The sequence below is a fragment of the Microbacterium memoriense genome (assembly GCF_025398275.1).
GTDB classification, from domain to species: Bacteria; Actinomycetota; Actinomycetes; order Actinomycetales; family Microbacteriaceae; genus Microbacterium; species Microbacterium memoriense.
This window is the reverse complement of sequence record NZ_JAODOR010000003.1, coordinates 1-57,671: the sequence shown is the minus strand read 5'-3', so window position 1 is coordinate 57,671 and position 57,671 is coordinate 1. Positions and strand designations below refer to the sequence as shown.

General features: G+C 67.7%; 52 protein-coding genes and 2 pseudogenes. 15 read left to right on the top strand and 39 right to left on the bottom strand.

Features of this window, described 5'->3' with window-relative positions:
* Positions 1-6: 6 nt before the first annotated feature.
* The 3 genes from ftsZ to murC form a co-directional block, all read right to left on the bottom strand.
* Positions 7-1,152 (bottom strand): cell division protein FtsZ, encoded by a 1,146-nt coding sequence (ftsZ, locus tag N4R40_RS01920; RefSeq protein WP_261605679.1) that lies wholly within the window; start codon positions 1,150-1,152, stop codon positions 7-9.
* Between the two features lie 163 nt (positions 1,153-1,315).
* Positions 1,316-2,314, bottom strand: a complete 999-nt coding sequence (locus tag N4R40_RS01915) for an FtsQ-type POTRA domain-containing protein (protein ID WP_261605678.1) — start codon at positions 2,312-2,314, stop codon at positions 1,316-1,318.
* Between the two features lie 3 nt (positions 2,315-2,317).
* On the bottom strand, positions 2,318-3,718 hold the full coding sequence (gene murC, locus N4R40_RS01910; protein ID WP_261605677.1) for a UDP-N-acetylmuramate--L-alanine ligase: 1,401 nt from the start codon (positions 3,716-3,718) through the stop codon (positions 2,318-2,320).
* A 90-nt stretch (positions 3,719-3,808) separates the two neighbouring features.
* Between murC and N4R40_RS01905 the strand changes: the two genes are divergently transcribed.
* Positions 3,809-4,177: a GntR family transcriptional regulator gene (locus N4R40_RS01905; RefSeq protein WP_261605676.1), complete on the top strand. Its 369-nt coding sequence runs from the start codon at positions 3,809-3,811 to the stop codon at positions 4,175-4,177.
* Positions 4,178-4,197: 20 nt separating this feature from the next.
* On the opposite strand, the gene murG is transcribed toward N4R40_RS01905, so the two are convergent.
* The 10 genes from murG to N4R40_RS01855 form a co-directional block, all read right to left on the bottom strand.
* Positions 4,198-5,271, bottom strand: a complete 1,074-nt coding sequence (gene murG / locus N4R40_RS01900; protein WP_261605675.1) for an undecaprenyldiphospho-muramoylpentapeptide beta-N-acetylglucosaminyltransferase — start codon at positions 5,269-5,271, stop codon at positions 4,198-4,200.
* A 10-nt stretch (positions 5,272-5,281) separates the two neighbouring features.
* Complete coding sequence (gene ftsW, locus N4R40_RS01895) at positions 5,282-6,550, bottom strand: putative lipid II flippase FtsW (protein WP_407665814.1); 1,269 nt, start codon at positions 6,548-6,550, stop codon at positions 5,282-5,284.
* Positions 6,501-8,048 (bottom strand): UDP-N-acetylmuramoyl-L-alanine--D-glutamate ligase, encoded by a 1,548-nt coding sequence (gene murD, locus N4R40_RS01890; RefSeq protein ID WP_261605674.1) that lies wholly within the window; start codon positions 8,046-8,048, stop codon positions 6,501-6,503. Before murD ends, ftsW begins: the two co-directional genes overlap by 50 nt.
* Positions 8,045-9,154, bottom strand: coding sequence for a phospho-N-acetylmuramoyl-pentapeptide-transferase (gene mraY, locus N4R40_RS01885; protein WP_261605673.1), 1,110 nt, complete (start codon positions 9,152-9,154; stop codon positions 8,045-8,047). Before mraY ends, murD begins: the two co-directional genes overlap by 4 nt.
* A complete protein-coding gene (locus tag N4R40_RS01880; protein WP_261605672.1) occupies positions 9,151-10,563 on the bottom strand; it encodes a UDP-N-acetylmuramoyl-tripeptide--D-alanyl-D-alanine ligase in 1,413 nt (470 codons plus the stop codon). Before N4R40_RS01880 ends, mraY begins: the two co-directional genes overlap by 4 nt.
* A gap of 30 nt (positions 10,564-10,593) precedes the next feature.
* Positions 10,594-12,405 (bottom strand): peptidoglycan D,D-transpeptidase FtsI family protein, encoded by a 1,812-nt coding sequence (locus N4R40_RS01875; RefSeq protein ID WP_261605671.1) that lies wholly within the window; start codon positions 12,403-12,405, stop codon positions 10,594-10,596.
* 5 nt (positions 12,406-12,410) lie between these two features.
* Positions 12,411-12,986, bottom strand: a complete 576-nt coding sequence (locus N4R40_RS01870) for a hypothetical protein (protein WP_261605670.1) — start codon at positions 12,984-12,986, stop codon at positions 12,411-12,413.
* Positions 12,983-13,942 carry a 16S rRNA (cytosine(1402)-N(4))-methyltransferase RsmH gene (rsmH, locus tag N4R40_RS01865; protein ID WP_261605669.1) on the bottom strand — a complete coding sequence of 320 codons (960 nt, stop codon included), beginning with the start codon at positions 13,940-13,942 and terminating at the stop codon, positions 12,983-12,985. The genes N4R40_RS01870 and rsmH overlap by 4 nt, the downstream gene beginning before the upstream one ends.
* 98 nt (positions 13,943-14,040) lie before the next feature.
* Positions 14,041-14,472, bottom strand: a complete 432-nt coding sequence (gene mraZ / locus N4R40_RS01860) for a division/cell wall cluster transcriptional repressor MraZ (RefSeq protein WP_261605668.1) — start codon at positions 14,470-14,472, stop codon at positions 14,041-14,043.
* Between the two features lie 177 nt (positions 14,473-14,649).
* Entirely contained in the window at positions 14,650-15,027 is a 378-nt protein-coding gene (locus N4R40_RS01855; RefSeq protein ID WP_261605667.1) for a DUF3040 domain-containing protein, read from the bottom strand.
* Between the two features lie 62 nt (positions 15,028-15,089).
* Between N4R40_RS01855 and N4R40_RS01850 the strand changes: the two genes are divergently transcribed.
* Positions 15,090-16,181, top strand: a complete 1,092-nt coding sequence (locus tag N4R40_RS01850; protein WP_261605666.1) for a polyprenyl synthetase family protein — start codon at positions 15,090-15,092, stop codon at positions 16,179-16,181.
* Positions 16,182-16,183: 2 nt separating this feature from the next.
* Here the strand turns inward: N4R40_RS01850 and N4R40_RS01845 are convergent, their stop codons facing one another.
* Positions 16,184-16,513, bottom strand: coding sequence for an Rv2175c family DNA-binding protein (locus tag N4R40_RS01845; RefSeq protein WP_261605665.1), 330 nt, complete (start codon positions 16,511-16,513; stop codon positions 16,184-16,186).
* A gap of 209 nt (positions 16,514-16,722) precedes the next feature.
* On the opposite strand from N4R40_RS01845, the gene N4R40_RS01840 reads away from it, so the two are divergent.
* Positions 16,723-17,685 (top strand): LysM peptidoglycan-binding domain-containing protein, encoded by a 963-nt coding sequence (locus N4R40_RS01840; protein ID WP_261605664.1) that lies wholly within the window; start codon positions 16,723-16,725, stop codon positions 17,683-17,685.
* Positions 17,686-17,744: 59 nt separating this feature from the next.
* On the top strand, positions 17,745-19,676 hold the full coding sequence (pknB, locus tag N4R40_RS01835) for a Stk1 family PASTA domain-containing Ser/Thr kinase (protein WP_261605663.1): 1,932 nt from the start codon (positions 17,745-17,747) through the stop codon (positions 19,674-19,676).
* A gap of 49 nt (positions 19,677-19,725) precedes the next feature.
* Here pknB and N4R40_RS01830 read toward each other — a convergent pair whose 3' ends face one another.
* From N4R40_RS01830 to N4R40_RS01820, 3 genes are read right to left on the bottom strand one after another with little or no spacing between them, the layout of a single operon-like run.
* Positions 19,726-21,063: a class II 3-deoxy-7-phosphoheptulonate synthase gene (locus N4R40_RS01830; RefSeq protein ID WP_261605662.1), complete on the bottom strand. Its 1,338-nt coding sequence runs from the start codon at positions 21,061-21,063 to the stop codon at positions 19,726-19,728.
* Positions 21,064-21,121: 58 nt separating this feature from the next.
* Positions 21,122-21,805: a lysophospholipid acyltransferase family protein gene (locus N4R40_RS01825; protein WP_261605661.1), complete on the bottom strand. Its 684-nt coding sequence runs from the start codon at positions 21,803-21,805 to the stop codon at positions 21,122-21,124.
* 2 nt (positions 21,806-21,807) lie between these two features.
* Positions 21,808-22,743, bottom strand: a complete 936-nt coding sequence (locus N4R40_RS01820) for an ROK family protein (RefSeq protein ID WP_261605660.1) — start codon at positions 22,741-22,743, stop codon at positions 21,808-21,810.
* A gap of 193 nt (positions 22,744-22,936) precedes the next feature.
* On the opposite strand from N4R40_RS01820, the gene N4R40_RS01815 reads away from it, so the two are divergent.
* Entirely contained in the window at positions 22,937-24,772 is a 1,836-nt protein-coding gene (locus tag N4R40_RS01815; RefSeq protein WP_261605659.1) for an AMP-dependent synthetase/ligase, read from the top strand.
* Positions 24,773-24,843: 71 nt separating this feature from the next.
* On the opposite strand, the gene N4R40_RS01810 is transcribed toward N4R40_RS01815, so the two are convergent.
* The 3 genes from N4R40_RS01810 to N4R40_RS01800 are packed head-to-tail and all read right to left on the bottom strand — an operon-like array spanning position 24,844 to position 30,154.
* Positions 24,844-25,335, bottom strand: a complete 492-nt coding sequence (locus N4R40_RS01810; protein WP_261605658.1) for a peptide deformylase — start codon at positions 25,333-25,335, stop codon at positions 24,844-24,846.
* Entirely contained in the window at positions 25,335-26,696 is a 1,362-nt protein-coding gene (locus N4R40_RS01805; RefSeq protein ID WP_261605657.1) for a MinD/ParA family ATP-binding protein, read from the bottom strand. The genes N4R40_RS01810 and N4R40_RS01805 overlap by 1 nt, the downstream gene beginning before the upstream one ends.
* Positions 26,697-26,746: 50 nt before the next feature.
* Positions 26,747-30,154: a pyruvate carboxylase gene (locus N4R40_RS01800; protein WP_261605656.1), complete on the bottom strand. Its 3,408-nt coding sequence runs from the start codon at positions 30,152-30,154 to the stop codon at positions 26,747-26,749.
* A 95-nt stretch (positions 30,155-30,249) separates the two neighbouring features.
* On the opposite strand from N4R40_RS01800, the gene N4R40_RS01795 reads away from it, so the two are divergent.
* Positions 30,250-31,056 carry a ParA family protein gene (locus N4R40_RS01795; RefSeq protein ID WP_203189615.1) on the top strand — a complete coding sequence of 269 codons (807 nt, stop codon included), beginning with the start codon at positions 30,250-30,252 and terminating at the stop codon, positions 31,054-31,056.
* Positions 31,057-31,302: 246 nt separating this feature from the next.
* Here the strand turns inward: N4R40_RS01795 and N4R40_RS01790 are convergent, their stop codons facing one another.
* From N4R40_RS01790 to N4R40_RS01780, 3 genes are all read right to left on the bottom strand, one after another.
* The gene (locus N4R40_RS01790) at positions 31,303-31,848 is read right to left on the bottom strand and encodes a MerR family transcriptional regulator (protein ID WP_261605655.1); all 546 of its coding nucleotides are present in this window, start codon (positions 31,846-31,848) and stop codon (positions 31,303-31,305) included.
* A gap of 102 nt (positions 31,849-31,950) precedes the next feature.
* Positions 31,951-32,631, bottom strand: coding sequence for a transcriptional regulator FtsR (gene ftsR, locus N4R40_RS01785; RefSeq protein ID WP_261605654.1), 681 nt, complete (start codon positions 32,629-32,631; stop codon positions 31,951-31,953).
* On the bottom strand, positions 32,628-33,092 hold the full coding sequence (locus N4R40_RS01780; RefSeq protein ID WP_261605828.1) for an FHA domain-containing protein: 465 nt from the start codon (positions 33,090-33,092) through the stop codon (positions 32,628-32,630). Before N4R40_RS01780 ends, ftsR begins: the two co-directional genes overlap by 4 nt.
* A gap of 215 nt (positions 33,093-33,307) precedes the next feature.
* Here N4R40_RS01780 and N4R40_RS01775 point away from each other — a divergent pair, with 215 nt between their 5' ends.
* Positions 33,308-33,655: a hypothetical protein gene (locus tag N4R40_RS01775; RefSeq protein ID WP_261605653.1), complete on the top strand. Its 348-nt coding sequence runs from the start codon at positions 33,308-33,310 to the stop codon at positions 33,653-33,655.
* Positions 33,656-33,673: 18 nt separating this feature from the next.
* Here N4R40_RS01775 and N4R40_RS01770 read toward each other — a convergent pair whose 3' ends face one another.
* Positions 33,674-34,072 carry a hypothetical protein gene (locus N4R40_RS01770; RefSeq protein ID WP_261605652.1) on the bottom strand — a complete coding sequence of 133 codons (399 nt, stop codon included), beginning with the start codon at positions 34,070-34,072 and terminating at the stop codon, positions 33,674-33,676.
* A gap of 117 nt (positions 34,073-34,189) precedes the next feature.
* Between N4R40_RS01770 and N4R40_RS01765 the strand changes: the two genes are divergently transcribed.
* A complete protein-coding gene (locus tag N4R40_RS01765; protein WP_261605651.1) occupies positions 34,190-34,756 on the top strand; it encodes a copper resistance CopC family protein in 567 nt (188 codons plus the stop codon).
* A gap of 9 nt (positions 34,757-34,765) precedes the next feature.
* Positions 34,766-36,166, top strand: a complete 1,401-nt coding sequence (lpdA, locus tag N4R40_RS01760) for a dihydrolipoyl dehydrogenase (protein ID WP_261605650.1) — start codon at positions 34,766-34,768, stop codon at positions 36,164-36,166.
* Between the two features lie 51 nt (positions 36,167-36,217).
* Here the strand turns inward: lpdA and N4R40_RS01755 are convergent, their stop codons facing one another.
* From N4R40_RS01755 to N4R40_RS01740, 4 genes are all read right to left on the bottom strand, one after another.
* The gene (locus N4R40_RS01755; protein WP_261605649.1) at positions 36,218-36,850 is read right to left on the bottom strand and encodes a CYTH domain-containing protein; all 633 of its coding nucleotides are present in this window, start codon (positions 36,848-36,850) and stop codon (positions 36,218-36,220) included.
* Entirely contained in the window at positions 36,847-37,074 is a 228-nt protein-coding gene (locus N4R40_RS01750) for a response regulator (protein ID WP_261605648.1), read from the bottom strand. The genes N4R40_RS01755 and N4R40_RS01750 overlap by 4 nt, the downstream gene beginning before the upstream one ends.
* Before the next feature lie 62 nt (positions 37,075-37,136).
* A complete protein-coding gene (locus N4R40_RS01745) occupies positions 37,137-38,648 on the bottom strand; it encodes a CoA-acylating methylmalonate-semialdehyde dehydrogenase (RefSeq protein WP_261605647.1) in 1,512 nt (503 codons plus the stop codon).
* Between the two features lie 13 nt (positions 38,649-38,661).
* Positions 38,662-39,612 (bottom strand): NAD(P)-dependent oxidoreductase, encoded by a 951-nt coding sequence (locus N4R40_RS01740; protein ID WP_261605646.1) that lies wholly within the window; start codon positions 39,610-39,612, stop codon positions 38,662-38,664.
* A 184-nt stretch (positions 39,613-39,796) separates the two neighbouring features.
* On the opposite strand from N4R40_RS01740, the gene N4R40_RS01735 reads away from it, so the two are divergent.
* Both N4R40_RS01735 and N4R40_RS01730 read left to right on the top strand, forming a co-directional pair.
* Positions 39,797-40,663 (top strand): LysR family transcriptional regulator, encoded by an 867-nt coding sequence (locus N4R40_RS01735; RefSeq protein ID WP_261605827.1) that lies wholly within the window; start codon positions 39,797-39,799, stop codon positions 40,661-40,663.
* A 12-nt stretch (positions 40,664-40,675) separates the two neighbouring features.
* A complete protein-coding gene (locus N4R40_RS01730; protein WP_261605645.1) occupies positions 40,676-41,407 on the top strand; it encodes a glutamine amidotransferase in 732 nt (243 codons plus the stop codon).
* A 73-nt stretch (positions 41,408-41,480) separates the two neighbouring features.
* Here the strand turns inward: N4R40_RS01730 and N4R40_RS01725 are convergent, their stop codons facing one another.
* The 7 genes from N4R40_RS01725 to adhE all read right to left on the bottom strand — a co-directional run bounded on the left by N4R40_RS01725 (position 41,481) and on the right by adhE (position 51,402).
* The gene (locus N4R40_RS01725) at positions 41,481-44,015 is read right to left on the bottom strand and encodes a glycogen/starch/alpha-glucan phosphorylase (RefSeq protein WP_407665812.1); all 2,535 of its coding nucleotides are present in this window, start codon (positions 44,013-44,015) and stop codon (positions 41,481-41,483) included.
* Between the two features lie 73 nt (positions 44,016-44,088).
* Positions 44,089-45,084, bottom strand: a complete 996-nt coding sequence (locus N4R40_RS01720; protein ID WP_261605644.1) for a YihY/virulence factor BrkB family protein — start codon at positions 45,082-45,084, stop codon at positions 44,089-44,091.
* A 57-nt stretch (positions 45,085-45,141) separates the two neighbouring features.
* On the bottom strand, positions 45,142-45,657 hold the full coding sequence (locus N4R40_RS01715; protein WP_261605643.1) for a prepilin peptidase: 516 nt from the start codon (positions 45,655-45,657) through the stop codon (positions 45,142-45,144).
* 356 nt (positions 45,658-46,013) lie between these two features.
* Positions 46,014-46,310: a DUF1905 domain-containing protein gene (locus N4R40_RS01710; RefSeq protein WP_261605642.1), complete on the bottom strand. Its 297-nt coding sequence runs from the start codon at positions 46,308-46,310 to the stop codon at positions 46,014-46,016.
* Positions 46,311-46,463: 153 nt separating this feature from the next.
* The gene (locus tag N4R40_RS01705) at positions 46,464-47,348 is read right to left on the bottom strand and encodes a L,D-transpeptidase (protein ID WP_261605641.1); all 885 of its coding nucleotides are present in this window, start codon (positions 47,346-47,348) and stop codon (positions 46,464-46,466) included.
* Between the two features lie 150 nt (positions 47,349-47,498).
* Complete coding sequence (locus N4R40_RS01700) at positions 47,499-48,482, bottom strand: aldo/keto reductase (protein ID WP_261605640.1); 984 nt, start codon at positions 48,480-48,482, stop codon at positions 47,499-47,501.
* 211 nt (positions 48,483-48,693) lie between these two features.
* Positions 48,694-51,402 (bottom strand): bifunctional acetaldehyde-CoA/alcohol dehydrogenase, encoded by a 2,709-nt coding sequence (gene adhE, locus N4R40_RS01695; protein ID WP_261605639.1) that lies wholly within the window; start codon positions 51,400-51,402, stop codon positions 48,694-48,696.
* Positions 51,403-51,589: 187 nt separating this feature from the next.
* Between adhE and N4R40_RS01690 the strand changes: the two genes are divergently transcribed.
* A complete protein-coding gene (locus N4R40_RS01690; protein ID WP_261605638.1) occupies positions 51,590-52,801 on the top strand; it encodes a lipase family protein in 1,212 nt (403 codons plus the stop codon).
* A gap of 199 nt (positions 52,802-53,000) precedes the next feature.
* Entirely contained in the window at positions 53,001-54,326 is a 1,326-nt protein-coding gene (locus N4R40_RS01685) for a flavin monoamine oxidase family protein (RefSeq protein ID WP_261605637.1), read from the top strand.
* 51 nt (positions 54,327-54,377) lie between these two features.
* Here N4R40_RS01685 and N4R40_RS01680 read toward each other — a convergent pair whose 3' ends face one another.
* A complete protein-coding gene (locus N4R40_RS01680) occupies positions 54,378-55,580 on the bottom strand; it encodes an MFS transporter (protein ID WP_261605636.1) in 1,203 nt (400 codons plus the stop codon).
* Positions 55,581-55,780: 200 nt separating this feature from the next.
* Between N4R40_RS01680 and N4R40_RS13185 the strand changes: the two genes are divergently transcribed.
* Positions 55,781-56,191 (top strand): AAA family ATPase, encoded by a 411-nt coding sequence (locus tag N4R40_RS13185; protein ID WP_407665818.1) that lies wholly within the window; start codon positions 55,781-55,783, stop codon positions 56,189-56,191.
* Here N4R40_RS13185 and N4R40_RS01670 read toward each other — a convergent pair.
* Complete coding sequence (locus N4R40_RS01670) at positions 56,158-56,604, bottom strand: hypothetical protein (protein WP_261605837.1); 447 nt, start codon at positions 56,602-56,604, stop codon at positions 56,158-56,160. The genes N4R40_RS13185 and N4R40_RS01670 overlap by 34 nt on opposite strands.
* Positions 56,605-56,728: 124 nt before the next feature.
* Between N4R40_RS01670 and N4R40_RS01665 the strand changes: the two are divergent.
* Positions 56,729-56,872, top strand: a pseudogene (locus N4R40_RS01665) (response regulator transcription factor); the annotation flags it as partial.
* A 59-nt stretch (positions 56,873-56,931) separates the two neighbouring features.
* On the opposite strand, the gene N4R40_RS01660 reads toward N4R40_RS01665, so the two are convergent.
* Together N4R40_RS01660 and N4R40_RS13180 are read right to left on the bottom strand one after the other, a co-directional pair.
* A complete protein-coding gene (locus tag N4R40_RS01660) occupies positions 56,932-57,279 on the bottom strand; it encodes a cupin domain-containing protein (protein ID WP_456085674.1) in 348 nt (115 codons plus the stop codon).
* 38 nt (positions 57,280-57,317) lie between these two features.
* A pseudogene (locus N4R40_RS13180) lies at positions 57,318-57,647 on the bottom strand (universal stress protein); the annotation flags it as partial.
* Positions 57,648-57,671 lie beyond the last annotated feature (24 nt).

The window sequence follows — 57,671 nt, the reverse complement described above, 5'->3', positions numbered from 1 at the left end:
GATCGGTTACTTCAGGAAGTCGGGGATGTCCAGATCGTCATCGCCGAAGACCGAGTCGTACGGTTCGGTCGATGCCGTCACCGAGACCGGCTGGCGCTCTTCGGCCACCACGACCTCGCGCGCGGCTTCATCGGCAGACACCTGCGGCAGAACGGGCGGAACGACCGTGCGCTGGGCCGTGATCGGCTCGATGCGCGTCTGCGGTTCACCGCCGTCGAATCCCGCGGCGATGACGGTGACCCGCACCTCGTCGCCCAGCGTGTCGTCGATGACGGTACCGAAGATGATGTTGGCTTCGGGGTGCGCCGCCTCCTTGACGAGCTGCGCAGCATCGTTGATCTCGAAGATGCCGAGGTTCGACCCGCCCTGGATCGACAGCAGCACCCCATGCGCGCCCTCGATCGATGCTTCGAGCAACGGGGACTCGACCGCGAGTTCGGCAGCCTTGATCGCACGGTCAGCACCGCGCGCCGAGCCGATGCCCATGAGCGCAGATCCGGCGCCCTGCATGACAGACTTCACGTCCGCGAAGTCGAGGTTGATGAGACCCGGCGTCGTGATCAAGTCGGTGATGCCCTGGACACCGGCGAGGAGCACCTGGTCTGCGGTCGCGAATGCCTCGATCATCGAGATGCCGCGGTCGCTGATCTCCAGCAACCGGTCGTTCGGCACGACGATGAGGGTGTCGACTTCTTCCTTGAGCTTCGCGACGCCGGCTTCGGCCTGGCTCTGACGGCGTCGACCCTCGAAGGAGAAGGGCTTGGTGACGACACCGATCGTGAGCGCGCCGATCGACTTGGCGATCCGGGCGACGACGGGGGCACCACCGGTGCCGGTTCCGCCACCCTCACCGGCGGTGACGAAGACCATGTCGGCGCCCGCAAGCGCTTCTTCGATCTCCTCCGCGTGGTCTTCTGCGGCGCGGCGACCCACCTCTGGGTCGGCGCCGGCACCGAGGCCGCGCGTGAGCTCACGTCCGACATCGAGCTTGACGTCCGCGTCGCTCATCAGGAGCGCTTGGGCGTCGGTGTTCACCGCGATGAACTCCACACCCCGCAACCCCAGGTCGATCATCCGATTGACGGCGTTCACGCCACCGCCACCTACACCCACGACCTTGATCACCGCGAGGTAGTTCTGGTTCTGGCTCATGCCGGCTCCTTCGTGTCCCGAACCACTGTCTGTAAACCTTGAACCTCTAGTTGAGGTTTAAAGAATTGCCGAGTATGCAATTCCTTGACTTGAAGGTATGCGGGGCGACGCACACGCGGCCCGAGGCGGTGGGCGTGTCGCGCAGAAAGATCCGGGAGTTCGCTCAGCGGACGACGACGGCGTCCGGCGCGGACACGTCATAGCTGTAGACGCCCTCTGGCGGACGTGCCGCCATGATCGTCTCGAGCGCAATCGCTTTGTACTCGGAGTCGTCGGCATTGCCCCAGACGACCGAGGTTCCCGGTCCGCCGAGAGAAAGCGTCACGTCGTTGGCCGTCGTTGCCGTCATGCCGGTCACCTGCGCCCGGATGCTGTCCGGCAAGGCGCGGAACACCGTGCCGACCGCCTCGAACGCGGGTGACCCCACTCCCCCGGTGACCTCGATCACGGGGTGTCCGGCGGGCGGCTCGGCCGTCGTCGACAGTGCGACACCGGCGGCATCGACGAGCGTGTATCCGGCGGCGGATTGCACCGACCCGATCGGTGTGCGCTCGACGATCCGGACGACGAGGTCATGCGGCGGACGCGCCTCGAGCGTGTAGGTCTCCACGAGAGGGAACTGCACGAGTGCGGCCTTGACCTCCGACGAGTCCACGAGCGACAGCGGCACTCCGATCTGACCGGAGAGTGCCGCTTCGACCGCCCCGGGATCCAGGCTGGATGTGCCGACGACCTGCACGCGCTCGACGGCGAACAATGGGCTGTAGGCGGCGCCGAGCGTGCCGAGGACGAGAAGCATGAATGCGGATGCGATGCCGATCCACAGCATCCGCCGCCGCCGTTGACGGGCCGTGAAGCGGCGGACCTCGGCGCGCAGCGCACGGCGGCGCGCCCGCGCGGCGGCCCACACATCACGGACACCGACCTCGGGGTCGACGCCCGGTGCGGGCTCTACCGCAGGCGCGAGCGGCACCGGGCGGACAGCGTCCTCCGGCACGTCATGCCACAACGACTCCATCGGCGCGGTGCCATCGGGATCGATCGCGCGCGTCTCGGGCGCCGTGATCGGCGGACCGATGGGCGTGAACGCGATCTCCTGCTCGGGGTTCGCCGCCGGCCTCGAGCCGGGCGTCGACGCCGGCAGCGGCGTAGGCCGTTGCATCGGCTAGTCCTGCGCTCCGGAGAGGGCCTGCAGCACCTGCGGGATGATCAAATGCACGTTGCCACAGCCGAGCGTGATGATGTAGTCGCCGTCACGGGCGACCGAGGCCGCATAGTCGGCCGCCTGTTGCCAGTCGGCGACGTAGTGAACGTGCGACGGATCGGCGAAGGCATCGCTGACGAGCTCGCCCGTGACCCCCGGAACGGGGTCTTCGCGCGCCCCGTAGACGTCGAGCATGACCGTGTGGTCGGCGTGGGTTTCGAGCACTTCGGCGAACTCGCGGTACATCTCCTGCGTGCGCGAATATGTATGAGGCTGCTGGATCGCAATGATCCGGCCCGCGCCCACGACGCTCCGCGCCGCCGCAAGTGCGGCCGCGACCTCGGTCGGGTGGTGCGCATAGTCGTCGAAGACGCTGACGCCGCGCTCGACGCCGTGGAGTTCGAACCGGCGCACCGTTCCACCGAAACCCTCGACCGCGCGCAGGGCCGGCTCGAGCGCGAACCCGAGTGTCAGGAGAACCGCGACGGCGCCACCGGCGTTGATCGCATTGTGGGCGCCGGGAACGGCCAGTGCGCCGTCGACCGTGACCCCGGCGTGCGTGAGCGTGAAGCGCACGGGACCGGAGGTGACGATATCTCCGACCCGGACGTCGGCGGCGGCATCCGTGCCGAACGTGATGACGTTCGGGTGTGTCAACGCCGCGGCCACGCGCTGCGCGCCGGGGTCGTCGGAGGAGATCACGACCGCCTCACGGGCCTCGTTCCCGAAGCGCACGAATCCGTCGTAGAACGCGTCGCGAGATTCCCAATGATCGAGGTGGTCGGGGTCGACGTTCGTGACGAGGGCGATGGACGTGTCGTACAGCAGGAAGGTGCCGTCGGACTCGTCCGCCTCGATGACGAAGAGATCATCTGCACCGGTGCCACTGGAGATGCCGAGGTCGGAAATGACGCCGCCGCTGACGAACGTGGGGTCGGCGTCGAGTGCGCGCAACGCCGTGACGAGCATGCCGGTCGAGGTCGTCTTGCCGTGGGCGCCGGCCACCGACACGAGGCGGCGGCCGCCGATGAGCCAGTGCAACGCCTGCGAGCGGTGGATGACGTGCAGGCCACGCTCCTTCGCGAGGAGGAACTCCGGGTTCTGCGGCCAGATCGCGCCGGTGTGGATCACCGTGTCGACGTCGTCCGGAAGGTTCGCGGCATCGTGGCCGACGTGCACGGTCGCACCGCGGGTGGCGAGGGCGCGGAGGGCCGCACTGTCGGCACGGTCAGATCCCGAGACGCGGATGCCGCGGTCCAGGAACATCCCGGCGAGTCCCGACATGCCGGATCCTCCGATGCCGATGAAGTGCGCGGCCGTGATGTCCGCAGGGATCGGGAGGGTGAGGTCGGGTCGAATCATGGCTCGACAAGTCTAGATCGCCGCACCTCGGGCCCGGCCGAGGGCGCGCCCGAGGTGGACAGCACGATCCGGACGGGGTACGAACGACGTATGGATGTCCGCTCCCTCATCGCCCTGGATCCGGCATCCGCTGCCCCGCCGTTCGAACAGGTGCGCAGTCAGGTGATGGATGCCGTGTCCTCCGGAGCCCTCGTCGCCGGCTCTCGGATGCCGACCGTGCGGCGCCTCGCCGATGACCTGGGGCTCGCGCCGGGCACCGTGGCGCGCGCGTACCGCGAACTGGAGGCATCCGGCTTCATCGAGACCCGCGGGCGGAATGGCAGCTTCGTCTCGCCGCAGGGCGACGCCGCCGTGCAGCAAGCCCAGCGCGCTGCGACAGCCTTCGCCGAGCAGATCCGCAGCCTGAATCTGGATGTCGATCAGGCGCTCGCGCTGGTCTCCGCCGCACTGCGCGCCTGACCAGCCTCACGGCGCAGGTTTCAGCGGGCGAGCGTGGCGTCGATCATCGCGACGACGTTCTCGGTGCCCGCGCGCGTGCCGACCGTCGCGGCGGCAGTGCGCATCGCGGCCAGCGCGGCGGCATCCTGCAGGAGCGGGACGATCTCCGACGCCAGACGGGCCGGGACGAATTCCGCATCGGGGATGATTCTCGCCGCCCCCGCGCGCACGGCCGAGGCCGCATTCAGCGCCTGCTCGCCGTTGCCCACGGCATAGGGCACGTAGACGGCGGGGATGCCGAGCGCGCTGACCTCGGCGACGGTCGCCGACCCCGATCGCGAGACGATCAGATCCGCCAGCGCGAAGGCGAGGTCCATGCGGTCCAGGTACGGCACGACGTGATAATCCGGATGCCCGGGGTCGGTCGCCTCGTTGCGCTCCCCCGTTGCGTGCACGAGCTGCCACCCGGCGTCCACGATGTCCCGCCAGGATTCGGCAAGCGTGTCGTTGAGCCGACGCGCACCGAGCGATCCGCCGAAAACGAGGAGCACGGGGCGTGCGGGATCGAGCCCGAACGCTGCGGCGGCCTCGGTGCGCCGGGCAGCGCGATCAAGTTCGACGATCTCGCGCCGTAACGGCATGCCGACGACGCGTCCACCGCGGATCGGTGTGCCCTCGAAGACGACGCCGACGCCGGCTGCCGCGCGGGCACCGAGGACGTTGGCGAGCCCGGGCTTCGCATTGGCTTCGTGGACGACGTACGGCACGCCTTCTCGGCGTGCAGCGAGGTAGGCGGGCGCCGACGCGTATCCACCGAAGCCGACCACCACATCGACGCCGTGGGCGCGGATATGCGTGCGCACCTGTGCGATCGCGCGGAAGAAGCTCCCCGGGAAGCGGACGGCGGCCCCGTTCGGCCGCCGCGGGAACGGCACCTTGTCGACGAAGAGCAGCTCATACCCGCGTTCGGGAACGAGTCTGGTCTCGAGCCCTTCCCGCGTACCGAGCACGAGAACGGATGCCTGGGCGTCCCGTGCCCGGAGCGCATCGGCGACGGCGAGAAGCGGATTGACGTGACCGGCTGTTCCGCCGCCGGCCAACAGGTAAGTCGTCACCGGATCGAGACTACCGCGCGCGGACGGGACGCCCGGGTCGCTGAACGGGAACGGCGATCTCGGTGCGCGCCGGCAGACTCCGCGCGAAAGACAGGAGGACACCGCAGGCGAGAAGCACCGACAGCAGGGCCGTGCCACCCTGCGACATGAACGGCAGCGGGACGCCGAGCACGGGGAAGATGCGCAGGACGACGCCGATGTTGACGACGGCCTGACCGACGACCCAGACCGTGATCCCCCCGGCGACGATGCGCACGAACGGGTCGTGGGTCTTGCGGATCACATGGAAGGAGCCGACCGCGAACAGGGTGAACAGGGCGAGGACGACCAGGCATCCGATCAGCCCGAGCTCTTCACCGAGGATCGCAAAGATGTAGTCGTTGGATTGCGCGGGCAACCAGCCGTACTTCTCGCGCGAGTTGCCGAGGCCCAAGCCGAAGATGCCACCGTTGGCGAGTCCCCAGACGCCGTGCACGGCCTGATAGCAGTCGCCGACGGCGGCGTAGTAGCAGTCCAGCGTGTCGACGTTGAAGTTGCTCAGGATGCGGGCCATGCGGTTCGGGCTCGTGACCGCGAACACGGCGACGACCGCCACCACCAGCAGCAGCGGCAGCACGAAGATGCGCAGCTTCACGCCGGAGAAGAAGAGGCATCCCAGAAGGATGGCCATCAGGATCATGGCGGTTCCCAGGTCGTGCCCACCGAGGACGGTGCCGATCACCAGGCCGCCCACCGGGACGACCGGGATGAAGACGTGGCGCCACAGGCCGAGCAGCGTCTGCTTGCGGTAGAGGACATACCCGAGCCACAGCGCGAGGGAGAGCTTGAGGAACTCCGACGGTTGCATCTGCATACCGGCGATGTTGATCCAGTTGCGGTTTCCGGCGTCGTTGACGCCGAGGCCGGGGACGAAGACCAGCAGCTGGAAGGCCGTGGTGACGATCAACGCCGGCCACGCGATCTTCTTCCAGAACGACACCGGGAAGCGGCTCGCCACGAACATCAGGGGGATGCCGATGATCGCGAAGACGCCCTGCTTGAGCACGACCTCGAACGGGCTTTCGCCGTCGGCCACGGATCGCGCCATCGTCGCGGACAGGACCATCACGAGGCCGAAGCCGGTGAGCAGGAGCGCCGTCGACGCGATCAGGAGGAACTCGCTCGGCACCGGCGTGAACACCCGGCCGAGTGAGACGCGCGCCGCGTATCCCTGCGGCTCGGGAGTCAGGTCAGGAGTCGGATTGGCCGGACGGGTCCGGTGCGATGTCGTGGTGGCCACCGATCCCCCTCCCGATCCGCTGGCGGACGGCGTCGGCGAAACGCCGCCCCCGGTCCGAATAGGACTCGAACTGATCGAAGGATGCCGCAGCCGGAGCGAGGAGGACCACGTCTCCGTCACGCGCGACACCCGCCGCCAGGTCGACGACCTCTGTCATGACGTCTTCAGTCTGGGCGTGGTCGACCTCGAACACGGGAACCGCGGGCGCGTGTCGTGCGAACGCCTCCGCGATCTCCCTCCGCGAGGTCCCGATGACGATCGCGGCCTTCACGCGCGACCCGCGGCCGGCGACCAGCCCTGCGATGTCGACACCCTTCAGGAGCCCCCCGACAACCCACACGGCGCCGGGATAGGCGGCCAGCGATGAGTCCGCCGCGTGCGGATTGGTGGCCTTCGAATCGTCGACCCAGGTGACGCCGGCGGCGACCGCGATGACCTCGATCCGGTGCGGGTCGAGCTGGAAGTCACGGAGCGCGTTGCGGATGGCTTCCGGAGTGACGCCGAGCGCACGTGACAGTGCCGCCGCCGCCAGCGTGTTGGCGACGATGTGCGGGGCGGAGAGCCCTCGCTCGGCGAGCTCGGCGATCGTGGTCAGCTCGAGCGCACTCGTGTGGCGTTCCTCCAGGAACGCACGGTCCACGAGGATGCCGTCGACCACGCCGAGGTCACTCGGTCCAGGCACACCGAGATCGAAGCCGATGGCACGGCATCCATCGAGGACCTCCGCATCCTCGACCATCTCCCGGGTGGCGATGTCGGACTTGTTGTAGACGCAGGCCACACGGGTGAGCTGATACACGAACGCTTTAGCATCGCGATACGCGCGGGCGGAGCCGTGCCACTCGAGGTGGTCGTCGGCGAGGTTGAGGCACACGCTCGCGGCGGGTGAGAGCGGGTCCGGTCCGCTCTGCAGCGAGAGGTACCAGAGCTGGTGGCTGGAGAGTTCGACGACCAGGACATCGAATCCGGCGGGGTCACGGACGGCATCGAGCACCGGCACGCCGATGTTTCCGCACGGCGCCGCACGAAGCCCCCCGGCGGCGAGCATGGTCGCCGCCAGCCGGGTCGTGGTGGTCTTGCCGTTGGTGCCTGTGATGAGGAGCCAATCGGCCGGGCTGCCATCGGGTCGCGTGATCTTGTCGCGCACGCGCCACGCGAGCTCGACATCGCCCCACAGGGCGATTCCCGCGTCGCGGACCCAGGAGATCACCGGGTGGTGCGGCGGGAATCCGGGCGACGCGACCACGACCTCGGGGGCGAACTCCGACAACGACTCGGGGACGCTGCCCAGCGGCCCGGTCCACAGGCGTGCGCCGATGACCGGCAGCAGACGCCCATATTCCTCGTCCGCCCGCTCGGTGAAGACGTAGACGTCCGCGCCCAGCTCGGCGAGGGTGTCGGCGACCGCGAAACCGGTGACGGACAAACCCAGCACGGCGACGCGGAGACCCGTCCAATCGGCGTGCCAGCTCGTCAGCGAATCCAGACGCGTGGTCATAGTGCGGCGAGCCAGGCGACGTAGAACAGACCCACCCCGGCCACCGCGAGCATGCCCGCGATGATCCACATGCGCACGACGATCGTGATCTCCGGCCAGCCGCGCATCTCGAGATGGTGGTGGAACGGACTCATCAGGAACAGACGCTTGCCGCCCGTCGCCTTGAAGTAGTAGCGCTGCAGGATCACCGAACCCGGGCCGATGATGAAGACACCCGCGATGACGACCGCGAGGATCTCGGTGCGCGAGAGCACCGACATCGCCACGATGACGCCGCCGATCGCCATCGAGCCGACGTCGCCCATGAAGATCTTCGCCTTCGGAGCGTTCCACCACATGAACCCGACGAGGGCTCCGACGAAGGATGCCGCGATGATCGTGAGGTCCATCGGGTCACGCGTCGGGTAGCACGCCGAGACGTAGGTGTCGACGAGGTCGCTGCTGTGGCAACGCTGCTGGAACTGCCAGAACGTCACGAGGCTGTAGGCCGAGATCGTGAAGATGCCGGCACCGGTGGCCAGGCCATCCAGTCCGTCGGTCAGGTTGGTCGCATTCGACCAGGCGACCGAGAGGAACGACACCCAGACGAGATAGAGGATCCAGCCGACGATCGCGCCGAGCGCCATGAAGGAGAGCATCGGGATGTCGCGGAAGAACGAGATGTAGGGCGACCCGGGAGTCTGGTTGTACGTATTGGGGAAGTTCAGCGCAACGATGCCGAACGGCACCGCGACCGCGATCTGTCCGATCACTTTTCGCCATCCCGAGAGACCGAGACTGCGCTGCTGACGAACCTTCATGTAGTCGTCGATGAAGCCGACGACGCCGAGCCCCACCATCATCCAGATGACCAAGAGGCCCGAGATCGTCGGCGGAGCGCCGCCTGTGAGCGTGCCCACGAGGTAGCCGATGACCGCGCCGAGGATGAAGATGACACCACCCATCGTGGGCGTGCCGCGCTTGGCGTGGTGGTTCGGGTTGCTCGCATCGTCGGGGGTGCGGATCACCTGACCCCAGCCGAGCTTCTCGAACAGGCGGATGAAGAGCGGCGTCAGGAACAGCGTGAACGCGAGCGAGATCGTGGCGGCGGCAAGGAGAGATCTCACGAGAACGATTCTCCCAGACGATCACCGAGATGCCGGAGTCCGGCGGAGTTCGAGGACTTCACGAGCACGCGGTCGCCGTCGCGCAGCTCACCCAGCAGGTAGTCATAGGCTTCGTCGGCCGTCGCGAAGAACACCGCTTCGCCGTCCCAGGACCCCTCGCCGATCGCGGAGATGAAGAGGCGACGCGCGTCCGGGCCGACCACAACGATCCGCTCGATCCGCAGGCGCACCGCGAGAAGCCCCACGCGATCGTGCTCTTCGCCGGCGTACTCTCCGAGTTCACTCATCGCGCCGAGGACGGCGACTTTGCGCTGGCCGGGTTCCACGATCTGTGCGAGCGTGCGCAGGGCCGCGGCCATCGAGTCGGGACTCGCGTTGTAGGCATCGTTGATGATGCGGACGCGATCCGAGCCGAGGGGCTGCATCCGCCACCGTTCGGCGATCTCGACCGTCTCCAGCCGCGCGATCGCATCCGCGAGGGGAACCCCGATCTCCCGTGCCGCGGTCAGCGCCGCAAGGGCGTTCATGACGTGATGCTCACCGAGCACTCGCAGGCGCAGCGGCATCCGCTTCTCCCCCACGACGATCGTGCAGGTCGTACCGGATGCCGTGACCTCGACGTCCTCCGCACGCATCTCGGCAGCGGAGCCCCGCCCGAACCACCGCACGGAGACGCCCCGCGACTCCGCGACGGCCGCCATGGTGACCACGCGGGCGTCGTCGGCGTTGAGGACAGCAATTCCGCCGGGGCGGATCGCCTCGACCAACTCGGTCTTCGCTTTGAGGGTCGCCTCCACGCCGCCGAAACCGCCGGCGTGGGCGAGGCCGACCATCAGCACGACGCCGATGTCGGGCGTGACGAGTCCGGCCAATCGCGCGATCTGGCCGGGGCCCGCCGCACCGAACTCGCACACGAGGTAGCGCGTCTCCGGCGTGACGCGGAGCATCGTCAGGGGCGCGCCGACCTCGTTGTTGAACGACGCGCGGGGCGCGACTGTCTCGCCCTCGTCCTGCAGGATGCGCTCGAGGAGGTTCTTCGTCGTGGTCTTGCCGTTGGACCCCGTGATGCCGACCACGGTGAGGTTGCCTCCGGCGCGCACGCGCGCGACGACCTCGCGGGCGAGGTCTGCGAGAGCGGCGATGACATCGGGTACGACGATCTGGGTGATGGCGGCATCCACCCGATGCTCGACGATCGCCAGCGACGCCCCTGCTTCGGCCACCCCGGGAACGAAGAGGTGACCGTCCGTGGTCTCCCCGGGTTTCGCGACGAAGATGTCACCGGGCGCGATCATCCGCGAGTCGGTGTCGACGGCGCCTTCCACGACGGTCGTGGGCGCATCGGCGCCGAACGGCTCCAGGGTTCCTGAAACAGCTGTGGCCACCTCGGCCAGGGTCATGCGGATCATGGTGTCTGGTTCCTCACGCCGGCGGGCGCGTCACGGTGTCACGGGGAGCAAAGGCGTCGTCGAGTCGGACGGCATGACCCGGTAGTGCGTGAGCACCTGTGTCATGGCCTTCTTGAACGACGTGCGGTTGGCCGACGACATGCGAACCGTCTGGGGCTCGTCGAAGACCGTGATGACAACGTACTTCGGATCGTCGGCGGGCGCGTAGCCGACAAGCGACGTGAAGTAGACGCCGTCCTTGTATCCGCCCGCGCCGTTACGGACCTGCGCGGTACCCGTCTTGCCCGCCATCCGGTAGCCCGGGATCGCGATGTCCTCGGCGAGCGTGCCCTGAACGAAGACGTTCTCCAGCATCTGTCCGACCTGCGCCGCGGTCTCCGGCTTGATGACCTGTACCGGGTCGGGCAGCTCCGGTGCCGTCACGGTGCCGTCATCGCTCGTGCACGACTCGACGAACGACAGCGGCTGGCGCACACCGCCGTTCGCGATCGTCTGGTAGACGCTCGCGACCTGCGGAACCGTCACGGTGAAGGCCTGACCGAACGTGGTCGCGTAGTAGGTCTGGTTGTCCCAGTCGGCGACCTCGTGGTAGCTGCCGGACGGCTCGGCCGACCAGTCGAGCGCCGTCCCCTGACCGACGCCGAACTTCTTCAGGTAGTCGAGACGGGTCTGAGGATCGATCATCGCGCCGAACTGCGACAGCGAGACGTTCGACGAGCGCACGAGTGCGCCGTTGAGCGTCAGTGTCATCGGGTCGTGCTTCTCGTCGTCGTTGATCACGGCGCCGTTGGGGAACTCCATGCGATCCGGGTCGTAGACCGACGTGAACGGCGTCAGGACGCCGACATCGATGCCGGTCGCCGCCGTGACGGGCTTGAACGTCGACCCCGGCTCATACGAGTAGCGCAGGAGCTTCGACGAGCGACTCTCGGCGTCGGATGCTCCCGGATCGTTCGGGTCCACCGTCTCGGACTCGGCCGCGGCGCGGATCTTCCCGGTCGCCGTCTCGACGACCATGATTCCGCCCCAATTGGCCTGCAGGCGATCGGTTTCTTCCGCGATCAGCTGCTGCATGTACCACTGCAGGTCCGAGTCGATCGTCAGGCGGAGGGTGCCGCCGTCGGTCGCGGGGGTTTCCACCTCGGTGCCCGGGATGATGACCCCGTCGGCACCGCGCTGGTAGGTGAGCTTTCCGTCTGCGCCGGCCAGGCACGAGTCCTGCAGGCTCTCGAGACCTTCCAGGGGGGTGCCGTCCGACCCCACGAAGCCGATCAGGTTCCCGGCCACGGCGCCATCCGGGTACGTGCGCGACGGATCCGTCGGGAAGGCGAGGAACGGAACCCTCAGATCGGCGAGTGCCCGGTATTCCTCCGTCGACACCCGTTGCTTGATCAGCGCGTACTGGGACTCGGGGTTGATGGCCAGAGCATCCGCCACGATCTTGATGACGTCGTCGGCGGACTGGCCCGTGATGGCCGCGATCTGTGCCGCGAGCGACTCCCACGGGACGATCACCGGGTCATCGTTCTCGTCCTTGATCAGCACGCCGTCGGCATCGCGCTGCGGAGCGCCCTTGATCGCCAGAGCGGGATCGATCTGCACGTCGTAGCGCACCGTACTGTCAGCCAGCACCGTGCCCGTCGTGTCGACGATGTCACCGCGGGCACCGTGGAGAGTGACCGTCGTCCCGGTCGCGTAGTCCTGCGAATCCTTGACGTGGTCGCTCGCGTTGACCACCTGGATGTCGACCAGACGCACGACGAACGCCGAGAGGACGACGAGGACGACAGCGAGGGCGACGACGGTGCGGCGGCGCGGGCTGCGGGTGGCTCGAGTCGTCATATATCTCAGTGTGTGGCGGGGGTCGGCAGACCCTCGGCGATCGCAGGGGGTGTCGAAGAATCCGCGGTCAGGATGGCCGCATCAACGGTGGCGCCGCTGCTGAGGCTGGATGCGGGATCGGTGACGAGCGGTACCCCACCCACGAGAGCGTTGGGGACCGCCGCCTTCGTCAGTGCGTCGATCGACGTCGCCCCGGTCGCGCCGGCGCTGTCACCGATGATCGCGTGGTCGCTCAGGCGGAGGTAGCTGGGGGGCTGACCGACGACCATGCCGAGAGCGGAGGCGTTGGCGGCCAGATACTGCGGCGAGCTGAGGCCGGCAACCTGGTCTTCGAGCATCTGCTTCTGCCAGCCAAGAGCGCGGTTCTCCTGGGTCAGCGTCGCGATGTCGTACGACGTCTGGGTCGTGAGGACCGACAGGCCCATCTGGGTCGCGCCGATCAGCAGCGCCCCCGCGACGGCGACCAGCCCGTAGAGCAAACGGGGGCGACGCGCGGGTTGCGGGGCGGCAACGGCCCGCAGTCGAGGCGTGCGCGCACGCTCGGGTGCGGGGAGGGCGACAGCCAGCAGATCAGCGCTCACGAGGCCTCCCTCACTCGTTCGGCGGCGCGCAAACGCACCGGGGTGGCGCGCGGGTTGCGCGCGCGCTCCTCATCGGATGCCAGTTCGGCGCCCTTGGTGATGAGACGGAAGCGGGGGGCGTGCTCCGGCAACTCGACCGGCAGCCGCGGCGGCGCGGTCGAGGCGGCGGCATCCGCGAAGACGCGCTTCACGAGCCGGTCTTCGAGGGACTGGTAGGACATGACGACGATGCGGGCACCGACGTTCAGCACGCCGAGCGCCGCGGGCATCGCGTTCTCGAGAACGGCGAGTTCGGCGTTGACCTCGATGCGGAGGGCCTGGAAGACACGCTTGGCCGGGTGTCCACGTCCTTCACGCTGCACGGCGACGGGGGTCGCGGCGATGAGGATCTCCACGAGCTGGCCGGAGCGCTCGATGGGCGCCGTGGCTCGTGCCGCGATGATCGCTCGCGCGTAGCGGCCGGCGAGTTTCTCTTCTCCGTAACGTTCGAAGATGCGACGCAGGTCACCCTCGCCGTACGTGGCGACGATGTCGGCCGCCGTCGTGCCCGCGGTCTGGTCCATGCGCATGTCCAGCGGCGCATCCTGCGAGTAGGCGAAGCCACGACCGGCTTCATCGAGCTGCAGCGACGAGACCCCGAGATCGAACAGGATGCCGTCGACCTGCGGCGCGCCGGCCGAAGCGACCGCCTCGGCGATGCCGTCGTAGACCGTGTGGACCAACGTGACGCGATCTCCGAAACGAGCGAGCCGCTCCCCCGCAATGCGCAGGGCGTCGGTGTCACGGTCGAGCCCGATCAGGCGAGTGTTCGGAAAGCGTTCCAGAAGCGCCTCGGAGTGCCCACCCATGCCCTCGGTGGCATCGACCAGGACGGCGCCGTCGCGTTGCAGAGCCGGGCCGAGCAACTCGACGCAGCGGTCGAGGAGAACGGGAGTGTGGATGTCGTGGAGGTCCATGATGTGAGGGCCGTGATTCGGAGTCGTGATCCCCATCCGCCGCGACCTGGCACCGGGGAAGTGTGTCAGGGCGTGCGGCTGGGAGTCACGGCCACGAATCAGAACAAGCCCGGGATCACCTCCTGCTCCATGTCCGAATAGCTGTCTTCGTTGTCGGCGGCGTAGTCGCTCCAGGCCTGCGCGTCCCAGATCTCGGCGTGCGCACCGACACCGGTCACGATGAGGTCGCGCCCGAGGCTGGCGTAGGTCCGCAGGTGCGGCGGCAGGGTGATGCGGCTCTGGCTGTCGGGCTTCTCGTCGCTCGCGCCGGCGAGGAACATGCGCTGGAAGTCGCGCGCCTGCTTGTTGGTGAGCGGCGCTTCGCGGATCTTCTCGTAGACGCGCTCGAACTCCTTCGTGCTGAACACGTAGAGGCACCGCTCCTGGCCGCGCGTGACAACGACACCGTCACCGAGATCCGTGCGGAATTTGGCGGGAAGAATGACGCGGCCCTTGTCGTCGAGCTTGGGGGTGTAGGTGCCCAGCAGCATCGCACCCTCCCCCTTCGTCGACCCGGCCGTCGTCTATGGGCACCACTTTACTCCACTTCCCTCCACATCACTATCCTTTTGTCCGCCTTTCCGGCTCGATACGCCCACGCACACAAAAAAAGCACCGACCCGGAGGTCGGTGCTTTCTGCGTGCGCGGCCCGCTCGGGGCGCGCGGACTACTCGGTGCCGTTGCGACGGTCCCAGCGGTCGTTGATGCGGTCCATGAAGGACGAGGATGCGGGGGCTGCGGGAGTGGACTTCCGCTCGCCCGTGGTGGCACGAGTCGCTGTGCCGCCGTTGCGATTGGGGGTCACTGCGAGGACGACCCCGACAACCATCACGACGAACGCGAGAACCCCGACGACGACGAGGTCGGTGGAGACGCCGGCGATGAGACCACCGAGGCCGAGGAGCACCAGGATCGAGCCGTAGACGATGTTGCGATAGCTCAACGTCTGACCTTCTCGGGGCGCAGTGACCACGTCGGCGTCCTTGCTCATGAGATGACGTTCCATCTCATCGAGCAGACGCTGTTCCTGCTCTGACAGTGGCATGCATCCCCCTCGGGCTCCCGTGCACTGATTCTACGCATGCACTCGAGAACTAGGCTAGGCCCGTGAGCGCTCCTGCGGACCCGATCGAGGCTGTTTCCCAGCGACTGGAAAGATTCACCGCCCAGCAGCGGGCGTCCGCGGACGCGTGGGGCGAAGAAGCGGCCGGTTTCGTGCAGTCCGGCACCGCGGCCGTCACCGGCGGAAAGCGTTTCCGTGCGCGATTCTGCCTCACGGGGTGGCGTGCCGTGGCCGAGTACCGCGGCGGGCGCCCGCTCCCCATCGCGGACGACGCCATCGCCGCGGCTGCCGCTCTGGAGATCTTCCACGCGGCGGCGCTCGTGCACGACGACATCATCGACAACTCGGACACGCGACGCGGACACCCCGCCGCACATCGCGCCTTCGAGGCCGGCCACTGGGACGCGGGCTGGGCCGGGGATGCCGGTGGCTTCGGCCGCTCGGCAGCGATCTTGCTGGGCGATCTGCTCGTCGCCTGGAGCGACGATCTCCTGGAGGAGGGAATCCGATCGAGCGCTTACGCGGCGGACGCGCGGGAGATCTACGCCATGATGCGTCGCGAAGTCACCGTGGGTCAGTTCCTCGACCTCGCCGAAGAAGCCGCCTACCTGACGGCTCCGGACAGCGCTCAGGCCGAGCGAGCACTGCGTGTGGCCTCACTGAAGTCCGCGCGCTATTCGATCCAGCATCCGCTTCTGCTCGGCGGTGCCCTCGCCGGCGCCAGCGCGGCGCAATCCGATGCGCTCAGCGGTTTCGGTCATCCGCTCGGCCTCGCGTTCCAGCTGCGCGATGACGTGCTGGGGGTGTTCGGTGACAGCGCCGTGACCGGCAAGCCCTCCGGCGATGACCTGCGCGAAGGGAAACGGACGCTCCTGATCGCCTACGCCCGCGAGGCACTCGCGCCCGGAGCGCGTCGCGTCGTGGACGAGCTGATCGGCGACCCGACGCTGGACGAATCCCAGATTTCGGCGCTCCAGCAGACGATCATCGATTCCGGAGCGCTCGCACGCGTCGAGGAACACATCACGCGCTACGCCGACGACGGCGACCGCGCGCTGCGTGGAGCTCCGCTCGGCACATCGGCCGTCGGCGTCCTCCGTGACCTCGCGCACGAGGCGACGGTCCGCATCGCCTGACGTCAGGCGAGTGTCTGGGCGACGCGCCGCACCTCGGCTTTGCGCCCCTCGCGCAGGGCCGCGATCGGCGCTCGACCGATGGCCTCTTCGTGGCTGAGCAGCCAGTCGATCGCTTCGTCGTCGGTGAATCCCGCATCCTGCAGGACGATCACGGTGCCACGGAGCGACGGCAGCGGGTGATCGTCGATCACGAAGACCTCGGGAACCGCGAAGACACCGGTCCGCCGCGAACCGATCAGGAACTTGTCGTCGAGCAGACGCCGGACGCGCCCCAGCGACTCATCGAGGCGCTCCACGAGGTCGGGCATCGTCAGCCACTCGGTCGGTGTCATTTCAGGGGTCTGGCCAGTCACCCCTCCACTATTCCACCGCCGCGACCCTTCGGGATGCCGCGTCGCGCTCGCACCGGAAATCACTCCAGTCACACCAGCCCCTTCTTTATCACCCGTTGACAGGAGTTGACATCCGTGACACGGTGGCCAGGTCAAAAGAAGGGAAGATCTTGCGACGACTTCACACCCTGGCGTCTCGATCATTCACGGTGCCCACGGCCGTCCTCGGGACGATCGCGCTGTCACTGACGGCGACTCCCGCAGGCGCGGTCGACGGCGAACGCACACACAGCCGGCCGCTGGCTCCGCTCCCTCTCCGGGCAGCCGCACCGCTCGTGGTGCCCGCATCCGTCCTCACCCCTTCGCACACCGTCGCGCCGGGCGACACCGTCAGCGCGATCGCCGCACGCTACGGGCTCACCACCGCCGATGTCCTCGCGTGGAACGGTCTCGGATGGAGTTCCATCATCCGGCCCGGGCAGGTCCTGACGCTCACGGGCGCCGTCGCGGCACCCGTTGCAGCCGCCCCCGCTGCGGCGCCGACCGTGGCGGCCGTTCACACGGTCGTCGGCGGCGAGACCTTGTGGGCCATCGCGCAGGCGCAAGGCGTCGGTCTCACAGATCTTCTGGCGACCAACGGCCTCACCCGCGGATCGATCATCTATCCCGGACAGGAGCTCGCCATCCCCGGCGCTGCCGCGCCGGCATCCCCCACGATGATCCCGACAGCCGTCGTCGAGGCCGCTCCGGTCGCGCCGATCGTGACGCTCGATGCCGAGCAGATCGCGAACGCGCAGATCATCATCGAGGTGGGTCGAGGTCTCGGCGTCTCCGACCGTGGCATCGCGATCGCTCTCGCGACCGCAATGGTCGAGTCCTGGATCCGCAATCTCGACTGGGGCGACCGGGACTCGTTGGGGCTCTTCCAGCAGCGGCCGAGCCAAGGCTGGGGCGCGGAGGGCGAGGTGCGTGATGCGCGCCGCGCCGCCGCGGCGTTCTTCGGTGGCCCGCACGACCCCAACGGATCGCTCACGCAGGGACTCCTCGACGTGCCCGGTTGGCAGGAGATGGAGTTCGGCGCGGTCGCCCAGACCGTCCAGCGCTCGGCATACCCGGAACGGTATGCACCGTGGGAGACCCAGGCGACGGCATGGGTCGCCGCGTACGGGTAGAGACGATCCAGGGTGAGGCGTTCCCGGCCTCACAGGGTCTGATCCGTAGAATCTCGTAAGTGAGCACGAGCCAGCAGACGGACCCGCTGATCGGCCGTCTGGTCGACGGTCGATACCGCGTCCGCGCTCGCATTGCCCGCGGTGGCATGGCGACGGTCTACGTCGCGACCGATTTGCGCCTCGAACGCCGAGTCGCCCTCAAAGTCATGCACGGACATCTGTCCGACGACACCGTGTTCCAGGGTCGGTTCATCCAAGAGGCGCGCGCCGCCGCCCGACTGGCCGATCCGCACGTCGTCAACGTCTTCGACCAGGGCCAGGACGGCGAACTCGCCTATCTCGTCATGGAGTACCTCCCGGGCATCACGATGCGCGAGCTGCTGCGCGAGCAGCGCCGACTCACGATCCCCCAGACCATCACGATCATGGATGCTGTGCTCTCCGGCCTCGCAGCCGCCCACCGCGCCGGGATCGTGCACCGCGACGTCAAGCCCGAAAACGTCCTGCTCGCCGAAGACGGTCGCATCAAGATCGGCGACTTCGGGCTCGCCCGCGCGACGACGGCGAACACGGCGACCGGGCAGATGCTGCTCGGAACGATCGCCTACCTCGCGCCCGAGCTCGTCACCCGCGGCACGGCCGACGCGCGAAGCGACATCTACGCACTCGGCATCATGCTCTACGAAATGCTCGTCGGCGAGCAGCCCTACAAGGGTGAGCAACCGATGCAGATCGCGTACCAGCACGCGACCGATTCGGTTCCTCGCCCCAGCGCGAAGAACCCGGGCGTGCCCGAGCAGTTCGACGAGCTCGTCATGTGGGCGACCGAACGCGAACCCGACGACCGGCCGACCGACGCCCGCGTCATGCTCGAGCGTCTCCGCGAGATCGAAAAGGATCTCGGTGTCTTCCCGCACGTCGTGCGTACCGTTGCGCCGGGCGTGACCCGTGACGAAGACACGTACGACTCCGGTGAGATGACGAAGGTCATGCCGGGCACCTTCACCGCGCCCACCGTGACGGATGCCTCCGACAACGCCACGCGCCTCCGCACGCGGACGCGCCGGAACTCCGTCAAGGGCGGCTGGTTGATCACTCTCGTGCTGCTCCTCGCCGGGCTCGCCGCCGGCGCCGGCTGGTGGTTCGGCTCGGGGCCGGGCTCGCTCGTCGCCGTCACCGATGTCTCGGGCAAATCGATCGAAGAGGCGACGGCTCTGCTGGCGGAGCAGTCACTCGTCGCTGTCGCAGGCCAGGATCACAGCCGCGATGTACCCACGGGGCAGGCAATCGGTACGGATCCCCCCGCGGGCGCTCGCGTCGACAAGGACAGTGAGATCACCGTCGTGATCTCGCTGGGACCGGCATCCCACGATCTTCCGGAAATGTCGGGGGTGAGCGTGGATGCGGCCACCGCGACGCTCGCGGAGTTCTTCATCACACCCTCCGGCGACCCGACGACGTACTTCACGGATGCCGCGGACGGCACCGTCATCGGCGCGCGGATCACTCCGCCCGGCGGCGGCGAGGCGGTGGACTGCACGACCGGCTGCACGGCACTCGAGGGATCGACGGTCGCTTTCGACGTGTCGCTCGGCCCGATCCCCGACGTCGTCGGAGAGACGGTCGACACCGCCACGTCGACCCTGAAGGGCGTCGAGCTCGAGTCGAGTGTCGTCGAGGAGTTCAGCTCCGACGTCGACAAGGGCATCGTGATCGGGATCGGCGAGAACGAGGGCAATTTCCGCCCCGGCGACACGGTGACCCTCATCGTCTCGAAGGGTCCGCAGCTCTTCGAGGTGCCGAGCGTCGTGGGGATGAGCCGTGATGCAGCCAAGTCGGCGCTCGATGACGCGGGCTTCCGCCACTCCTACTCCGGCCTGTGGGATGCCTGGCCGGATGGCTTCACCAAGGTCACCAGTCAGGACCCCGAGGCCGGCGACATGCGTGCGCGCGGCACCACGATCACCCTGCAGCTGACCGTCACTGGCTGACCCGCCGCGGCCCGCACCTCTTCCGGCGGAAGCCGGCGCCCGCAGCGGTTCAGCGCTTCTCGAGCTCCTCGGCAACGAGGAAAGCCAGCTCGAGCGACTGCTTGTGGTTCAGGCGCGGGTCGCACAGGCTCTCGTAGCGCGTCGCGAGGGTCGCCTCGTCGATCTGCTCCGACCCACCCAGGCACTCCGTCACGTCATCGCCCGTGAGCTCGACGTGGATGCCGCCCGCGAACGTCCCGACGGCGCGGTGCGCCTCGAAGAAGCCGCGGACCTCGTCCACCACGTCGTCGAAGCGACGGGTCTTGTAGCCGGTGGGCGTCGTGATCCCGTTGCCGTGCATGGGATCGGTGACCCACAGCGGCGTCGCGCCGGAGTCGCGCACGGCCTCGAGCAGCGGCGGCAGGGCGTCACGGATCTTGCCGGCGCCCATGCGGGTGATGAACGTGAGTCGGCCGGGTTCGCGCTCGGGATCGAGCTTGTCGATCAGTTCCAGAGCGGTTTCGGGAGTCGTCGAAGGTCCGAGCTTGACCCCGATGGGGTTGCGGATCTTCGAGAAGTAGTCGATGTGGGCACCATCGAGGTCGCGTGTGCGCTCCCCGATCCACAGGAAGTGTCCGGACGTGTTGTACGGCGTGCCGGTGCGCGAATCGATGCGGGTCATCGGCCGTTCGTAGTCCATCAGCAGACCCTCGTGGCCCGTGTAGAACTCGACCCCGCGAAGCTCGTCGAAGTTCGCTCCGGCGGCCTCCATGAACTTGATGGCGCGGTCGATCTCGGCCGCGAGTCGCTCGTACGCCTGGTTGGCGGGGTTCTGCGCGAAGCCCTTGTTCCAGGAGTGGACTTCACGGAGGTCCGCGAATCCACCCTGCGTGAACGCGCGGATCAGGTTGATGGTCGACGCCGCCGTGTGGTAGCCCTTCAGCAGTCGCTGCGGGTCCGGCTGACGCGAGGCCTCGGTGAAGTCGTACCCGTTGACGATGTCGCCCCGGTACGCCGGAAGCGTGACGTCGCCGCGGGTCTCCGTGTCGCTCGAGCGCGGCTTGGCGAACTGCCCGGCCATGCGGCCCATCTTCACGACCGGCATCGACGCACCGTAGGTGAGGACGACGGCCATCTGCAGCACGGTCTTGACGCGGTTGCGGATCTGCTCGGCGGTCGCGCCGGCGAACGTCTCGGCGCAGTCGCCGCCCTGCAGCAAGAAGGCCCGACCGGATGCGGCGCGCGCGAGGCGCTCACGCAGATTGTCGACCTCACCGGCGAAGACCAGCGGGGGCAGCGTCGCGATCTCGTCGGACACCGCCGTCACGGCGTCGAGGTCGGTCCAATTCGGCTGCTGCTTGATCGGGAGCGAGCGCCAGTGATCGAGGTCGTCGTGCAGGGTGGGCATCCGGCCAGTCTAGTGGCGGCATCCTGCCGGTGGATGCCGGATGACACCCCTGCGCGCCTCACTCGGGCGGGCGACGGTCCTTCACCGTCGACGCGTACACATCGTCGTATCTCTGCTCGCCGAGGCGCTGGAGCGCGACCATGATCTCGTCGGTGACGGAACGCAGGATGTAGCGATCGCTTTCCATACCGTGGAAGCGGGAGAAGTCGAGGGGCGCCCCGATCACCATGCCGACCCGGCCGATGCGCGGAATCGACCGGCCGATCGGCATGATCGCCCCCGTGTCGACCATCACGACCGGGACGACCGGGACACGAGCCTCGAGCGCCATCCGTGCCAGGCCCGTGCGACCACGGTACAGCTGGCCATCCGGGCTGCGCGTGCCCTCGGGATAGACACCCAGAAGATCACCGCGGCCGAGGACTTGGAGTCCGGTGTTGAGCGAATCCTCCGAGGCTTTGCCGCCCGTCCGGTCGATCGCGATCTGGCCGCTCGCCTTCATGAAGACGCGTGTGGCCCAACCCTTGATGCCCTTGCCGGTGAAATAGTCGCTCTTCGCGAGGAAGGACATACGGCGATCGATCATGAGGGGGAGGAAGACCGAGTCACTCACCGACAGGTGGTTGCTGGCGAGGATCGCCGCTCCGGATGCCGGGATGTTCGTGCGTCCGACGATCCAGGGCCGGAAGATCGCCTTGACGATCGGCCCGATCACGACGTACTTCATGATCCAGTAGAACACCGTCAGGTCCGTAGTCTCGCGAGATCGGCGACGCCGACGAGGCCCGCATCGTTGCCGAGCGTCGCCGTGACGAATCGGGCGGTCGGGCGCTCCCCGAAGCCGGGAAGGGAGGTCTCATAGGCGATGCGGGTGGGCTCCAGCAGGTCCTCGCCGAGCTCCGCCACTCCCCCGCCGATGACGAACAGCTCGGGGTCGAGGACGGCCTGGAAGGCGCCGCACGCTTCACCGAGTGCCGTCGCGACCCGGCGCACGGCTTCGAGCGCGCCGGCATCCTGCTCGGAGAGCAACAACTTCAGATCCGCGCCGGGGACGATGCCCGCCGCTGTCCGGTGGGCGGCGAGGCGCGACCCGATTCCGCCGCCGTCGGCGATGTCGGCGATCTCCCGTTGCAGTGCGCGTCCGGACGCGTACTGCTCGAGGCACCCGTTCTGGCCGCAGCCGCACGGGCGACCGCCGCGGACGAAGCGCAGGTGCCCGAGCTCTGCGGCGCTGCCGTTGGCGCCGATGAGGAGCGATCCGTCACCGACAGCCGCACCGCCGACGCCCGTGCCGAGGGTGATCATGACCATGTCGGTCGATCCCCGGCCGGCGCCGAACCGATACTCGCCCCAGCCCGCGGCGTTGGCATCGTTCTCAAGCGTGACGGGTCGCCCGATCTGCGCCTCGAACTGCGCCCGCAACGGCGCGTTCTGCCAATCGATGTTCGGCGCGTGCAACATGACGGAGCGCGTGCGATCGATGAACCCCGCAGCGGCGACTCCGACGGCGTGTACCTCGTGGCGCGACGCGAGGTCGCCGACCATCGCGGCCACAGCATCCGCGAGCGCTCCCGTGTCGACGGGAGTCGGGACACGAAGCTGCTCGATGATGGTGCCATCGAGGGCGACGACGCCCCCGGCGATCTTGGTGCCACCGATATCGATGCCGACGTTGAGCACACTGCTCCTCTCCGCCGACACCGGCGGTGCGGCATCGGAGAGTCTAGTGTGGACTCCACAGTCCTTCGGGGTACGCGAACCGGTGTTACCCGAATGGGGCGCGGCATCCGTGGGACTGAGTTTCATCAGCAGTTAGACTCAATCCCAGTCGTCATCACCCGACGCTACCCGGTACACAAAGGAGTTGCCGCCCATGAGCGCCGTCCAATTCGAAGTCCCCGCGATCGTCCCCGCCGATCCGCAGGCGAACGTCGCTGATCTTCTCGTCGAACGCGTCAAGGCGACCCCGTCGCTCGCGCTGTTTGCCGTCCCCGAGGGTGACGGCTGGCGGGACATCACCGCCGCCGAGTTCGAACGCGAAGTCATCGCGCTCGCAAAGGGGTTCGCCGCCGCCGGCATCGAGCCCGGCGAAAAGGTGGGCTTCATCGCCCGGACCACCTATCACTGGACGCTGGTCGACTTCGCCCTGTTCTACGCGGGCGCCGTCATGGTTCCGGTCTACGAGACGAGCTCGGCCGCACAGGTCAGCTGGATCCTCTCCGACTCGGGCGCCACCTGGGTCATCGGCGAGTCGGAGGAGCACGCCGCGCGGATCGCCGAAATCCGCAGCGATGTCCCCCTCATCCGCCAGGCCTGGACGATGGCCGCGGGAGACCTCGACACGCTGACCGCCGCCGGCACCGACATCACCGATGACGAGATCGTGCGCCGTCGCTCGATCGCCGTCGGCGCCGACATCGCGACGCTCATCTACACGTCCGGGTCGACCGGACGCCCCAAGGGCTGCGTCCTCACGCACAGCAACTTCGTGGAGCTCTGCCGCAACTCCGCGGTCGCGCTGAACGAAGTGCTCACGGTACCGAACTCCTCCACCCTGCTGTTCATCACGACGGCGCACATCTTCGCCCGCTTCATCTCGATCCTCGACATCCACGCGGGTGTGAAGACCGGCCACCAGCCCGACACGAAACAGCTGCTGCCCGCGCTCGGTTCCTTCAAGCCGACGTTCCTGCTGGCCGTTCCGCGCGTGTTCGAGAAGGTCTACAACTCGGCCGAGCAGAAGGCCGAGGCCGGCGGCAAGGGCAAGATCTTCCGCGCCGCCGCCCACACCGCGATCGAGCACTCTCGCCTGCTGCAGGAGGGCAAGAAGATCTCCCTCGGCACGAAGATCAAGTTCGCCGTGTTCGACCGGCTGGTCTACAGCAAGCTGCGCGATGCCATGGGCGGCCGCGTGCAGTACGCCGTCTCGGGTTCGGCTCCCCTGGGTCCGCGCCTCGGACACTTCTTCCACAGCCTGGGCGTCACGATCCTCGAAGGTTACGGCCTGACCGAGACGACGGCGCCGGCGACGGTCAACCTCGCGACGAAGTCGAAGATCGGATCGGTGGGCCCCGTGCTCCCCGGTGTCGGCGTGCGCCTCGCCGAGGACGGCGAAGTCGAGGTTCGCGGGGTCAACGTCTTCAAGGAGTACTGGCGCAACCCCGAGGCCACGGCGGAAGCGTTCGACGGCGACTGGTTCCGCACCGGCGACGTCGGCGCCTTCGACGAAGAGGGATTCCTCACGATCACGGGCCGCAAGAAGGAGATCATCGTCACGGCCGGCGGCAAGAACGTCGCGCCGGCCGCGCTGGAAGATCCCATCCGCGCGAACCCGATCGTCGGGCAGGTCGTCGTCGTCGGCGACCAGAAGCCCTTCATCTCGGCCCTCGTGACTCTCGACCCCGAGATGCTCCCGGCATGGCTCGCCAACAATGGCCTGGACCGCGGCATGTCGCTGACGGATGCCGCAGCCAACCCGAAGGTGCGCGAAGAGATCCAGCGCGCGATCGACATCGCGAACAAGAAGGTCTCGCGCGCGGAGTCGATCCGCAAGTTTGCCATCCTCGACACCGAGTGGACGGAAGCGTCCGGCCACCTCACCCCGAAGATGAGCATCAAGCGCAGCGTGATCATGACGGACTTCGCGGATGCCGTCGAAGACCTGTACAGCGTGCCGGTCTCGACGACGAACATCCCGCTCGGCGGCTGAGCACGCGTCACAACGACAACGACCGGTGGAGCTTCGGCTCCCCGGTCGTTGTGCGTGCGCGAGGTTTCGACTCAGAACCAGCTGGACTCGCGGATCTCGCGCATCGCCTGGCGCCGCGTGTCGGCGGGCAGACGGTCGAGGTAGAGCTTGCCGTCGAGGTGATCGGTCTCGTGCTGAAGCGCCTGGGCCAACAAGCCTTCGCCTTCCAGCACGACCTCGTTGCCCTCGAGATCGGTGCCGATGACCTTCGCCCACGGGTAACGGATCGCGTCGTGCCAGAGCCCGGGGACGGACAGGCATCCTTCACCGACCGGCTGCGGCTCTCCTGACACGTCGACGAGCACAGGGTTCAGCACATAGCCGATGTCGCCGTCGATGTTGTAGCTGAAGGCGCGCAGGCCGACGCCGATCTGGGGCGCCGCGACCCCGGCGCGTCCCGCGGGCTCCACCGAGTCGAGAAGGTCGCGCACGAGGGCACGGATGCCGTCGTCGACGACGTCGATGGGCGCACTCGGCGCGCGGAGTACGGGGTCGCCGAACAGGCGGATCGGACGAACAGGCATCAGGCAGCAGCCGGGACGCGCAGGCCCTCGACGACGGTCGCGGCCAGTTCGCGAGCGGCCTGGCGCGTCTCGGGCTGGAGATCGCGGAACGACACGGCACTCCCCGACGCGATGTGCGGGTCGTAGGGCATGCGGACGACGGCGCGCACGCGGCTCCGGAAATGGGCTTCGAGCTCACTCGCTCGCACGAGCGCGGCGCCAGGCCGGGCCGTGTTGAGCACCACGACCGCGCGTCGCGCCTGCTCGGCGAAGCCGTTGGTTTCCAGCCACGTGAGGGTTTCGGCGGCGAGCCGCGCCTCGTCGATGCTCAAACCGGCAACGATCACCAATTCGTCGGCGCGGTCGAGGGTCGCCTCCATGACGGAGTGCACGATGCCCGTGCCGGTATCGGTGAGCACGATCGAGTAGAAGTGCGCGGCGATCTCCGCGACCTGCTGGTAGTCCGCATCGCTGAATGCTTCCGACACGTGCGGATCGGTCTCCGAAGCGAGGACGTCCAGTCGGGTCTCGTCCCGCGAGACGATGCGGGAGATGTCGTTGAATCCGTGCACGTCGGCGCGGGCACGCACGAGATCACGGACCGTCTGGCCGCTCGCCCGTCCGACGCGATCGGCCAGCGTGCCGCGGTCGGGATTGGCATCGACGGCGATGACACGATCGTCGCGCGCATCGGCGAGGGCCATCCCGAGCAGAGTCGTCACGGTCGTCTTGCCGACCCCACCCTTGCGTGAGAGCACGGGGACGAACCGCGCCCCACCCGTCAGCGGCGCAGCGATTCGTCGGTCGAGTTGCTTGCGGTCCCGAGCACGCTTACTGTCGCCGAGGTTGATCCGGCGGCCGGACAGCGTGTAGACGATGTGCTGCCACGTGCCCTCGGGCTCCGAACGCACGATGTGTGCCGGGTCGAGCAGGCGATCGGAGGTCAACAGGTCGGAGCTCTCACGGTCTGCTTCGAAATCACCGAGACGCCGTGACTGCAGAGCGATATCGGACGTCCGCGGACGGACCCGCTCGTGGTGATCGAGGTCATGTGCGGCAGCGATCTCGACGGACGTCTCCGTCACCGGCACGCGGGTCGCATCACCGACGCGCGCGACGCTGCCGGCATCCGAGGCGGTAGACGGCGCGAGTGCAGGCTCGGTGGGTTTCGTCGGCGCCTCAGCGGCGACGAGCGCGACGTCATCGAGCACGACGTCGTCATCGTCGAAATCATCGTCGTCGCCCAGTGGCGGGACCACGATCTCGACGTGCGCCGTCGAGCCGTCGACGATCCCCACGCCCGACACATCGACGCTCTCGGTCGTGTTCAGAACGCCATGGTCGGGGTCTTTCGACGAATTCTCGTCATGGTCATGACTCACGGTGCACTCTCCCAGAATGTTCTCGGATGCGAGGCATCCAACATCACAGGCTACTCGGCGGGCCGGACGACGACCAAAAGGTCCCCGGCTTCGACGGCTGCTGTCCCGGTGATGGCGAGGCGCTCGACGGTCCCGTCGACGGGTGCGGTGATGGCCGCCTCCATCTTCATGGCCTCGATCGAGGCGATCGGCTGGCCCGCCTTCACCACGTCACCGACGTCCGCCTTGATCGTGACGACTCCGGCGAACGGTGCGGCCACCTGGCCCGCCCTGCTGGTGTCGGCCTTTTCGACCGTCACTTTGTCGACGGTGATCGAACGATCACGCACCCAGACCGGGCGGAGTTGCCCGTTGAGGGTCGTCATGACGGTGCGCATGCCCGCGGCATCCGGCTCACCGATCGCTTCGAGACCGACGTACAGCTGGACGCCGGGGTCGATTTCCGCGACGTGCTCTTCGCCCGGCTTGAGCCCGTAGAAGTAGTCGGGCGTGCCGAGCGCCGACAGATCGCCGTAGGCCGCACGGGTGGCTTCGAACTCCTTCGCCGGCCCGGGGAACAGCAGTCGGTTGAGGGTGCGGCGGCGCGTTGCGGCGTCACCGACGAGCCCGTCCTCCTCGTCCGCGGTCAGCGCCGGGATCTCGATCTTGATCTCGCGTCCGGCGAGGACCTTGGTCCGGAAGGGCTCCGGCCATCCTCCGGGGAGGTCGCCCAGTTCACCGGCCATGAATCCCACGACCGAATCGGGGATGTCGTAGTTCTGCGGGTTCTGCTCGAAATCGGCCGGGTCGGCCTTCGCCGCGACCAGGGCGAGAGCGAGGTCGCCGACGACCTTCGACGACGGCGTGACCTTGGGGATGCGTCCGAGGATGCGGTCGGCCGCCGCGTACATGTCCTCGATGCGCTCGAAGTCATCGGCCATACCCAGGGCGATCGCCTGCTGACGCAGGTTGGACAGCTGCCCACCGGGGATCTCATGGTGGTAGACGCGCCCCGTGGGGCCCGGGAGGCCCGACTCGAACGGGCGGTACAGGTGGCGCACGCCCTCCCAGTACGGCTCGAGGTCGCTGACGCTCTGCAGCGACAGGCCCGTGTCGCGATCGGTGTGCGCGAGCGCTGCCACCAGCGCCGACAGGGACGGCTGACTCGTCGTGCCGGCCAACGGCGCGGCGGCCGCATCCACGGCGTCGGCGCCGGCGGCGCTCGCGGCCAGCAGCGTCGCCAGCTGCCCACCCGCCGTGTCGTGCGTGTGGACCTGAACCGGCAGATCGAAACGCTCGCGCAGCGCGCGGACGAGAGTCGCCGCGGCTGCCGGGCGCAGCAGACCTGCCATGTCCTTGATCGCGAGGATGTGCGCGCCCGAGCCGGCGATGCGCTCCGCGAGCTTCAGGTAGTAGTCGAGCGTGTACAGGTTCTCGGCCGGATTCAGCAGATCACCCGTGTAGCAGAGCGCCACTTCGGCGACGGAGGTTCCCGTCTCGAGCACAGCGGAGATCGCGGGGAGCATCTGGTCGACGTCGTTGAGCGCATCGAAGATGCGGAAGATGTCGACCCCGGATGCGGCCGCTTCCTTCACGAAGGCATCCGTGACTTCCGTGGGCCGTGGTGTGTAGCCGACCGTGTTGCGCCCACGGAGCAACATCTGGATGGGGATGTTGGGCATGGCGTCGCGGAGGGCCTCGAGTCGCTCCCAGGGGTCTTCTGCGAGGAAGCGCAGAGCGACGTCGTAGGTCGCGCCGCCCCACGCTTCGACCGAGAGCAGTTGCGGCGTCATGCGAGCGAGGTGCGGCCCGACGCGCACGAGATCACGCGTGCGCACGCGGGTCGCGAGCAGCGACTGGTGCGCGTCCCGGAATGTCGTCTCCGTGACGGCGAGAGCCGTCTGCGCGCGCAGTGCCTGAGCGAATCCGGCGGGACCGAGCTCACGCAGTCGTTGACGGTTTCCGCTGGGCGGCGGCGCCAGGAGGTCGAGTTCGGGAAGCTTGCTTCCCGGCGAGACCGAGATCGGCTTCTCGCCGTAGGGCTGATTCACGGTCACATCGGCCAGCCAGTTGAGCAGCTTCGTCGCGCGGTCGCGCGAGGGGTTGCTCGTGAGCAGCTCAGGACGCTCGTCGATGAACGACGTCGACAGGTCGCCGGCGACGAAGGCCGGGTCGTTCAGTACGGCCCGCAGGAACGGCACGTTGGTCGAGACTCCGCGGATGCGGTACTCCGCCAACGCACGCTTGGCGCGCGCGACCGCCGCCGGGAAGTCGCGGCCGCGGCAGGTGAGCTTGGCGAGCATAGAGTCGAAGTGCGGGCTGATCTGCGACCCGGCTGCCGTCGTGCCGCCGTCCAGGCGGATGCCGGCGCCACCGGGCGACCGGTACGTCGTGATGCGGCCGGTGTCGGGGCGGAATCCCTGGGACGGGTCCTCCGTCGTGATGCGGGTCTGCAGCGCCGCACCGCGCAGGTGGATGTTCTCCTGCTGCAGTCCGAGCTCGGCGAGCGTCGCCCCGGCCGCGATCAGCATCTGCGACTGGACGAGGTCGACGTCGGTGACCTCTTCCGTCACGGTGTGCTCGACCTGGATGCGCGGGTTCATCTCGATGAAGACGGCTTCACCGGTGCGGGGACCGGCGGTCTCGAGGAGGAACTCGACGGTGCCCGCGTTGACATAGCCGATCGAGCGGGCGAACGCGACCGCATGAGCGTGCAGGGCGTCGCGGATCGTGGGATCGAGGTTCGGCGCGGGCGCGATCTCGATGACCTTCTGATGGCGGCGCTGCACCGAGCAGTCGCGCTCGAACAGGTGCACCGTATCCCCGGCGGCATCGGCCAGGATCTGGACTTCGATGTGTCGTGGGCGCATGACGGCTTGTTCGAGGAACACGCGCGCATCACCGAAGGCGGCGCCGGCCTCGCGCATCGCCTCGGCGATCGCGGGGGGCAACTCGCCCGGCGTCTCGACGCGGCGCATGCCGCGGCCGCCACCGCCGGCGACGGCCTTGACGAAGATCGGGAAGCCGATGTCAGCGGCTTGCGCGACGAGCACGTCGACGTCGTCCGCGGCGGGCGTGGAACGCAGCACGGGCACGCCCGCGGCGATCGCGTGCTCTTTCGCCGTGACCTTGTTGCCGGCCATCTCGAGGGCGAGCGAGGGCGGGCCGATGAAGGTGATGCCGTTCTCGGCCGCCCGAGCGGCGAGTTCCGGATTCTCGGACAGGAATCCGTAGCCCGGGTAGATCGCATCGGCGCCGGAGGCGAGCGCCACGCGGATGATCTCCTCGACATCGAGGTAGGCGCGGACGGGGTGGCCCTTCTCGCCGATCTCGTACGACTCGTCGGCTTTCTGCCGGTGCAGCGAGCCGCGATCCTCCCACGGGAAGACGGCGACCGTTCGGGCGCCGAGTTCAACGGCCGCTCGGAAAGCGCGAATGGCGATTTCGCCGCGGTTCGCGACCAGGATTTTGCGGAACATGCTCACCTCATTGGGATGCCGGGGCTCCAGTGCATCGGGCCACCGTCGGCGGGCTGAGTACCCTTACAGCCTAGGGGACGGTAACGTAGAGCCTCGTGCACGTACTTTCCGTCAGCTCCCTCAAGGGTGGCGTCGGCAAGACCACCGTGACCCTCGGACTCGCCTCGGCGGCGTTCGCCCGTGGGGTGCGAACTCTTGTCGTCGACCTCGACCCGCAGTCTGACGTGTCCACGGGGATGGACATCCAAGTCGCCGGACGCCTGAATGTCGCCGATGTCCTGGCGAATCCGAAGGAAAAGGTGGTCCGTCAGGCCATCACGTCCAGCGGCTGGGCGAAGGTGCACCCGGGCACGATCGATGTCATGATCGGCAGCCCGTCGGCCATCAACTTCGATGGACCGCATCCGAGCGTCCGCGATGTGTGGAAGCTCGAAGAGGCCCTCGCCACGATCGAAGCCGATTACGACCTGGTCCTCATCGATTGCGCCCCGTCGCTGAACGCATTGACGCGCACGGCGTGGGCAGCATCCGACCGGGTCATCGTCGTGACCGAACCGGGTCTGTTCTCCGTCGCCGCCGCTGACCGCGCGTTGCGCGCGATCGAGGAGATCCGCCGAGGTCTTTCGCCGCGTCTGCAACCCCTCGGCATCGTCGTCAACCGGGTCCGCCCGCAGTCGATCGAGCACCAATTCCGCATCAAGGAACTGCGCGACATGTTCGGCCCCCTGGTCCTGTCGCCTCAGCTGCCCGAGCGCACATCGCTCCAGCAGGCGCAGGGTGCCGCGAAGCCGCTGCACATCTGGCCGGGCGACTCGGCCCAGGAGCTCGCGGGCGATTTCGATGCCCTGCTCGACCGTGTCATGCGCACCGGCCGCATCGCCGCCGGCGAACAGCGCGCCTGACCCCTCGTCCCACTTCGGGCGCCCCTCGTCCCACTTGTGGCGACCCTTGTCCCACTTGTGGTCGGTTTCAGGCGCCGAAAACAACCACCTTTGGGACATGCCTCTGAAGAGGCCTCTTGTCGAGCGAGTCAACCACTTTTGGGACATGCCTCTGAAGAGGCCCCTTGTCCCACTTGTGGTCGGTTTCAGGCGCCGAAATCAACCACTTTCGGGACATGCACCGAGAGACCCCCGGCCCCGGCGGCCTCAGGCGGAGCGTGCGGAGCGACGCGCGGAGAGCTCGTCGACGGGATCCGGAGCCTGCGGGTCGAAGTCGAGCAGCGTCGATTCGACCTCGTGCAGGACCTTGCCGACCGCGATGCCGAAGACGCCCTGACCACGGCTGACGAGGTCGATGACCTCATCGTTGGACGTGCAGAGATAGACCGACGCGCCATCGCTCATGAGCGTCGTGCCGGCGAGATCGCGGATGCCGGCGGCGCGAAGCTGCTCGACGGCCGTGCGGATCTGCTGCAACGAGATACCGGTGTCGAGCAGGCGCTTGACGAGCTTGAGTACGAGGATGTCGCGGAACCCGTAGAGCCGCTGGGAACCCGAGCCGCTGGCTCCGCGGACGGTGGGCTCGACCAACTCGGTGCGGGCCCAGTAATCCAGCTGGCGATACGTGATCCCCGCGGCGCGCGCGGCGACCGCACCGCGGTAGCCTACTTCGTCGTCCATCTGCGGCAGACCGTCGGTGAAAAGAAGGTCCGTGGCGAAGGGTGTTTCGCCGAACGCGTCATGCGCGGTCATCGTGGCCTCCTGCGTGCGATCGGGATGCTTCCACGCTAGAGGAGCGGGAGCCCACCGGCAACGACATCCGTGTGGAAGTCGGGGGCGTGTCGCGACCGCGCATCACGGAGTCAGTCGATCCAGCGCGGTCTGGACGAACCCCGCACGCACATCGTCGAGTCGGCGGAGCAGCTCGGGTGCGATTTCGTTCGCGCGCGCGCGGGACCCGGCATCCGCTCGGCGCAGCAGGGGCGCGAGCGCACTCTCGACGAGCGCGACGTCGCGTTCCGCTGCCTGTCGGATGGTCCGAAGATGACGCGGCTGGATGCCGTGCGCCTCGAGCGCCACGAGCGCACGCAGCAAAGCCAACGCTCGTTCGTCGTACGTGTCGGCCGCGATCAGCAGACCGGCCGAGACGGCATCGCCGAGCAGACCGGCCTTGGCGCCGGATGCGGCGAGAAGTTCATCGCGGCGATATCGGCGCGGTGTCTCCAGAATCGACGGCGGGACGGCGACATCGCCCGCGCCGTCATGCGCGTCGAGGTACTCCCGGATGCGAGCGAGCTTGAAGTCGTGATCACGCTGGAGCGTCAGCGCCGTGCGCAACCGTTCGAGATCCGCCGGCGAGAACTTGCGATAGCCCGACTCGGTGCGCACGGGCGTGACAATGCCCTGCACTTCCAGGAAGCGCAACTTGCTGGCGGTGAGGTGCGGGAACTCGGGCGCGAGGCGCGCGAGCACCTGGCCGATGCTGAGGTGCCCCGTCGCCGCTGAGCGACTGCGGGGAGAGGACGCCGGCGTCACGCCCCGGTCGCCTGACCGCGGTCAAGCGGAGCGACGAAGAAGTTCAGCCGGAACTTGCCGATGCGCACCTCGGCACCGTCGGTGAGGAGGGCGCGATCCGCACGCTCCCCGTTGACGTAGGTCCCGTTGAGCGACCGCTGATCGACGAGCTCGAAGATGTTGCCCGTGCGGGTGATCTCAGCGTGTCGGCGCGAGACGGTCACATCATCGAAGAAGATGTCTGCTTCCGGATGACGGCCGACCGTCGTGACGTCACCGTCGAGGAGATACCGGGCGCCGGCTGTCGGACCGGAGCGAACCAGCAGCAGCGCGGAGCGCGAGGGAAGCGCGTTGATCGCCTCGACCTCGACGTCGGTCAGCTCCATACCGAACGGCACGAACGACAGGTCGGAATCGTGTCCGAAGGTCTGGGTCGTGTCCGTGAACCCGGTGTCGCCCCCGCGGTGGATACCCGCGGGCACGGCAGAACCGTCGCCTTCCGGGGTTCCCGGCTGGCCGATTCGATCGTTCTCGTCCACGTTGTCCTCCTGCTCCCACCCTAACGGATCGGCTTCCCCCCGGGAGGCCCGATCCGAGACGCATCTGTGGCCAGTGTTGCGCCCTGTTTCGCATTCTGAGCAGCCTGGCCGCCGCCTTCGTACTCTGAGTTCACCACCCACATCGTCAGGAGAAACCCGTGTCCACGTCGCATACCCGCCTCACGCCCCCCTCGGTGCGTCAGGATGCGGTCTGCATGTGCGCGCTCGGTCACACCTGCACGTCGTTCGCGCCGGGTCACGCCGTCCACCTGATCCAGTCGCGGCTCGTCTCGGCGACGCCGAGTGAGTGGGTCGACGCGATCGTCACGTCGACCGCGGCGGACGGCACGATCGTCGTCCATACCGTCACGGACGGCACGCAGCTCACGGTGTGGAACGGCGCCGGAGCCGCGGACACGGTCTCCCCCGGTTTGCCGGTCGCCTTCCACGGTCGCTACCACGTGCTGAATGTCGGCGGCCGCCTGTTCAACGCTCTGGCGCTGTAACGGACCGCGCGCGATGGCTCACGCCATCGACATCGCATCCTTCATCGCCATGCAGGCATCCATGCACGCCTGGCAGGAGTCCGCACACATCTTGCAGACGACACTGTCGTCGGCATGCATCATGCACATGTCCATGCACGTCTGACACATCGCGATGCAGGCGTCCAGCATCGCCATCATGGATGCCGGTGTCATCCCCTGCATGCGCATCATCGATCGCATCATGGTGTTGCACATATCGGCGCAGTTCATGCAGGCCGGAGCGCAGTCCATCATCTGCGCCGAACACACCGTGCACGCCTGCTCGCATGCGGCGCAGGCGTCCATGCACGCCTGCATGATGGCCATGTCCATCGCGGGCATGCCCTCCATCGACATCATGTCTTCGGACATGGCGTTCATCATCATCGCGTCCATCACGCACCCCTTTCGCTCGAGGCGGTCGCACCCGGCTCTGCCTGTCGAGGGGCCACCTGGCGCCATGCTAGGCCTCCGTTCCGACACTCGAAAGCCCTGGGTAGGCTCGATCGTGTGATGTCACAAGGAATTCACAAAGCCCATCCCCGCCGTCGCTCCGGCATCCGTTCGCTTCTCGCCGTGATCGTGGCGATCGCACTCGTGGGCGTCGCCTCGCCCGCTTTCGCCCACGACGAACTCGTCGGCGCCGCCCCGGCGACCGGAGCGCAGGTCGATGCGCTGCCGCCGGAAATCGTCCTCACATTCAGCGGCGTGCTGCTCGATGAGCCGGCAGCCACGGAAGTGGTCGTCACGGATGCCGGTGGCGCCTCGCTCACCGGCGGCGATCCCGTGCTCGACGGGACGAAGCTCACGCAGCCGCTCACGGGGACGGCGTCCGGCGTCGTCTCCGTCATCTGGCGCGTCGTCTCCAGCGACGGGCACCCGGTCTCCGGCGAGTACAGCTTCACGGTTGGCGACCCCGCGGTGGCTCCCCTCGGCACGGAGACTCCGCTCCCCGGTCCACCCATGAGCGACACCGGGATGGGCGCCGTCTGGATCGTCCTCCTCGTCGCTGCGGTGGCCCTCGGCGGAGCGCTCGTGGCGGTGCTGATCGCGCGGGCCCGCGGCCGGCGTGAGGGCTAGGCTGGAGACATGCCTCACTACAACGTCGTCATCCTCGGCGCCGGCCCTGGCGGCTATGTCGCGGCCGTCCGCGCCGCACAGCTCGGCCAGTCGGTCGCCATCATCGAAGAGAAGTATTGGGGCGGTGTCTGCCTCAACGTCGGCTGCATCCCGTCCAAGGCACTTCTTCGCAACGCCGACCTCGCGCACGTCTTCCACGACCAGGCCGAGCTCTTCGGCATTTCGGGCGATGTGTCGTTCGACTTCGGCGTCGCGTGGGACCGCAGCCGCAAGGTGTCCGAGACACACGTCAAGGGCATCCACTTCTTGATGAAGAAGAACAAGGTCACGGAGTACGAGGGTCGCGGCACCTTCACCGGTCCGAACGCGATCACGGTTGCACGCTCGGACGGCCAGACCGAAGAGGTCACCTTCGACAACGCCATCATCGCCACGGGCTCGCGCGTGCGTTTGTTGCCGGGCGTGCAGCTCAGCGACAACGTCGTCACGTACGAAGAGCAGATCATGACGCGGGAGCTTCCGGGCTCGATCGTCATCGTCGGCGCCGGCGCGATCGGCATGGAGTTCGCTTTCGTCCTCCACAACTACGGCGTCAAGGTCACGATCATCGAGTTCCTCGACCGGGCGCTCCCGAACGAGGATGCCGACGTCTCGAAGGAAATCGCCCGTCAGTACAAGAAGTACGGGATCGACATCCTCACCTCGACCAAGGTCGAGACCGTCACCGATCACGGCGATCACGTCACGGTGACCTACACGCCCAACGCCGGCGGCGACACGCAGTCGATCGACGCCGACAAGGTACTCATGTCCATCGGCTTCGCGCCGAACGTCGAGAACTTCGGCCTGGACGCGACCGGAGTCGCGCTCACGGACCGCGGCGCGATCGGCATCGACGACTACATGCGCACCAACGTGCCGCACATCTACGCGATCGGTGACGTCACGGCCAAGCTGCAGCTGGCCCACGTGGCCGAGGCTCAGGCCGTCGTCGCGGCCGAGACCATCGCCGGCGCCGAAACGCAGACGCTGGGCGACTACCGCATGATGCCGCGCGCCACGTTCTGCTCGCCGCAGGTCGCGTCGTTCGGCCTGACCGAGCAGCAGGCCCGGGACGCCGGCTACGACGTCAAGGTCTCGAAGTTCCCGTTCTCGGCCAACGGCAAGGCCAACGGCCTGGGAGAGCCGATCGGCTTCGTCAAGCTCATCGCCGACGGCGAGCACCTCGAGCTCCTCGGTGGACACCTGATCGGCCCCGATGTCTCGGAGCTGCTGCCCGAGCTCACGCTCGCGCAGAAGTGGGACCTCACGGCCCTCGAAGCGGCGCGGAACGTGCACACGCACCCGACGCTGTCGGAGGCTCTGCAGGAAGGCTTCCACGGCCTCGCCGGTCACATGATCAACATGTGAGATCAGCTCTCATCTGACGCCGCCCAGGGAAACCAGGGCGGCGTCAGTGCGTTACACGCCGAGTGTGCGGGCGAGTTTCGAGTCGGATGCCGCCACGCGTCCGCCGGCGCGCAGCACCGCAGCGGTGGCTGCGGCGAGGAGCGCGGCGCGAGCTGCCGCGTCGGTCGGCGCGGCGGGGCCCAGTTCGAATTCCCACTCCCGCCAGTTTGACGTGATGCCACGGCGCTCGTCGGTGGCCTGCACGTGATCGTCAACGAACTCGGCGATGAGTCCGCCGTCGGCGTCGGTCAGGGCATACGCAGCGCGGGCGTTGCGGATGCGGGCGAGCGCCGTCAGCGGTCCGGGCGCGATCGCGGCGACTGCGGTGGCCACGGCATCCGGCACGACGATGCCGTCGGTGTCGTCGAGCGGCCAGTGCGTCTCGACGCGACCCCCGTCCACGCCACGAGGGCCCTTGATGTGCCACCCCTCGTCGGGACCACCGGAACGGCGGCGAACGGCGTAGCCGGCCCGGCCGAGAGTCACGTCATCGAGGTCGAGGTACCGCGCGTCGAGGTCGCGGTGCTCGGGACCGTCCACCCGGGCCACACCCGGGAGACCGGTCCAGTCCGGCAGCGCCGTCGCATCATCGACATCGAAGGTCAGCTCGATCTCGAGCGAGACGGCGCCGCCGGAATCGGTCACTCGTCGCGACCGTCGACATCCGGGTTGATGTCGTCCTGCGCCTCGACGAAGTGGAACTCCGCCGCGGTCGGCCCGTCAGCGTCGCCCGTGTTTTCGAGCGCTCCCCCGCGTTCGTAGACGATCTGGGTCTCGCTGTACGGCATGATCAGCCGATCGAGAGTGTCGTCTTCCAGGGGAAGAACCTGCCCGTCGAGCGGGCCTCCGTGCAGTCGTGCAATGGCCATGGTGGACCTCCTCGTTTCAGCCTATCCCCGCGTGGCGACACCGACTCCCGCACGCCGTACGCTCAGTGGGTCGGGAATCCCAGGCTGATCTGGCTCTCGCTCGGGTCCGGCCACCGGGTCGTGACGACTTTGCGCCGCGTGTAGAACGAGAAGGCCTCGGGTCCGTACATGTGCGTGTCGCCGAAGAGCGAGTCCTTCCAACCGCCGAACGAGAACGCCCCGATCGGCACCGGGATCGGCACGTTGATGCCGACCATGCCGACCTCGATGTCGTACTCGAACTGGCGGGCCGTTTTGCCGTCGCGGGTGAAGACCGCGGTGCCGTTCGCGTAGCGGTTGCTGTTGATGAGGGCGACAGCCTCGTCGAATGTCGCGACGCGCACGACCGAGAGCACCGGGCCGAAGATCTCCTCGTCGTAGACGCGCATGCCGGGGGTGACACCGTCGACCAGGGACGGACCGATGAAGAACCCGTCGCCGTCGAACTCGCGCTCGCGACCGTCGACGACGACGCGTGCGCCCTCCGACGCCGCACCGGCGACGAATCCCGTCACGCGGTCCAGCGCATCCCGCGTGATGAGCGGTCCCATCTCGCTCGTGGGGTCGAATCCGTCGCCGACCACGAGGGTCCCGATGCGCTCCGTGACCTTCTCGACGAGCGAGTCAGCCACATCGCCGACGGCGACGACGACCGAAACGGCCATGCAGCGCTCCCCCGCCGAGCCGTAGGCGGCCGACACGGCGGCGTCGGCCGCGGCATCCAGATCGGCGTCGGGCATGACGATCATGTGATTCTTCGCGCCGCCGAGAGCCTGCACGCGCTTGCCGTTCTCGGCCGCTCGCGCATAGATGTAACGTGCGATCGGCGTCGACCCGACGAACGAGACGGCGCGGATGATCGGGTCATCCAGAATCGCATCGACGGCCTCTTTGTCGCCGTGGACGATGTTGAGGATGCCGGCCGGCAACCCCGCTTCGGCGAAGGCCTCGGCAAGCCAGACCGCCGCCGACGGGTCACGCTCGGAGGGCTTGAGGATCACGGCATTGCCCGCGGCGATCGCCGTCGTGACCATCCACAGCGGCACCATCACCGGGAAGTTGAACGGCGTGATGCACGCCACGACGCCGATCGGCTGACGCACCTGGTGCACGTCGACGCCGCCGGCGACCTGCTCCGAGTAGTCGCCCTTGAGATGGTGCATGAGGCTCGTGCAGAATTCGACGTTCTCGAGCCCACGGGCGACCTCACCGAGCGCATCATCGACCGTCTTGCCGTGCTCAGCCGTGATGATGCGGGCAAGCTCGTCGGAGCGCGACGAGATGATTTCGCGCAGACGGAACATCACCTGCTGGCGCTTGCCGAGCCCGGTGTCCCGCCAGCCGCGCTGTGCCGCCTGTGCCGCGCGGGCGCTCTCGTGTACGAACTCGGCGGATGCGAGCACAACCTCGCCGGTCTGCTGCCCCGTCGCGGGGTTGAACACCGGGCCGCGGCGCCCGGCATCGTCGGCGATGCGCCGGCCGGCAACGACGTGCGGCACCGTGGCGAAAGTGCGGGTGGGGGTATCGATGGTCATGGGATGCTTCCTGTCAGACGTGGGCGGGGGTGGCGTCGAGCGCGGGGTCGTAGCCGCGCAGTGCGCCGTCGGGGGTGGCGAGCCGGGCGACGAGCGTGCAGTCCTTGCCGCCGAGGCCTTCGTCGGCCAACTGTGCGAGTTGTGCGTGCGCGAGCGTTGCGGCCGGCAGATGCACACCGACCTGCTCGCCGGCGGCAAGGGCCAGGCCGCAGTCCTTCAGCGCGAGGTCGACCGAGAAGGTCGGCGCGAAGTTGTTGTTGGCGGCGGCTTTCTCGAGCACGCCCGGCACGGGATACCACGTGCGCATCGCCCACGACGATCCCGACGAGACCGAAGCCACCCGCCAGAAAGTCTCGGCATCCAATCCCAGTTCTTCCGCGAGCTGCGAGCCTTCGGACATCGCCATCACGTTGATGAACAGCATCATGTTGTTGACGAGTTTCGCGGCGATACCGGCGCCGGCGTCGCCGCAGGAGATGACGTTGCCCGCCATCGGCGCGACGATCTCGGTGACCCGAGCGACATCGGCGGGCTCTCCTCCGAGCATGAACGTGAGGGTGCCGGCTTCGGCTCCCGCCGTGCCGCCGGAGATCGGCGCGTCGACGAAAGTGAGTCCGCGCGCGGATGCTTCGGTGTGACACCAACGTGACGTTTCGACATCGACCGTGGAGGTGTCGAGCAGGATCATGTCGGGTGTCGCGTGGGCGAAAATGCCGTCGGCGCCGCCGTAGACCTCGCGGACATGGGCGGGCTTGGGGAGCGACGTGATGCACACCGTGGCGCCCTGGAGCGCATCGGCGACGGATGCCGCGAGGGCGACTCCTCCCGCCGCAGCGGCCGCGGCGGCCGCGGGGTTCAGGTCGACGCCGCGGACGGTGTGACCGGCCTCGACGAGGTGAGCCGTCATCGGCGCACCCATCCGGCCGAGCCCGATCCACGCGATCTGGAGGTGGGATGAAGACATGACGACTCCCTGCATCATCGAAGGTGTGCCGCGGGACGACCTCGTCCACGCGATGAAGCCAGGCTAGGCGCCGGAGGCCTGCATCTCAATGCACACGCGGACGACACTCTTGCACGAGCGCTGTGCGCTGGCGCACACTGATGAGGTGAACGCGACCGCGCCAGAACCACCTCTCGACGCCTTGATGACCTTCCTCGCGGTCGCGCGGCTGGGCCGGTACACCGCCGCCGGCGCAGTGCTGGGCATCAACCACTCCACGGTGTCGCGCCGCATTGCCGCGCTCGAGGCGGCGATGGGCGGACGGCTCCTCGTGCGGGGCACGGGCGGATGGGAGGTCACCGATCTCGGTCGCCGGGCCGTCGGCACAGCGGAACGCATCGAGAGCTCGATGCGGGAACTCCTCGACGGTGAGGACGGCGATCCCGTGCACGGGATGGTGCGCATCGCGGCACCGGATGCCTTCACATCGGTGTTCCTCGCGCCCGCGATGGCGGCGCTCCGGGAGGAGCATCCCGCTCTCGCCGTCGAGCTTCTCTCCGCGACGCAGCGCGTACGCCAGAACCGTTCGGGCGTCGATCTGGAGATCGTCGTCGGTCGTCCGCAGGTTCTGCGTGCCTATGCGACACCGATCTGCGCCTACGCACTGCGGCTCTACGCGACCGCCGACTATCTCGCGGTGCACGGAGAGCCGGCATCCGTCGCCGATCTGGCGAACCACCCGCTCGTCTATTACGTCGAGAGTTCGCTGCAAGTCGACGAACTCGACCGCGCGCTGCAGGAGCTCCCCGATTCTCCACCCTCCGTGCGATCGACGAGCGTCTTCGCGCACGTCGAGGCGACCGCGGCGGGCGCGGGCATCGGGATCCTGCCCGACTTCCTGGGCGACCGCGACGCGCGCCTGGTGCGCGTGCTCGACGGGCGGTACGAGCATCCCCTCGCGTACTGGGCGGTCGCGCGTGACGAGGGCACCCGCAATCCCGCGGTGGCCGAGACGCTCCGGGCGATCACCGAGCACATCCGCGTGGCGCAGGGAAGGCCGGCCAGCGCCTAGACTCGGGTGCCGATGAAGCCCTTCCTGCTCCTGGCCACCCGCGCCGAAGATCGCCCCGCCGACGACGAGTACGCGCTGTTTCAGCGATTCACCGGTCTCGCGTCCCGCGATCTCGTTCGCGTACGGATGGAAGCCGGTCCGCTCGGCGCCATCGATCTCGACGACTACTCCGGGATCTTCGTCGGGGGCGGACCGTTCAACGCCTCGGACCCGCCCGAGAAGAAATCCGCAGTGCAGCGCCGGGTCGAAGCCGAGTTCGCGTCACTGCTGGATGACGTCGTCGCGCGCGACTTCCCGTTCTTCGGCGCGTGTTACGGCGTCGGTACCCTCGGCACGCACCAGGGCGCGGTGATCGACGGCACGTTTCGCGAGCCGATCAGTGTCATCGATGTGGCGCTGACACCCGAGGGCGCCGCCGATCCGGTTCTCGCCGGGATGCCGGAGACCTTCGCCGCGTTCGTCGGTCATAAAGAAGCGATCACCGTCCTGCCACCGTCGGCGACGCTCTTGGTGCGTGGCGACGGATGCCCAGTCCAGATGTTCCGGGTCGGTCAGAACGTCTACGCGACCCAGTTCCACCCGGAGTGCGATGTCGAGGGGATATCGACCCGCATCCGCGTGTATGCCGGGCACGGCTACTTCGGCGAGGGCGAACTGGATGCCACGCTCGAGGCCGTCCGGCGGCTCCCGGTCGTGCACACCGGCTCGATCCTCCGCCGGTTCACCGAGCGCTACGGCCGCTGACCCGCTGGCGCGATTCAGTGGGCGCAGATGGATGCTTCCCGTCGGGGAAGCGACGATCTGCGCCCACGGAAGCTCAGCGCAGGGGCTGGGCGTGCCAGATGCGGTCGATGTAGTCGCGCATCGACCGGTCGGACGAGAAGAATCCGCTGCGGGCGACGTTGAGGATCGCCGCGTGGGTCCACGCATCCTGATCGGCGTACGCGGCGTCGACCTTCTCCTGCGCCGCGATGTAGGTCGAGTAGTCGGCCAGGACCATGAAGCGGTCGTCGTAGAGCAGGTTCGACACGATCGGCTCGAAGACGCTCTTGTCGCCGCCGGAGAAGGCACCCGAGGCGATCAGATCGATCGCGCGGCGCAGGCTCTCATCGCCCTGGTAGAAGTCGGCCGGCTTGTAACCGCGCGCCCACAGCGCCTCGACTTCGGGCTCGCTCATCCCGAAGAGGAAGAAGTTGTCGTCGCCGACGAGCCGGCGGATCTCGACGTTCGCGCCATCGTCCGTCCCGATCGTGAGCGCACCGTTGAGGGCGAACTTCATGTTGCCCGTGCCGGATGCTTCCTTGCCCGCGAGCGAGATCTGCTCGGACAGGTCCGCCGCCGGAATCAGCCGTTCCGCGAGCGTCACGTTGTAGTTCGGCGGGAACAGCACCTTCAACCGTCCCTCGACGCGCGGGTCGTCGTTGACGACCGAGCCGACGGCGTTGATGAGGTGGATGATGCGTTTGGCCATCGCGTAGCCCGGCGCCGCCTTCGCGCCGAAGATGAACGTGCGCGGCTGGATGTCGGATGCCGCCACCCGCCCTGAGATGATGCTCTCGTACTGCGTGACGATGTGGAGCACCTTCAGCATCTGGCGCTTGTACTCGTGCAACCGCTTGACCATGACGTCGAGCATGTGGCCGTCGCTGACGGTGAACCCGTCGCGGACCAGCAGCACGTCGTTCAGGTGCCGCTTGTTGGCCGCCTTCACCGAGGCGAATGCCTCGCGGAAGAGCGGGTCCTCAGCGGAGGCTTCCAGTTCGCGCAGTCGCTCGAGGTCGGTGAGCCAGCCGGTGCCGATCGCCTCGGTGATGAGGTCGGACAGACCCGGGTTCGCGAGCCGGATGAAACGGCGCGGGGTGATGCCGTTCGTGACGTTGGTGAACTTGCCCGGGTAGAACTCGTTGAAGTCGGGCAGGACCTTGTCCCGCAGGAGCTGCGAGTGCAGCTCCGCGACGCCGTTGACCTTCGCGCCGGCGACCGTGGCGAGGAAGGCCATGCGCACCGACCGCTCAGGGAACTCGCTGATGATCGACATGTTGCGGAGGCGCATTTCGTCATCGCCGAAGCGCTCGCGCACGGCATCCAAGAACTCGTCGTTGATGCGGTAGATGATCTCGAGGTGCCGCGGCAGGAGTCGGCCGAGCAGGTCGACCGACCAGACTTCGAGCGCTTCCGGCAACAGCGTGTGGCACGTGTAGGCGAAGCACTGCTGCGTGATCGCCCACGCCTCATCCCAGTCGAGCTTCTTCTCGTCGAGGAGCACGCGCATGAACTCGGGCACACCGATGACGGGATGCGTGTCGTTCAGCTGGAAGATGACGCGGTCGGGCAGGTTGGCGAGGTCGAAGTCCGGCGCCAGCTGGTGGTCGAAGAAGTCTTTGATGGATGCCGCGACGAAGAAGTACTGCTGCTGAAGTCGCAACTCCTTGCCCTGCGGGGTGGAGTCCTCGGGATAGAGCACCTTCGAAATGTTCTCCGCGAAGGTCTGCGACCGGACGGCCTCGGCATAGTCGCCCGCGTTGAAGACGCGCAGGTCGAACCGGTTGGTGGCTTCTGCACTCCAGAGGCGGAGCGTGTTGACGCGGCCGTTCTGGTAGCCGGGGACCATGTAGTTGTACGGGATCGCCAGCACGTTCCACGCCGGAATCCAGCGGCTGCGTTCCGTGCCCTCGTCGTCGTAGTGCTCGGTGTAGCCGCCGAACGAGACGGGCTGGGCGGCCTCGGGGTGCGGGAACTCCCAGGGTGAACCCATCGTGAGCCACGAGTCGGGCTGCTCGATCTGCTGGCCGTCCTGGAACGTCTGCCGGAAGATTCCGTACTCGTAGCGGATGCCGTAGCCGATGTTGGGGACACCCATCGTGGCGAGCGAGTCGATGAAGCAGGCGGCGAGGCGCCCGAGTCCGCCGTTGCCGAGGCCGGGCTCGACTTCCGCCGCGCGGAGGTCCTCGATGTCGATGCCGCACTCCGCCATCGCGGTCGTGGCGATCGAGGTCAGGCCGCTCGCGAGCAGGTTGTTGTCGAGCTGGCGGCCGAGGAGGTACTCCGCCGAGAGGTAGCAGACGCCCTTGACCTGCGCGACGCGCTGGCGGCGGAGGTCTTCCAGCCATCGCGCCATGAGGTAGTCGCGCACCGTCATCGCGAACGCGAAGTACCGGTCGTTCGCGCTGGCGGCCGACAGCGGTACGCCACGCTCGTAATTGAGGTTGCGCAGGAACTGACGCACGAAGCCGTCGACCGTGCTGGCGGGTCCCGCGACCGGCGCGAGCGCCAACGGGTGGGTCGCCTGAAGCGGGTGAGAGGCTGCCGCAGCAGTGGAACTGGGACCGGTTACAGGTTCATGTTCTGACACGGTCCCACGCTAATGCCCCGCCGGACTCGGTGCACACCAGAACGCCGGTTGTAACACAGGGATTACCCGCGCGTCATGTCCCCGTTCGCTCCCGATCCTCGGCTGCGCGCGCCGCGGAGAGCTCGGCCGTCGTGACACGGACGGCATCCTCCGCCCGGCGCACGCGGCGCTGCGCGAACGTCGTCGCGCCGAACCGCGCGCGCACACGGTCGTCGCGCTCTTCGACGAGCGTCATGATGTACGCCGTGGCGATGAGGATCACCTGCGCCGACAGATTGAACCAGATGAGCAGCGCGATCAACGCACCGAACGATGCGAGCAGGGGGTTGGATGCTGCCCCACCGAGAAAGAGGCCCGACAGCTGTTGCAGCACGGTCAGTCCGACGGCGCCGAGGAGCGCACCCGTCCACAGCGCACGGGCCGGGGCCCGGACACCCGAGAGCGTGCGGAACAGCACCGCGATGGCGACGGCATCCAACGCGAACGTCACGACGATCGCGAAGATCCGACTCCCCCACGTGACGAGGGGGTCATCGCTCGCGACGCCGAGCCACGAGGCGACCGTGCTGAGCCCCGCCGTGCCGAGCACCGTGACGACCGCCGAGGCGGCCAGGGCTCCGCCTGCGCCGATCGCGAGAGCGAGGTTGCGCAGCAGCACCCAGATGAAGAGGACGTCATCGGTCAGCTGGTCGCAGATCGCGCGCATCGCGGTGCGGAGCGACCCGATCGCGCCGATCGCCGCACCGATCAGACCGACGAGCGCCAGGATGCCGGCGACGGAAAGCCCCGCGGGCGCCGTGATCTCATCGAGGTCGATGAGGCCGCCCTCGCCCACGAGCCCGGGGATGGCGCTGTCGACCGCGTCGACCAACGCGCTCCACGCAGCCGGGTTTCCGCTGAGCCACAGTGCCGCCGCCGAGAAGCCCAGCAGCACGCCGGCGAACACGCTGAACAGCGTGCGGTAGGTGACGCTGTCGGCGAGGACCGGACCGCGCCGCTCGCTGTACCGGAGGAACGCGCGAACCGGAACCAGGGTCAGTGCCCAGGCGATGAGACGCGCGATGTTCATGCCGCCCAGAATATGCGCGACCACCGACATCGAGTGGGGCCTTGACAGGTCACTCCTTCAGCGAACCGCAACATGAATCCCTATCCACGCTCCGGCGAGCAAGTACGGGCCGAAGGGAATTCGGGTGCGACCTGAACCACGTCGCAACGCGAGCAGAATCGTCGCCGCGAGTCCTCCCAGAACGAAAGCGGAGACAACCCCGAGCGCGAATGCACCCCATCCCATCCACCCCAGCGCCATTCCGAGCGCACCCGCGAGCTTGACGTCCCCACCGCCCATTCCTCGCGCTGAAAGCGCCCGAAGCGCGCACAGAAACGCAAAGTAGAGCGCACCACATGCTCCCGCCCGCAGCGCCGATTGCCAGGGCTCGCCCATGACGCACACAGCAACGAAGGCCGCACCGAAAACGCCGTAGGCCGGCAGAACGATCCGGTTGGGAAGGCGGTGCGTCGACATGTCGATCACCGTGAGCGCCACTGAGATGATCGCCAGATAGAGGTATGCCGCGACCAGCAGCAGCGCCGGCGAGGTGGACGACGCACCTAACGACGTCCCGATGATGACTACTGTCATCACGAACGCTCCTGCAATGCCTGCCGCCACCACGCCTGTTCGCACTTCGGCGGGTACCGAATAGACACGGTGTCCGCTACGCGACATTGTCAGCGACGGCGCTGCGGTCCCACCCGCAGATAGTCGCGGTCCGAAGCCTGCGAGGGCGTGACCAGCACTGCGTCGGCGATACTCCACAGCCCCGCCGCACCCGATCAACAGGCCGATCGCCGCTATCAGAAACCAAACCACCCACATATGAGGAGAGTATTGACACTCCTGCCTGCACGCCTGTGTCTATCCACAGCCCGCCCCTGACCGTCGTCGCCCGATGAGAATGCCCTGCTCATGTGAGAATTGAGCGAGCCGGCGACACCCTAGGCATCCAGAACGTCGATCCGCACGACGATCGAATCACCCGCGGCAATGGCCTCAGCGTCCCGGACGGTCTTTTTGAGTGGGAGAACGTAGACACCCCTCGCCGCGTCGGGGAAGAGTGACGTGCGCCATTCGGAGCCGCCGACCGCGACAGCAACACGGACCGAGCCGAACCCGCGCATCGGACGCGGGATCTGCCGGATCATCGCACTGATATCGTGCGGAACCTCCGCAAGATAGATGTCTTCACGGCGCGCAGACCAGCGGAAGACCTCGCCCTCGAACTCCAGATGCATGCGCACAGCGTAGCGGCGCGCGGATTCATCACTCTTGATCGTGTCTCTGCGGGCGACATCACACCTGTGCGCCAGGTCAGGCACGGAGTACTCGAGTGGATGGGAGCCACCGGCCGAAGATGCTGCGGCTCGCGCTTGAGCGCCAAGGCCCGATCACGGGTGGATGATCACGGGCGTGCCGGGCGGGAGTTGGGCCAGGCGGTCGGTGGCGGCCGCATCCAGGTAGATGCATCCGAACGAGACGTCGCCCGACCGCACCTTGTAGTAGTGGAACGCGGTCACGGCGGCCTCTCCCCCGTCGAACCCGGCCATCGCCGGCGACTGCACGCCGAGGTACGTCAGCGCGTGCCCCTGCGTGTAGGCGAACTCGGGAACCACCGTCGTCCACATCACGAACGTGCGCCCGACCGGGGTCGGCGTCGACGGCTTGCCCCATGCGAAGTCGTCGGCGACGCGCTCCGCTCCGGCACCGCTGATGATGTCGATCGTGTGCGCGGCAAGGTGCACTTCGACGTACTCCGCGACGGGGCGTAGCTCGATATCCGCCACCCGGAGCCAACCGACGGTCTGCGCCGCGTTCCCATTCGGCGGCACGCCCTGCCGGCCCGCGAGCATGACCTTGACCCAGTGCGTATCGTGCACGATCACCGGGACGGTCGTGCCACCGTAGGCAGCCTCTCGAGGCAAGTACCCGATGGGCTCCCCCGTCTGGTCGGCGAAGATCGGCGCCGCTCCGAGCGGTTGGGCAAGCTCGCCGGTGAGCGCACCGAACGGGTCATCGTCGACGGGCATTGCCGGAGTGACCGACCACACGTCGATCTGAGTCAGGGTCGCGACGTCGTAGACGGTCGTGTTCTCGGGAGCGCCGATGACGGCTCCGGATGCGGGATCGTCGGCGGGGGCCGTCGCCGAGGCGGCCGGGGCGACAGGGGCCTCTGCGGCCTCCGCGTTCGGCGGCGGGGCGAGCGCTACCGCGGCGACCAGCGCCACACCGCCGAGGGCGGCGAGCGCGGTGACGATCCAGGGCGCTTTGCTCACTCTTCTATCGTTGCGCGTTTTCCGGTGGGCCGGGTGCGGTGGAGTGGTGGCGAGGCGCCGATGTGCTCACCGTGGTCTCGGTACACCGCGCCTGCGGCGCGGCACTCGACCACCGGGGTACGGGAGCCGCAGTCGAGACGCGCCGAGGGTTCACCAATGCGGGTGGATGTCGGTGCGCAGCAGGCGGTCGTAGACGTCGGTCACTGCGGTGTTGAAGCCGGACAGGTCGACGTCGATCTCGCCGGCGGCGGCGTTCGACTCGGCCTGTGCGATGTTCCGGGCACCGGGGATCACGCTCGTGACGCCCGTGCGCGATGCGATCCAGGCGAGGGTCGCCGCCGGCAGCGTCACACCTTCGGGGACCGCTGCGGCGAGCTCCTGCACCGCGCGCAGGCCCGTCTCGAAGTCCACGCCGGAGAACGTCTCGCCGCGGTCGAACGCTTCGCCGTGCCGGTTGTACGCGCGGTGGTCGTTCGCCGCGAACGTCGTCGCGGCCGAGTATTTGCCGCTCAGAAGGCCCGAGGCCAGCGGAACGCGCGCGAAGATTGCGACACCGGCATCCAACGCTTTCGGCAACACCTCGTCGAGAGGCTTCAGCCGGAACGGGTTGAAGATGATCTGCACGTTCGTCACGTTCGGACGGGCGATCGCCGACAGCGCTTGCGCGCACGTCTCGACCGACACTCCGTACGCCGCGATCGCGCCGTCGGCAACCAGCTCGTCGAGTGCGTCGTACGTGGCGTCAGCATCGATCACGGCCGACGGCGGGCAGTGAAGCTGCACGAGATCGAGCGTGTCCACGCCGAGGTTACGGCGCGAGCGCTCGGTCCAGGCGCGGAAGTTCTCCGGCGTATAGTTCTCGGGCTCCTGCGCGACGCGGCGTCCCATCTTGGTGGCCACGGTGATCCCGTTGCCCGGACGGGACGCCAGGAAGCGACCGATCAGCTGCTCACTGCGTCCGTCGCCGTAGACGTCAGCGGTGTCAAAGAGCGTCACGCCCGCGTCGGCGGATGCCGCCAGCACGGTGAGCGCGTCATCCTCGCTCACGTCACCCCAATCGGCGCCGAGCTGCCACGTGCCGAGGCCGATGGCGGAGACCGAGCGGGAGGTACGGCCGAGCGGGTTGTGGTTCATAGTGCCAGCGTACGGTTGCGGGGGTCTCGGTACACCCGCGCCTGCGGCGCGCCACTCGACCACCGGAGAGAGGGCGCCGTGCTCGACCAGTGCGGGCGACGCATCCCCTCACGCATGCAGCCCCGCGTACCAGGCCACGCCGCCCGAGCCGCGGCACGATGAAGCGAGGGCCGGGGATGCTCCCCCGGCCCTCGCTGGTCCTACCCGTGCGTCAGGCGCGCGCCTTCGCCCGGCCCTTGCCCTGCACCTTGATCGTGCCGGTTACAGCCTCGCTCTCGACCTCCGCGCCGCGGCGGGCGGCACGGACCTCAGCGAACGAGGTGCCGTAGTACGCGGCCTCCATGAGGGTCTTCATGTCCGCGATCATCGGCATCCGCGGGTTGGCGGGTGCGCACTGGTCGCCGTAGGCGGCCATCGCCAGGTCGTGCAGGCCCGCGATGAACGCGGTCTCGTCGACGCCCTGCGCCTGGAACGACCGCTCGATCCCGACGCGGTCGCGCAGGTCCTCCACGGCGCGGGCGTAGCTTTCGACACCCTCCTCCGGGGTGGATGCCGGCAGACCCAGGTGCTTCGCGATCTCCTGGAAACGCTCGGGCGCGATGTAGCGCTCGTACTTCGGCCAGCTCGTGAGCTTGGTCGGCACGGTGCCGTTGTACCGGATCACGTGCGGCAGGTAGGTCGCGTTCGTGCGGCCGTGCGCCAGCTTGTACGTCGCACCCGTGACGTGGGCCATCGCGTGCACGATCCCCAGGAACGCGTTTCCGAACGCCATGCCCGAGATGGATGCCGCATTGTGCATCTTCTCGCGGGCCTTGATGTCGGCGGCATCCGTCGACCCGGGAACAGCCTTCGCGCTGCGCTCGATGTTCTCGAAGATGAGCTTGATCGCGTGCAGGCACAGGCCATCGGTGTAGTCGTTGGCGTACACCGACACGAACGCCTCGGTGGCGTGCGTGAGGGCGTCGAAGCCGGCGTCGGCCACGAGGAACCCGGGCAGCACCCGCGTGAGCTCGGGGTCGATGATCGCGACCGAAGGTGTCAGCGCGTAATCGGCGAGCGGGTACTTCATTCCGGTCTCGTCATCGGTGATCACGGCGAACGGCGTCATCTCCGACCCGGTGCCCGACGTCGTCGGGATGCAGACGAGCTTGGCGAGCTTGCCCATCTCGGGGAAGGTGAAGGCGCGCTTGCGCACATCGAAGAACTTCTCGCGCATGTCGGAGAACTCGATCTCGGGGTTCTCATACAGCAGCCACATGACCTTGGCGGCATCCATCGGCGACCCACCACCGAGAGCGATGATCGTGTCCGGGTTGAACTGGCGCATCTGCTCGGCACCGGCCTTGACCTCCGACACCTTCGGCTCGGGGCGCACCTGGTTGATCATCTGCACCTGCACGCGGTTCTCGCGGCGGTTCAGGACATCGATGATCTTGTCGACATAGCCGAGCTGAGTCATGGTCTGGTCGGTGACGATCGTCACACGCTCGAGCCCGCGCATGTCGGCGAGGTACTTGATCGAGTTCGGCTCGAAGTAGGTCTTGGCCGGGATCTTGAACCACTGCAGGTTGTTGTTGCGCCGTCCGACGCGCTTCACGTTCAAAAGGTTCACCGCCGAGACGTTGTTGGAGACCGAGTTGTGACCGTACGAGCCGCAGCCGAGCGTGAGGCTGGGCATGAAGGCGTTGTAGATGTCGCCGATGCCCCCGAGCGCCGACGGGCTGTTCTCGATGATGCGGACGGCCTTGACGACCGCCGCGAAATCGGCGATGACCTGCTGGTCGTTCGAGTGGATCGCACCCGAGTGACCGAGACCGTCGAAGTCGACCATCTGACGCGCGAGATCGATGCCCTCCGCGGGTGTTGCCGCACGGAGCACGGCGAGCACCGGAGCGAGCTTTTCGCGGGTGAGCGGCTCGTGCGGACCGACACCCGAGACATCCGCGAGGATGATCGAGGTGTCCTCGGGAACCGAGAATCCGGCATGCTCGGCGATCCACTGCGGCGACTGGCCGACGACCGTGGGGTTGAGCTTCGCGCCGGCGCAGTTCTCACTGCCGGCGGTGACACCGAAGATGAACTCCTCCAGCATCCGTTTCTCGTCTGCCGTGGCGCGGTAGGCGTGCAGACGGTCGAACTCGGCGAGCGCTTCGTCGGCGATCGGCGCGTCGAGGATGACGGCCTGCTCCGATGCACACACCATGCCCATGTCAAACGACTTCGACAGCACGATGTCGTTGACGGCGCGGCCGACGTTGGCGGTCCGCTCGATGAAAGCGGGGACGTTGCCCGCGCCCACGCCGAGGGCCGGCTTGCCGCACGAGTACGCAGCGCGCACCATCGCGTTGCCACCGGTCGCGAGGATGAGTGCGACACCGGGGTGGTTCATGAGCTCACCCGAGGCCTCCATGGAGGGCTCGGTGATCCACTGGATGCAGTTCTCCGGTGCGCCGGCAGCGACGGCCGCATCGCGGACGATCTTCGCCGCGGCGGCGGAACAGTTCTGTGCCGACGGGTGGAACCCGAAGACGATGGGGTTGCGGGTCTTCAGCGCGATGAGCGACTTGAAGATCGCGGTCGAGGTGGGGTTCGTCACCGGGGTGAGCGCGCAGATGACGCCCACGGGATCGGCGATCTCGGTGATGCCGGTCAGCGCGTCGTGCGAGATGACGCCGACCGTCTTCTGCTTGATGATCGAGTTGGTCACGTGCTCGCACGCGAACATGTTCTTGACGGCCTTGTCTTCGAACAGGCCTCGGCCGGTCTCTTCGACGGCCATGACGGCGAGGTCGCCGTGGTGATGGAGGGCGGCCACCGATGCTTTGCGCACGATGTGGTCGACCTGCTCCTGCGTGAAGGTTGCATACTCTGCGAGCGCGACCTGCGCGTTATCGACCAGAGCATCGATCGAGATGGACATGACGGGTTCTCCTCACCCGGCACGGATGGCAACATCCGCACCATTGCTGACCGGGTCGAGATCGTGTCTCTCGGCCTTCTTTCCCCAGTATGCACCTTGTGGTCTGACCACACAAGTCCCGCGGAGATCCAATGCTTCCGCCTCTCTGAAGGAGTGCGCCGCGCCCCACGTGCGACATGATGTGTCCATGACGAAGGATGTCGGCGCACACACCGCCCCGCCGCGACTCCTCTCCCCCTTCGTCCGGTTCCTGGCACTCACGCTCGCGGTCGTCGGGTGCCTCGTCGCCGCGTTCGAATTCCGACTCGTCGGCGACGCGATCGAGCGCAGCAACCTGGCCGCGTTCTACGCGCAGCCGGCGAGCGCGACCGACGGCGCCTCGGGCAGCATGATCCGCAGTGAAGAGCTCATCGGCGTCCCCTTCGATGCCCGCGCGTGGCGCATCATGTATCGCACGACCGACACGACCGGGGCCACCGTCGTGTCGACCGGCATCGTCGTCGCGCCGCTCGAGCCCCCCACGAGGCCGCGGACCGTGCTCGCGTGGGGGCATCCGACGACCGGCACCGCCGCGGACTGCGCCCCCTCGCGCTCGTTCGACCCGTTCAGCGGCATCGAGGGGCTCCGGTTCATGCTCGATCGGGGATACGTCGTCGCCGCCACCGACTATGTCGGCATGGGCACCGACGGCCCGGACTCGTACCTCGTCGGTGAGACCGCCGGCAACGCGATGTTGGATGCCGTCCGCGCCGCGGAATCGCTGACGGCGAGCGGCGCCGGAACCGACGTCGTGATGTGGGGCCACTCGCAGGGCGGGCAGGCGGCCTTGTTCGCCGCGCAGCTCGCGCCGACCTATGCACCCGAGCTGACCGTGAAAGCCGTGGCGGCCGCAGCACCCGCTGCCGATCTCACCGCGCTGATGGGTGACCATCTCACGGATGTGTCAGGGGTGACGATCGGCTCGTACGCGTTCACCGCGTTCTCGCAGGTCTACGCCGATCGCGGCGCGACGCTCGATGCGATCCTGACCCCCGAGGCGCAGGCGATCCTCCCGGAGGTGAACCGCCTGTGCCTGCTCACCAACATCGAGGAACTGCACCGCATCGCGGACCCCGTCGTCGGCAACTTCGTCACGGTCGATCCGACGACGGTCGAGCCCTGGGAGACCCTTCTCACCGAGAACTCCGCGGGCGGCGCCACGTTCGACGCCCCCCTCTTCATCGCGCAAGGCCTCGACGACGAACTCGTCCTGCCCGCCGCGACGAAGACGTTCGCCGCGCACGAGGCTGCGCAGGGCATAAACGTCACGCTGCACGAGATCGGCGGCGCCACACATGGCACGATCGCCTACCTGACGCTGACCTCGCTCATGGCCTGGCTCGACAAGGTCGGCGCCTGACGATTCAGCGCGCGAGGCACCGCGAGCGAGATCGCCGCACGAAGCGCGACCCGATGATCACCGCGGTGCGGGGCGATGCGGATGAGCCCCGTCATGATGCGACCGCGACTCTCCTCCACACGCCCAGCGTACGTCCCGGTCATGTTCGTGTGTTCCGCCCGCTCTCCCGCTAGCGTCAGGTCAGGGGAAGGAGAACGCCATGGCGGAGTTCGACACGGTCATCATCGGCGCGGGCGTTTCGGGGGTTACGGCCGCGAAGCTCCTCCACCGCGCGGGCCAGCGCGTCGTCGTCCTCGAAGCGCGCGACCGGATCGGCGGACGCACGTGGACCGATCGGACGGACGGCGATCCCACCGACCGCGGCGCCTCATGGATCCACGGCATCGATGACAGCCCGGTGGCAGAGGCAGCGACCGCGTTCGGCATGCGGATGGTGGAGTTCACCGTCGGCGGCTACCAGCCCGACAGTCGCCCGATCGCGCACTACTCCCCCGCCGGCATCAGGCTGACCGATAACGAAGCCGCCGCCTACGTCGCCGACATCCACGCGGTGAACGCGGAACTCGTCGAGGTGATCGCGGCATCCGCCCCAGGGGATTCGTATCGCGACGTCACCGAGGTCGCGCTCGCCCGTCAGGGCTGGAGCGCCGAGCGCGCGCAGCGGGTGCGCGAGTACGTCGAGCATCGCGCCGAAGAGCAGTACGGCGTGTGGATCGAAGAGATGGGCGCGCACGGGCTCGACGACGACACCGTCAACGGTGACGAGGTCGTCTTCCCTGACGGTTACGACCAGCTGGCGGCGCATATCGCCGAGGGGCTCGACATCCGCCTGCACCAGGTCGTCGACACGGTCACCTGGTCTGCCGACGGTGTCGACGTCCGCACCGCGCACGGCGAGGAGTTTCGGGCGGCGAGCGCCATCGTCACGGTGCCGATCGGGGTACTCACCTCGGGTGCGTTCACGATCGACCCCCCACTCCCCGAGACGCACGCCGATCCGCTGAGCCGCCTGAAGATGAACGCGTTCGAGAAGATCTTCCTGACGTTCCCGGAGAAGTTCTGGGACGAGGACGTCTACGCGATCCGCCAACAGGGGCCGGAGGGCCGCTGGTGGCACTCCTGGTACGACCTGTCGACCCTCCACGGCACGCCCACCCTGCTCACCTTCGCCGCCGGCCCGGCTGCCGTGCAGACGCGAGGGTGGGATGCCGGGGACATCGTCGACGACGTGATGACCCAGCTGCGTCGCCTCTACGGCGAGGGCGTACCGGATCCGACCGGCGTGAAGATGACCGCCTGGCAGGATGACCCGTTCTCCCACGGCGCGTACGCCTACATGGCGATCGGCTCCCTCCCCGAAGAGCACGACCAGCTCGCTGTGCCGATCGGCGGGGTGCTGCACCTCGCCGGCGAAGCCACCTGGAGCGATGACCCGGCGACGGTCCCGGGCGCGATGCTCTCCGGACACCGCGCCGCGCAGAACGTGCTGGGGCAGGACCTTCCGATCGAAGACATCTGGGCCTGACGGCTGGAGACCGAAGGAGCACGGTCCGAAGAGCCCGGACCTGGCTCCTGCCTAGCGAACCACCACGCGGCGCCGCACCCGTGCGTTGAGGCGCTCGGACATGACGAGGCCGAGCGCCACGAGCACGGCGAGGAAAAGCGGCAAGATCCACATGCCCGTCCACGCCGAGATCGCGCCGAACAGGGGCGGGGCGAACGTCGAGCCGGTGTACGCCGCGGCCATCTGGATGCCGATGATGGCCTGAGAATTGCGACGCCCGAAGTTCACGGGGGTGGAGTGGATGATCGCGGGATAGATCGGCGCGCATCCGAGCCCGAGGATGACCAGTCCTGCGAGCGCGACCACGGTGGTCTCGAGCGGGAGCGCCAGCAACACGGCGCCGAGAGCGACCGTCACGAATCCGCCGCGGATCAACTGCTGATCCCCGATGCGGTCGGCGAAGAAGCCCGCGAGAAAGCGTCCTGCGGTGATGCCGAGCAGGAAGAGCGATGCGAAAGCCGCCGCGGTCGCGGGGGCGACGCCGCGTTCGGTAACGAGATAGCTGGGCGCCCAGAGGATCGCGGTGCTCTCCAGCGCGCAGTACGCGAAAAAGGCCGTGAGGATCAGCAGGACGCCGGGGATCCGGATCGCCTGCGCGAGCGGAACGTGCGTGCGTCCGGCGGGATCGTCGCTTTCTTCGTGCGCATCTGCGTTCGGGGAGACGGGATTGACCTTGCCCCACAGCGGGATGCTGATGAGCAACGCGAAGGTGAGTACCGCTTGGAGGATACCGACGATCAGGTAGGCGCTGGACCATCCCCAGCCGGAGGTGAGGGTGTAGCTCATGATGAACGGGCTGATCGACGCGCCGAGGCCCCAGCATCCGTGCAACCAGTTCATGTGCCGGGCGGCGTAGTGCACGGCGACGTAGTTGTTCAGGGCCGCGTCGACCGCGCCCGCACCGAGACCATACGGGATCGCCCACAGGCACAGCATCCAGAACGAGCCGGAGGTCGAGAAGCCGAACAGCGCGGCCGCCGTCAGGCCGACGCTGACGGCCGTGACGACGCCGACGCCGAACCGGCGCGTGACCCGCTCCGAGGCGAGACTGGAGACAATCGTGCCGCCCGCGATGATCATCGTGATGATCCCCGCGAAGGCGATGGGAACGCCGAGGTCCTGATGCATCACCGGCCATCCGGCCCCGATGAGCGAATCGGGCAGACCGAGGCTGATGAAGGCGATGTAGATGATCGCGAGGAGGAGGGAGTACACGGCGGAGCGGGCTGCCTTTCACGGGAGTGTGACAAGAACACGAGAACCGTCGCGTTCCCTTGTGATGACAGGAAACCGGACGGCTCGAATGCTCCGATCGTACCGGGCCAGCGACGGTCGCCCGCCGGGTGCAGGTCAGCGCAACCAGTTCGGCTGGCTAAACAGTGCGCAGTCCACCTGCGGGTGTGTAGTCTGCGGCTATTGATCACGGGAACGCTCCCATCGTTGGCCGCGCCGACGAACGCAACCGATTAGGCGCGGCTCTGGCGTCTGCCCAAAATCACCAGGCGACGGTCCTGGTGCTCGTGGGTGATCCGGGAATCGGGAAAACCGCCCTGATCGGCGACTTTCTCGACAACGAATGGCCGTTCCGACTTCGGACGCTTCGTGTGGACGGGTTTGCAGCCGAGGCTGACCTGCCCTACGCCGGTATTGATCGTCTGGTGTTGGATCTCCACGATCAGATTGCGTCGCTCCCGGAAGGACTGGCGAGAGCTCAGCGTGGCAACCGGTCGGTCGGTGGGTCTGCCTCCCGACCAATATCAGGTCGGTTTGGCGCTCCTCTCACTATTGGGCGCTACCGACGAGCCCGTGGTGTGCGTTGTCGATGATGCGTACTTGCTTGACGAGGCCGGAGCCGGCTGCACTCGTTGCTCTGGCCGGCCTCGAGGTCGTCCAGATAGGTGGACTCGACACGCTCTCCGCCATCGAGCTGCTCAACGCACAGCGAGTCCACCGGCTCGGCCCTCACCTGGCCGTGAAAGTTGTCGAGCAGCTGGGGGGCCACCCGCTCGCCATTGCTGAACTCGCCAATCACGCCGACTTGGAACGCCTGGCCCGGCGCGCGCTCTCTCTGGAGCCGCTCCCTCCTGGTGAGCTCCTCCAGGGTCTCTACCGAGACGAGATCGATACGCTGCCGGCGGACTCGCGGCATCTCGCGCTCCTCGCGGTTACGGACACGACGGGAGACGCCGACGTGGTTCGTCTGGGTGCGGCTCAAAGACATCCGCAGCGGCGCACTCATCTACGCGATCCGCAGAGCGGCGGCGGGGAGCACAATTCAGTCGACGGATGTGCTCCGTCGGGGAGCGAGCGCGCTTCGCCCGAGCCTGCAAGAGGCGCACGCGACTGCGGTTCCCGACCTCACGATGCGCGAGAGTCAGGTCCTCGACCTGATCACTGGGGGCCTCACGAACCGTGAGATCGGCGCAAGACTCGGTCTTGCTGAGAAGACAGTCAAGAACTATGTGAGCGGGCTGCTGGCCAAGCTGGGCATGGAACGGCGAACTCAAGCCGCGGTCTACGGAGCTGAACTCAAACACACGGCCCTGTGGAACCCTCCGCCTGAGGTTCAGTCCGTCTTGACGACCGTGAGAAGGATCACGGAGTCTTCGACAGCGTCGAGCGAGTGGAGTCCGTCCGGGACGGTCAAGAGGTCGCCGGGAGACCCATTCCACGATACGTCGCCGGATCTGAGGAGCACGCGGCCGTCGAGTACCTGCAGTGTTGCCTCGCCGGGGTTTTGGTGTTCGGCCAACCCTTCCCCGGCGCGGAGCGCGATAAGCGTCTGACGGAGTCGGTGCTCGTGGCCTCCGAAAACGGTCTTCGCGCTCCTGCCGCTGGAAGCCTCTTTCGCCTGCCCGAGTTCGTGCCGTGCGAGGGCGATGAGCGAGGTCTTCTGCATGATGACGATTCCCATGGTCGGGTGATGACGGTGCGAGGATACACGGGGACCGGGCACTGCGAAAGTAGGATCTGCCCCACCGACCCGATGAAGGTTCGAGCAATCACTGCTCGCTGGTGGGTGCCGATGACAACGAGCGCGGCACCGCTTGCCCGGTGGAGCAGCGCAGCTGCGGGATTCTCACGGACAAGTATCTGTTCGACCGGAAGCTCCGGGTTAGCAGCGGTCACTGCGAGGGCGGCCTCACGGAGGATCTTCTGATGCTGGGCCTTCACGTGGATCGGTGACGCCAATAGTGCAACTGCCCCCTCGACGCGTGGGAGTGGCAGTTGCCATGCGTGCACGATGGCGAGGGTGGTGGCGGCGCTGCCAGCCTCTGTCACAAAGAGGGGCTTGACCCCTGATCT

What these genes read in the sequence shown, in the direction of transcription:
- N4R40_RS01710 (WP_261605642.1), bottom strand. Translation starts at nt 46,310, where the DNA reads ATGCATCTGGAGTTCGAGGGCGAGGTCTTCCGCTGGTCTGCGCGCCGT.
- N4R40_RS01830 (WP_261605662.1), bottom strand. Translation starts at nt 21,063, where the DNA reads ATGCCCACCCTGCACGACGACCTCGATCACTGGCGCTCGCTCCCGATC.
- N4R40_RS01670 (WP_261605837.1), bottom strand. Translation starts at nt 56,604, where the DNA reads ATGAGTGCGCCGCTGCGGATGTCTTTGAGCCGCACCCAGACGAACCAC.
- N4R40_RS01815 (WP_261605659.1), top strand. Translation starts at nt 22,937, where the DNA reads ATGAGCGCCGTCCAATTCGAAGTCCCCGCGATCGTCCCCGCCGATCCG.
- N4R40_RS01700 (WP_261605640.1), bottom strand. Translation starts at nt 48,482, where the DNA reads ATGAACCACAACCCGCTCGGCCGTACCTCCCGCTCGGTCTCCGCCATC.
- N4R40_RS01735 (WP_261605827.1), top strand. Translation starts at nt 39,797, where the DNA reads ATGACCTTCCTCGCGGTCGCGCGGCTGGGCCGGTACACCGCCGCCGGC.
- N4R40_RS01915 (WP_261605678.1), bottom strand. Translation starts at nt 2,314, where the DNA reads ATGCAACGGCCTACGCCGCTGCCGGCGTCGACGCCCGGCTCGAGGCCG.
- N4R40_RS01740 (WP_261605646.1), bottom strand. Translation starts at nt 39,612, where the DNA reads ATGTCTTCATCCCACCTCCAGATCGCGTGGATCGGGCTCGGCCGGATG.
- rsmH (WP_261605669.1), bottom strand. Translation starts at nt 13,942, where the DNA reads ATGGACCTCCACGACATCCACACTCCCGTTCTCCTCGACCGCTGCGTC.
- mraZ (WP_261605668.1), bottom strand. Translation starts at nt 14,472, where the DNA reads ATGCTGCTGGGCACCTACACCCCCAAGCTCGACGACAAGGGCCGCGTC.
- N4R40_RS01720 (WP_261605644.1), bottom strand. Translation starts at nt 45,084, where the DNA reads ATGAACATCGCGCGTCTCATCGCCTGGGCACTGACCCTGGTTCCGGTT.
- N4R40_RS01745 (WP_261605647.1), bottom strand. Translation starts at nt 38,648, where the DNA reads ATGACCATCGATACCCCCACCCGCACTTTCGCCACGGTGCCGCACGTC.
- murC (WP_261605677.1), bottom strand. Translation starts at nt 3,718, where the DNA reads ATGATTCGACCCGACCTCACCCTCCCGATCCCTGCGGACATCACGGCC.
- N4R40_RS01685 (WP_261605637.1), top strand. Translation starts at nt 53,001, where the DNA reads ATGGCGGAGTTCGACACGGTCATCATCGGCGCGGGCGTTTCGGGGGTT.
- lpdA (WP_261605650.1), top strand. Translation starts at nt 34,766, where the DNA reads ATGCCTCACTACAACGTCGTCATCCTCGGCGCCGGCCCTGGCGGCTAT.
- ftsZ (WP_261605679.1), bottom strand. Translation starts at nt 1,152, where the DNA reads ATGAGCCAGAACCAGAACTACCTCGCGGTGATCAAGGTCGTGGGTGTA.
- N4R40_RS01660 (WP_456085674.1), bottom strand. Translation starts at nt 57,279, where the DNA reads ATGGGAATCGTCATCATGCAGAAGACCTCGCTCATCGCCCTCGCACGG.
- N4R40_RS01880 (WP_261605672.1), bottom strand. Translation starts at nt 10,563, where the DNA reads ATGATCCGCATGACCCTGGCCGAGGTGGCCACAGCTGTTTCAGGAACC.
- N4R40_RS01730 (WP_261605645.1), top strand. Translation starts at nt 40,676, where the DNA reads ATGAAGCCCTTCCTGCTCCTGGCCACCCGCGCCGAAGATCGCCCCGCC.
- murD (WP_261605674.1), bottom strand. Translation starts at nt 8,048, where the DNA reads ATGACCACGCGTCTGGATTCGCTGACGAGCTGGCACGCCGATTGGACG.
- N4R40_RS01905 (WP_261605676.1), top strand. Translation starts at nt 3,809, where the DNA reads ATGGATGTCCGCTCCCTCATCGCCCTGGATCCGGCATCCGCTGCCCCG.
- N4R40_RS01765 (WP_261605651.1), top strand. Translation starts at nt 34,190, where the DNA reads ATGTCACAAGGAATTCACAAAGCCCATCCCCGCCGTCGCTCCGGCATC.
- N4R40_RS01750 (WP_261605648.1), bottom strand. Translation starts at nt 37,074, where the DNA reads ATGGCCATTGCACGACTGCACGGAGGCCCGCTCGACGGGCAGGTTCTT.
- N4R40_RS01855 (WP_261605667.1), bottom strand. Translation starts at nt 15,027, where the DNA reads ATGCCACTGTCAGAGCAGGAACAGCGTCTGCTCGATGAGATGGAACGT.
- N4R40_RS01790 (WP_261605655.1), bottom strand. Translation starts at nt 31,848, where the DNA reads ATGACCGCGCATGACGCGTTCGGCGAAACACCCTTCGCCACGGACCTT.
- N4R40_RS01810 (WP_261605658.1), bottom strand. Translation starts at nt 25,335, where the DNA reads ATGCCTGTTCGTCCGATCCGCCTGTTCGGCGACCCCGTACTCCGCGCG.
- N4R40_RS01845 (WP_261605665.1), bottom strand. Translation starts at nt 16,513, where the DNA reads ATGACACCGACCGAGTGGCTGACGATGCCCGACCTCGTGGAGCGCCTC.
- N4R40_RS01800 (WP_261605656.1), bottom strand. Translation starts at nt 30,154, where the DNA reads ATGTTCCGCAAAATCCTGGTCGCGAACCGCGGCGAAATCGCCATTCGC.
- N4R40_RS01770 (WP_261605652.1), bottom strand. Translation starts at nt 34,072, where the DNA reads ATGGACGCGATGATGATGAACGCCATGTCCGAAGACATGATGTCGATG.
- N4R40_RS01690 (WP_261605638.1), top strand. Translation starts at nt 51,590, where the DNA reads ATGACGAAGGATGTCGGCGCACACACCGCCCCGCCGCGACTCCTCTCC.
- adhE (WP_261605639.1), bottom strand. Translation starts at nt 51,402, where the DNA reads ATGTCCATCTCGATCGATGCTCTGGTCGATAACGCGCAGGTCGCGCTC.
- N4R40_RS01715 (WP_261605643.1), bottom strand. Translation starts at nt 45,657, where the DNA reads ATGACAGTAGTCATCATCGGGACGTCGTTAGGTGCGTCGTCCACCTCG.
- N4R40_RS01875 (WP_261605671.1), bottom strand. Translation starts at nt 12,405, where the DNA reads ATGACGACTCGAGCCACCCGCAGCCCGCGCCGCCGCACCGTCGTCGCC.